Origin of the sequence: Zobellella iuensis (assembly GCF_016746085.1) — a bacterium.
Taxonomy (GTDB): Bacteria; Pseudomonadota; Gammaproteobacteria; order Enterobacterales; family Aeromonadaceae; genus Oceanimonas; species Oceanimonas iuensis.
On sequence record NZ_JAERTZ010000026.1, the window covers coordinates 341,921 to 397,185 of the forward strand.

57 protein-coding genes, 6 tRNA genes and 1 pseudogene (2 of these 64 running past the window's edge) are annotated in these 55,265 nt (G+C 62.4%); 43 read left to right on the forward strand and 21 right to left on the reverse strand.

What is annotated here, in order from left to right:
- Positions 1 to 195, reverse strand: partial view of a sulfite exporter TauE/SafE family protein gene (locus JKV55_RS15525; RefSeq protein ID WP_202087626.1) — the 5' end (the start) only. The gene continues 534 nt to the left of window position 1, outside the view; only the first 195 of its 729 coding nucleotides appear in the window; it begins with the start codon at positions 193 to 195; the stop codon falls past the left edge of the window.
- A gap of 192 nt (positions 196 to 387) precedes the next feature.
- Between JKV55_RS15525 and pth the strand changes: the two genes are divergently transcribed.
- The 8 genes from pth (at position 388) to JKV55_RS15565 (ending at position 3,036) form a co-directional block, all read left to right on the forward strand.
- On the forward strand, positions 388 to 984 hold the full coding sequence (gene pth / locus JKV55_RS15530; protein WP_202087627.1) for an aminoacyl-tRNA hydrolase: 597 nt from the start codon (positions 388 to 390) through the stop codon (positions 982 to 984).
- Between the two features lie 16 nt (positions 985 to 1,000).
- Positions 1,001 to 2,092, forward strand: a complete 1,092-nt coding sequence (ychF, locus tag JKV55_RS15535) for a redox-regulated ATPase YchF (protein ID WP_202087628.1) — start codon at positions 1,001 to 1,003, stop codon at positions 2,090 to 2,092.
- A 218-nt stretch (positions 2,093 to 2,310) separates the two neighbouring features.
- Positions 2,311 to 2,387: transfer RNA gene (locus tag JKV55_RS15540), tRNA-Met, on the forward strand.
- A gap of 6 nt (positions 2,388 to 2,393) precedes the next feature.
- Positions 2,394 to 2,468, forward strand: a tRNA-Gln gene (locus tag JKV55_RS15545).
- A gap of 124 nt (positions 2,469 to 2,592) precedes the next feature.
- A tRNA-Gln gene (locus tag JKV55_RS15550) sits at positions 2,593 to 2,667 on the forward strand.
- A gap of 117 nt (positions 2,668 to 2,784) precedes the next feature.
- A tRNA-Met gene (locus tag JKV55_RS15555) sits at positions 2,785 to 2,861 on the forward strand.
- Positions 2,862 to 2,868: 7 nt separating this feature from the next.
- Positions 2,869 to 2,953 (forward strand) — tRNA-Leu (locus JKV55_RS15560).
- An 8-nt stretch (positions 2,954 to 2,961) separates the two neighbouring features.
- Positions 2,962 to 3,036 (forward strand) — tRNA-Gln (locus JKV55_RS15565).
- A 379-nt stretch (positions 3,037 to 3,415) separates the two neighbouring features.
- Here the strand turns inward: JKV55_RS15565 and JKV55_RS15570 are convergent.
- Complete coding sequence (locus JKV55_RS15570) at positions 3,416 to 4,585, reverse strand: FAD-dependent monooxygenase (protein ID WP_202087629.1); 1,170 nt, start codon at positions 4,583 to 4,585, stop codon at positions 3,416 to 3,418.
- A 162-nt stretch (positions 4,586 to 4,747) separates the two neighbouring features.
- On the opposite strand from JKV55_RS15570, the gene miaB reads away from it, so the two are divergent.
- The 5 genes from miaB to lnt all read left to right on the forward strand — a co-directional run bounded on the left by miaB (position 4,748) and on the right by lnt (position 10,258).
- Positions 4,748 to 6,178, forward strand: a complete 1,431-nt coding sequence (miaB, locus tag JKV55_RS15575; protein ID WP_202087630.1) for a tRNA (N6-isopentenyl adenosine(37)-C2)-methylthiotransferase MiaB — start codon at positions 4,748 to 4,750, stop codon at positions 6,176 to 6,178.
- Positions 6,179 to 6,337: 159 nt separating this feature from the next.
- Positions 6,338 to 7,372, forward strand: a complete 1,035-nt coding sequence (locus JKV55_RS15580) for a PhoH family protein (protein ID WP_202087631.1) — start codon at positions 6,338 to 6,340, stop codon at positions 7,370 to 7,372.
- Positions 7,369 to 7,839 carry an rRNA maturation RNase YbeY gene (ybeY, locus tag JKV55_RS15585; protein WP_202087633.1) on the forward strand — a complete coding sequence of 157 codons (471 nt, stop codon included), beginning with the start codon at positions 7,369 to 7,371 and terminating at the stop codon, positions 7,837 to 7,839. The genes JKV55_RS15580 and ybeY overlap by 4 nt, the downstream gene beginning before the upstream one ends.
- A 5-nt stretch (positions 7,840 to 7,844) precedes the next feature.
- A complete protein-coding gene (corC, locus tag JKV55_RS15590) occupies positions 7,845 to 8,726 on the forward strand; it encodes a CNNM family magnesium/cobalt transport protein CorC (protein WP_202087634.1) in 882 nt (293 codons plus the stop codon).
- A 2-nt stretch (positions 8,727 to 8,728) separates the two neighbouring features.
- Positions 8,729 to 10,258 carry an apolipoprotein N-acyltransferase gene (gene lnt / locus JKV55_RS15595; RefSeq protein ID WP_202087635.1) on the forward strand — a complete coding sequence of 510 codons (1,530 nt, stop codon included), beginning with the start codon at positions 8,729 to 8,731 and terminating at the stop codon, positions 10,256 to 10,258.
- A gap of 24 nt (positions 10,259 to 10,282) precedes the next feature.
- Here lnt and JKV55_RS15600 read toward each other — a convergent pair whose 3' ends face one another.
- Positions 10,283 to 10,768 carry a zinc ribbon-containing protein gene (locus tag JKV55_RS15600; RefSeq protein ID WP_202087636.1) on the reverse strand — a complete coding sequence of 162 codons (486 nt, stop codon included), beginning with the start codon at positions 10,766 to 10,768 and terminating at the stop codon, positions 10,283 to 10,285.
- Between the two features lie 121 nt (positions 10,769 to 10,889).
- Here JKV55_RS15600 and leuS point away from each other — a divergent pair, with 121 nt between their 5' ends.
- The 14 genes from leuS to lipA all read left to right on the forward strand — a co-directional run bounded on the left by leuS (position 10,890) and on the right by lipA (position 24,718).
- Positions 10,890 to 13,469: a leucine--tRNA ligase gene (gene leuS / locus JKV55_RS15605; protein ID WP_202087641.1), complete on the forward strand. Its 2,580-nt coding sequence runs from the start codon at positions 10,890 to 10,892 to the stop codon at positions 13,467 to 13,469.
- Between the two features lie 185 nt (positions 13,470 to 13,654).
- A complete protein-coding gene (locus JKV55_RS15610) occupies positions 13,655 to 14,140 on the forward strand; it encodes an LPS-assembly lipoprotein LptE (RefSeq protein WP_202087643.1) in 486 nt (161 codons plus the stop codon).
- Entirely contained in the window at positions 14,140 to 15,162 is a 1,023-nt protein-coding gene (gene holA, locus JKV55_RS15615) for a DNA polymerase III subunit delta (protein WP_202087652.1), read from the forward strand. Before JKV55_RS15610 ends, holA begins: the two co-directional genes overlap by 1 nt.
- Positions 15,159 to 15,806: a nicotinate-nucleotide adenylyltransferase gene (gene nadD, locus JKV55_RS15620; protein ID WP_202087661.1), complete on the forward strand. Its 648-nt coding sequence runs from the start codon at positions 15,159 to 15,161 to the stop codon at positions 15,804 to 15,806. Before holA ends, nadD begins: the two co-directional genes overlap by 4 nt.
- A gap of 34 nt (positions 15,807 to 15,840) precedes the next feature.
- The gene (gene rsfS, locus JKV55_RS15625) at positions 15,841 to 16,185 is read left to right on the forward strand and encodes a ribosome silencing factor (protein WP_202087670.1); all 345 of its coding nucleotides are present in this window, start codon (positions 15,841 to 15,843) and stop codon (positions 16,183 to 16,185) included.
- The gene (gene rlmH, locus JKV55_RS15630) at positions 16,182 to 16,652 is read left to right on the forward strand and encodes a 23S rRNA (pseudouridine(1915)-N(3))-methyltransferase RlmH (protein ID WP_202087672.1); all 471 of its coding nucleotides are present in this window, start codon (positions 16,182 to 16,184) and stop codon (positions 16,650 to 16,652) included. Before rsfS ends, rlmH begins: the two co-directional genes overlap by 4 nt.
- A gap of 2 nt (positions 16,653 to 16,654) precedes the next feature.
- Positions 16,655 to 18,541 (forward strand): penicillin-binding protein 2, encoded by a 1,887-nt coding sequence (mrdA, locus tag JKV55_RS15635; RefSeq protein ID WP_202087674.1) that lies wholly within the window; start codon positions 16,655 to 16,657, stop codon positions 18,539 to 18,541.
- Positions 18,534 to 19,640 carry a rod shape-determining protein RodA gene (gene rodA / locus JKV55_RS15640; RefSeq protein WP_202087676.1) on the forward strand — a complete coding sequence of 369 codons (1,107 nt, stop codon included), beginning with the start codon at positions 18,534 to 18,536 and terminating at the stop codon, positions 19,638 to 19,640. Before mrdA ends, rodA begins: the two co-directional genes overlap by 8 nt.
- Positions 19,641 to 19,652: 12 nt before the next feature.
- Positions 19,653 to 20,624, forward strand: a complete 972-nt coding sequence (gene mltB / locus JKV55_RS15645; RefSeq protein ID WP_202087678.1) for a lytic murein transglycosylase B — start codon at positions 19,653 to 19,655, stop codon at positions 20,622 to 20,624.
- Positions 20,608 to 21,429, forward strand: coding sequence for a septal ring lytic transglycosylase RlpA family protein (locus tag JKV55_RS15650; RefSeq protein WP_202087679.1), 822 nt, complete (start codon positions 20,608 to 20,610; stop codon positions 21,427 to 21,429). Before mltB ends, JKV55_RS15650 begins: the two co-directional genes overlap by 17 nt.
- A gap of 64 nt (positions 21,430 to 21,493) precedes the next feature.
- Positions 21,494 to 22,666: a serine hydrolase gene (locus JKV55_RS15655; RefSeq protein ID WP_202087680.1), complete on the forward strand. Its 1,173-nt coding sequence runs from the start codon at positions 21,494 to 21,496 to the stop codon at positions 22,664 to 22,666.
- A 163-nt stretch (positions 22,667 to 22,829) separates the two neighbouring features.
- Positions 22,830 to 23,093, forward strand: a complete 264-nt coding sequence (gene ybeD / locus JKV55_RS15660; protein WP_202087681.1) for a DUF493 family protein YbeD — start codon at positions 22,830 to 22,832, stop codon at positions 23,091 to 23,093.
- 9 nt (positions 23,094 to 23,102) lie between these two features.
- The gene (lipB, locus tag JKV55_RS15665) at positions 23,103 to 23,756 is read left to right on the forward strand and encodes a lipoyl(octanoyl) transferase LipB (protein WP_202087682.1); all 654 of its coding nucleotides are present in this window, start codon (positions 23,103 to 23,105) and stop codon (positions 23,754 to 23,756) included.
- On the forward strand, positions 23,753 to 24,718 hold the full coding sequence (gene lipA, locus JKV55_RS15670) for a lipoyl synthase (RefSeq protein ID WP_202087683.1): 966 nt from the start codon (positions 23,753 to 23,755) through the stop codon (positions 24,716 to 24,718). The genes lipB and lipA overlap by 4 nt, the downstream gene beginning before the upstream one ends.
- 318 nt (positions 24,719 to 25,036) lie before the next feature.
- Here lipA and aroG read toward each other — a convergent pair whose 3' ends face one another.
- Positions 25,037 to 26,092, reverse strand: a complete 1,056-nt coding sequence (gene aroG, locus JKV55_RS15675; protein WP_202087684.1) for a 3-deoxy-7-phosphoheptulonate synthase AroG — start codon at positions 26,090 to 26,092, stop codon at positions 25,037 to 25,039.
- 217 nt (positions 26,093 to 26,309) lie between these two features.
- Here aroG and JKV55_RS15680 point away from each other — a divergent pair.
- The 7 genes and pseudogenes from JKV55_RS15680 to JKV55_RS15710 all read left to right on the forward strand — a co-directional run.
- Positions 26,310 to 26,471, forward strand: a pseudogene (locus tag JKV55_RS15680) (DUF2061 domain-containing protein); the annotation flags it as partial.
- Between the two features lie 82 nt (positions 26,472 to 26,553).
- A complete protein-coding gene (locus JKV55_RS15685) occupies positions 26,554 to 26,955 on the forward strand; it encodes a DUF2750 domain-containing protein (protein WP_202087688.1) in 402 nt (133 codons plus the stop codon).
- Positions 26,955 to 27,395 carry a YaiI/YqxD family protein gene (locus tag JKV55_RS15690; RefSeq protein ID WP_202087689.1) on the forward strand — a complete coding sequence of 147 codons (441 nt, stop codon included), beginning with the start codon at positions 26,955 to 26,957 and terminating at the stop codon, positions 27,393 to 27,395. Before JKV55_RS15685 ends, JKV55_RS15690 begins: the two co-directional genes overlap by 1 nt.
- 83 nt (positions 27,396 to 27,478) lie before the next feature.
- A complete protein-coding gene (locus tag JKV55_RS15695) occupies positions 27,479 to 28,021 on the forward strand; it encodes a YceB family lipoprotein (RefSeq protein WP_202087690.1) in 543 nt (180 codons plus the stop codon).
- Between the two features lie 222 nt (positions 28,022 to 28,243).
- Complete coding sequence (locus JKV55_RS15700) at positions 28,244 to 28,846, forward strand: LysE family translocator (protein ID WP_202087907.1); 603 nt, start codon at positions 28,244 to 28,246, stop codon at positions 28,844 to 28,846.
- A gap of 256 nt (positions 28,847 to 29,102) precedes the next feature.
- Complete coding sequence (locus tag JKV55_RS15705; RefSeq protein WP_202087691.1) at positions 29,103 to 31,151, forward strand: protein-disulfide reductase DsbD family protein; 2,049 nt, start codon at positions 29,103 to 29,105, stop codon at positions 31,149 to 31,151.
- A complete protein-coding gene (locus tag JKV55_RS15710; RefSeq protein ID WP_202087692.1) occupies positions 31,148 to 31,651 on the forward strand; it encodes a protein disulfide oxidoreductase in 504 nt (167 codons plus the stop codon). The genes JKV55_RS15705 and JKV55_RS15710 overlap by 4 nt, the downstream gene beginning before the upstream one ends.
- A 519-nt stretch (positions 31,652 to 32,170) precedes the next feature.
- On the opposite strand, the gene JKV55_RS15715 is transcribed toward JKV55_RS15710, so the two are convergent.
- The 6 genes from JKV55_RS15715 to gpt all read right to left on the reverse strand — a co-directional run bounded on the left by JKV55_RS15715 (position 32,171) and on the right by gpt (position 37,417).
- The gene (locus JKV55_RS15715) at positions 32,171 to 32,599 is read right to left on the reverse strand and encodes a hypothetical protein (RefSeq protein ID WP_202087693.1); all 429 of its coding nucleotides are present in this window, start codon (positions 32,597 to 32,599) and stop codon (positions 32,171 to 32,173) included.
- 44 nt (positions 32,600 to 32,643) lie between these two features.
- Positions 32,644 to 33,900 carry a glutamate-5-semialdehyde dehydrogenase gene (locus JKV55_RS15720; protein WP_202087695.1) on the reverse strand — a complete coding sequence of 419 codons (1,257 nt, stop codon included), beginning with the start codon at positions 33,898 to 33,900 and terminating at the stop codon, positions 32,644 to 32,646.
- Positions 33,901 to 33,908: 8 nt separating this feature from the next.
- On the reverse strand, positions 33,909 to 35,012 hold the full coding sequence (gene proB / locus JKV55_RS15725; protein ID WP_202087697.1) for a glutamate 5-kinase: 1,104 nt from the start codon (positions 35,010 to 35,012) through the stop codon (positions 33,909 to 33,911).
- A gap of 115 nt (positions 35,013 to 35,127) precedes the next feature.
- A complete protein-coding gene (gene crl, locus JKV55_RS15730) occupies positions 35,128 to 35,526 on the reverse strand; it encodes a sigma factor-binding protein Crl (RefSeq protein ID WP_202087699.1) in 399 nt (132 codons plus the stop codon).
- 104 nt (positions 35,527 to 35,630) lie between these two features.
- Positions 35,631 to 36,884: an esterase FrsA gene (frsA, locus tag JKV55_RS15735; protein WP_237332904.1), complete on the reverse strand. Its 1,254-nt coding sequence runs from the start codon at positions 36,882 to 36,884 to the stop codon at positions 35,631 to 35,633.
- Positions 36,885 to 36,946: 62 nt separating this feature from the next.
- Positions 36,947 to 37,417: a xanthine phosphoribosyltransferase gene (gpt, locus tag JKV55_RS15740; protein ID WP_202087701.1), complete on the reverse strand. Its 471-nt coding sequence runs from the start codon at positions 37,415 to 37,417 to the stop codon at positions 36,947 to 36,949.
- Positions 37,418 to 37,751: 334 nt separating this feature from the next.
- Between gpt and JKV55_RS15745 the strand changes: the two genes are divergently transcribed.
- The 3 genes from JKV55_RS15745 to JKV55_RS15755 all read left to right on the forward strand — a co-directional run bounded on the left by JKV55_RS15745 (position 37,752) and on the right by JKV55_RS15755 (position 41,442).
- The gene (locus JKV55_RS15745; protein WP_202087703.1) at positions 37,752 to 39,386 is read left to right on the forward strand and encodes a methyl-accepting chemotaxis protein; all 1,635 of its coding nucleotides are present in this window, start codon (positions 37,752 to 37,754) and stop codon (positions 39,384 to 39,386) included.
- A gap of 155 nt (positions 39,387 to 39,541) precedes the next feature.
- On the forward strand, positions 39,542 to 41,008 hold the full coding sequence (locus JKV55_RS15750; protein WP_202087704.1) for an aminoacyl-histidine dipeptidase: 1,467 nt from the start codon (positions 39,542 to 39,544) through the stop codon (positions 41,006 to 41,008).
- A gap of 95 nt (positions 41,009 to 41,103) precedes the next feature.
- On the forward strand, positions 41,104 to 41,442 hold the full coding sequence (locus JKV55_RS15755; RefSeq protein ID WP_202087706.1) for a hypothetical protein: 339 nt from the start codon (positions 41,104 to 41,106) through the stop codon (positions 41,440 to 41,442).
- Between the two features lie 38 nt (positions 41,443 to 41,480).
- Here JKV55_RS15755 and dinB read toward each other — a convergent pair whose 3' ends face one another.
- Entirely contained in the window at positions 41,481 to 42,524 is a 1,044-nt protein-coding gene (gene dinB / locus JKV55_RS15760; RefSeq protein ID WP_202087714.1) for a DNA polymerase IV, read from the reverse strand.
- Between dinB and JKV55_RS15765 the strand changes: the two genes are divergently transcribed.
- Complete coding sequence (locus JKV55_RS15765) at positions 42,523 to 42,672, forward strand: hypothetical protein (RefSeq protein WP_202087716.1); 150 nt, start codon at positions 42,523 to 42,525, stop codon at positions 42,670 to 42,672. The genes dinB and JKV55_RS15765 overlap by 2 nt on opposite strands.
- Here the strand turns inward: JKV55_RS15765 and nqrM are convergent.
- From nqrM to JKV55_RS15815, 10 genes are all read right to left on the reverse strand, one after another.
- Positions 42,665 to 42,889: a (Na+)-NQR maturation NqrM gene (gene nqrM, locus JKV55_RS15770; protein WP_202087724.1), complete on the reverse strand. Its 225-nt coding sequence runs from the start codon at positions 42,887 to 42,889 to the stop codon at positions 42,665 to 42,667. The genes JKV55_RS15765 and nqrM overlap by 8 nt on opposite strands.
- A gap of 1 nt (position 42,890) precedes the next feature.
- Complete coding sequence (locus tag JKV55_RS15775) at positions 42,891 to 43,925, reverse strand: FAD:protein FMN transferase (RefSeq protein ID WP_202087733.1); 1,035 nt, start codon at positions 43,923 to 43,925, stop codon at positions 42,891 to 42,893.
- Positions 43,926 to 43,945: 20 nt separating this feature from the next.
- Complete coding sequence (gene nqrF / locus JKV55_RS15780) at positions 43,946 to 45,169, reverse strand: NADH:ubiquinone reductase (Na(+)-transporting) subunit F (RefSeq protein WP_202087734.1); 1,224 nt, start codon at positions 45,167 to 45,169, stop codon at positions 43,946 to 43,948.
- 26 nt (positions 45,170 to 45,195) lie between these two features.
- Positions 45,196 to 45,792, reverse strand: coding sequence for an NADH:ubiquinone reductase (Na(+)-transporting) subunit E (nqrE, locus tag JKV55_RS15785; RefSeq protein ID WP_202087735.1), 597 nt, complete (start codon positions 45,790 to 45,792; stop codon positions 45,196 to 45,198).
- Between the two features lies 1 nt (position 45,793).
- A complete protein-coding gene (locus JKV55_RS15790) occupies positions 45,794 to 46,426 on the reverse strand; it encodes an NADH:ubiquinone reductase (Na(+)-transporting) subunit D (protein WP_202087736.1) in 633 nt (210 codons plus the stop codon).
- Complete coding sequence (locus JKV55_RS15795; protein WP_202087737.1) at positions 46,419 to 47,189, reverse strand: Na(+)-translocating NADH-quinone reductase subunit C; 771 nt, start codon at positions 47,187 to 47,189, stop codon at positions 46,419 to 46,421. The genes JKV55_RS15790 and JKV55_RS15795 overlap by 8 nt, the downstream gene beginning before the upstream one ends.
- Complete coding sequence (locus JKV55_RS15800) at positions 47,182 to 48,420, reverse strand: NADH:ubiquinone reductase (Na(+)-transporting) subunit B (RefSeq protein WP_202087738.1); 1,239 nt, start codon at positions 48,418 to 48,420, stop codon at positions 47,182 to 47,184. The genes JKV55_RS15795 and JKV55_RS15800 overlap by 8 nt, the downstream gene beginning before the upstream one ends.
- Before the next feature lie 3 nt (positions 48,421 to 48,423).
- Complete coding sequence (locus tag JKV55_RS15805; RefSeq protein WP_202087909.1) at positions 48,424 to 49,767, reverse strand: Na(+)-translocating NADH-quinone reductase subunit A; 1,344 nt, start codon at positions 49,765 to 49,767, stop codon at positions 48,424 to 48,426.
- Positions 49,768 to 50,143: 376 nt separating this feature from the next.
- Positions 50,144 to 50,461, reverse strand: a complete 318-nt coding sequence (locus JKV55_RS15810) for a BolA family protein (protein ID WP_202087739.1) — start codon at positions 50,459 to 50,461, stop codon at positions 50,144 to 50,146.
- Between the two features lie 60 nt (positions 50,462 to 50,521).
- Positions 50,522 to 51,124, reverse strand: coding sequence for an alpha-ketoglutarate-dependent dioxygenase AlkB family protein (locus tag JKV55_RS15815; protein ID WP_202087740.1), 603 nt, complete (start codon positions 51,122 to 51,124; stop codon positions 50,522 to 50,524).
- A gap of 62 nt (positions 51,125 to 51,186) precedes the next feature.
- On the opposite strand from JKV55_RS15815, the gene JKV55_RS15820 reads away from it, so the two are divergent.
- The 5 genes from JKV55_RS15820 to JKV55_RS15840 all read left to right on the forward strand — a co-directional run.
- Entirely contained in the window at positions 51,187 to 52,323 is a 1,137-nt protein-coding gene (locus JKV55_RS15820; protein WP_202087742.1) for a methyltransferase, read from the forward strand.
- A gap of 12 nt (positions 52,324 to 52,335) precedes the next feature.
- The gene (locus JKV55_RS15825; protein WP_202087744.1) at positions 52,336 to 52,914 is read left to right on the forward strand and encodes a YajG family lipoprotein; all 579 of its coding nucleotides are present in this window, start codon (positions 52,336 to 52,338) and stop codon (positions 52,912 to 52,914) included.
- Between the two features lie 83 nt (positions 52,915 to 52,997).
- Entirely contained in the window at positions 52,998 to 53,573 is a 576-nt protein-coding gene (locus tag JKV55_RS15830) for a peptidylprolyl isomerase (RefSeq protein WP_202087746.1), read from the forward strand.
- Positions 53,561 to 54,925 carry an AmpG family muropeptide MFS transporter gene (locus tag JKV55_RS15835; RefSeq protein ID WP_439654915.1) on the forward strand — a complete coding sequence of 455 codons (1,365 nt, stop codon included), beginning with the start codon at positions 53,561 to 53,563 and terminating at the stop codon, positions 54,923 to 54,925. Before JKV55_RS15830 ends, JKV55_RS15835 begins: the two co-directional genes overlap by 13 nt.
- A gap of 156 nt (positions 54,926 to 55,081) precedes the next feature.
- Positions 55,082 to 55,265, forward strand: partial view of a nucleoside-specific channel-forming Tsx family protein gene (locus JKV55_RS15840; RefSeq protein ID WP_202087750.1) — the beginning only. It continues 665 nt past the right edge of the window; only the first 184 of its 849 coding nucleotides appear in the window; the start codon lies at positions 55,082 to 55,084; its stop codon lies off the right edge, out of view.

Genomic DNA, 55,265 nt, shown 5'->3' on the forward strand with positions numbered 1-55,265 from the left:
GCCGCTGCCGAGCTGGCGACGCATGCCCCAGAAGGCGCTGGCGTAGCCGGGCCAGGACGCCACGCTGGCGGTGGCCACGGCGCCGGTGCTGGGTACGCCCGTAGCCAGCAGCGCCGGCAGGGTCAGGAACAGGCCGCCACCGGCCAGGGCATTGAGCACCCCGGCGAGCAGGGCCCAGCCGAGCAGTTCGTACATAAGAAGCATCCTGTGACAGGCATCCGTGCGGCTATGGAAAGGGCGATGACGCCCCGAAGAGTGCAAACGATCTTAAGCGTAATCGTACACAATGTTGATATATTACCGATTCCGGCGGATCAAGTCACCGAGGTGGCCATTATTGCCGCTCTTCATTAGAATATGGCGTCATTTTAACGGCCGACTCAGCATATGCACCCTATCGAACTGATCGTCGGGCTTGGTAATCCGGGCCCGGAATACGCCCACACCCGCCACAACGCCGGCGCCTGGTATGTGGCCGAGCTGGCCCGGCTGCACGGCGGCCAGCTCAGGGAAGAAGGCAAGTTTTTCGGCTGGACCGGCCGGATACGCATCGGGGGCCATGATGTACGGCTGCTGATCCCGGCCACCTTCATGAACCGCTCGGGCAAGTCGGTAGCGGCCATGGCCAACTTCTACCAGATCCCACCCGAGGCGATACTGGTGGCCCACGACGAGCTGGATCTGCCCCCGGGCAGCGCCCGTTTCAAGCAGGGCGGCGGCCACGGCGGCCATAACGGCCTGAAGGACATCATCAGCAGCCTCGGCAACAGCAAGGACTTTTACCGGCTGCGGCTCGGCATCGGCCATCCGGGGCACAAGTCCCAGGTAGCCGGCTTCGTGCTCACCAAGGCACCGGCTCCCGAGCAGAGCCTGTTGGAGGCCACGGTAGACGAGGCCGCCCGCGCCACCGATATTTTATTCAACGACGGCATGACCAGGGCGATGAATCGCCTGCATGCCTTCAATGCCGATTCCACCAAGTAAATTTCAGGACACAGCTATGGGTTTTAAATGCGGTATCGTGGGCCTGCCCAATGTGGGCAAGTCCACCCTGTTCAACGCGCTGACCAAGGCGGGCATCGAAGCCGCCAACTTCCCCTTCTGCACCATAGAGCCGAACACCGGGGTGGTGCCGGTGCCGGACCCACGTCTCGACGCCCTGGCCGAAATCGTCAAGCCTCAGCGCATCCTGCCCACCACCATGGAATTCGTGGACATCGCCGGCCTGGTGGCGGGTGCCTCCAAGGGCGAAGGCCTGGGCAACAAGTTCCTGGCCAACATCCGCGAAACCGACGCCATCGGCCATGTGGTGCGCTGCTTCGACAACGACAACATAGTGCACGTGGCCGGCCAGGTATCGCCCAAGGACGATATCGAAATCATCAATACCGAGCTGGCGCTGGCGGATCTGGACACCTGTGAGCGGGCCATGCAGCGCAACGCCAAGAAGGCCAAGGGGGGCGACAAGGACGCCAAGTTCGAGATGACGGTGCTGGAAAAGCTGCTGCCCGCCCTGGAGCAGGCCCGGGTACTGCGCAGCGTAGAGCTCACCAAGGAAGAGAGGGCGGCCATCGACTACCTGAACTTCCTCACCATCAAGCCGACCATGTATATCGCCAACGTCAATGACGACGGCTTCGAGAACAACCCCTACCTGGCCCAGGTGGAGGAAATCGCCGCCGCCGAAAACGCCATAGTGGTGCCGGTGTGTGCCGCCATGGAATCGGAAATCGCCGAGCTGGACGCGGAAGAAGCCGCCGAGTTCATGGCCGACATGGGCCTGGAAGAGCCGGGCCTGAACCGGGTGATCCGCGCAGGCTACCAGTTGCTCAACCTGCAGACCTACTTCACCGCCGGGGTGAAGGAAGTCCGCGCCTGGACCATCCCCGTGGGCGCCACCGCGCCCCAGGCCGCGGGCAAGATCCACACCGACTTCGAAAAGGGCTTTATCCGCGCCCAGACCATCGCCTTCGACGACTACATCGCCTACAAGGGCGAGCAGGGCGCCAAGGAAGCGGGCAAGATGCGCTCCGAGGGCAAGGACTATATCGTCAAGGACGGCGACGTAATGAACTTCCTGTTCAACGTCTGAGCCGGTAACCGCCGTTGCAAAAGGCCGGGTCTGACCCGGCCTTTTCTTTTTTATTCGAGTAAAAAACCGGCCGCCCTGGCTACCCTGCCGCCACCGTGCCTAGTTTCTGGCCAAACGGTTGAGCCCGACCCGTTTTTCGGGAAAAAACGGTTGACGCTCCCGAGCCGGATACGCATAATGCGCCCCGTCCGGTGACGAGCAGTCATCGACGGCAAAGTGGCTATGTAGCTCAGTTGGTTAGAGCACATCACTCATAATGATGGGGTCGCAGGTTCGAATCCCGCCATAGCCACCACTCTGCTGGGGTATCGCCAAGCGGTAAGGCAGCGGGTTTTGATCCCGCCATTCCCAGGTTCGAATCCTGGTACCCCAGCCATTTTTAAGAAGTGGTTGAAGAAAAGCGGGTTTTGCTACCGGCCTCAGTGCCAGGGTTCAAGGCCAACACCTTCAGCTATTTTCAAGATGGCTGATTCTGTGTTATCACTGTCAACCATCATCGTTGGGGTATCGCCAAGCGGTAAGGCAGCGGGTTTTGATCCCGCCATTCCCAGGTTCGAATCCTGGTACCCCAGCCATATTTCTGCAAAGCTGGTTAAGCAGCGGGTTTTGCTCCCGGCCTCAGTGCAAGGGTTCACAACTCGGTACCCCCAGCCATTTTTAAGAAAACCATTGAGGCGACTCAATGCTTATGTGGCTATGTAGCTCAGTTGGTTAGAGCACATCACTCATAATGATGGGGTCGCAGGTTCGAATCCCGCCATAGCCACCACTCTTTTGCGGGAGTGGCGAAATTGGTAGACGCACCAGATTTAGGTTCTGGCGCCGCAAGGTGTGCGAGTTCAAGTCTCGCCTCCCGCACCATTAAAAATTGGGGTATCGCCAAGCGGTAAGGCAGCGGGTTTTGATCCCGCCATTCCCAGGTTCGAATCCTGGTACCCCAGCCATATCAAAATCAAAAAGCCGGCCTCTGTGCCGGTTTTTTGTTTATCGGATCAGTATCAACGGGCCTTGACCCCGGCACCGCCCCCAGGTTCGAATCCTGGTACCCCAGCCATATTTCTGTAAAGCTGGTCAAACAGCGGGTTTTGCTCCCGGCCTCAGTGCCCAGGTCCATAACCCGGGACCCCAGCCATATCAAAATCAAAAAGCCGGCCTATGTGCCGGTTTTTTGCTTTCTGGGACTTGGGATTATGGACTGGAAAAGATCGACTAAAGCCGACCCTACCAAAAAGCCACACCTCCTGCTTTTACAAGAATGGCGCAGCCTTCAGCAGCACCGCTGGCGTGTCTTCCAGCGTCCAGCCTACGGCTTAAAGCTACCCTTCAAAGCCCCATGGCGTATTTCATTACCTGGTTTTTCAGCGGGCCGCTGTGCTGGGCGGCTTTCAATCCCAGGTTGCGCAGCAGCTTGAACGGCAGCAGATCGTTGCTGAACGTCTGATAAAAGAGATCCATGGCCCCCTGCATCAGCAGGTTGTCGGGCCGGCGCCGGCACTGGTAGCGTTCCAGCAACTCGGCCGAGGCAACATCCCGGCCGCCTTCCACCGCCCGGTGCATCAGTTCGCTCAGGCAGGCCACGTCCTTGAACCCCAGGTTGACCCCCTGCCCCGCCAGTGGATTGATGGTATGGGCGGCGTCCCCCAGCAGCACCACGGCGCCTTTCACATACTGGTTGGCGTGCCGCCGACGCAGCGGAAAATGGCCCTTGTCCAGTACCTGGAAGGCACCCAGCCGGGGCGGGAAATGCGCGGCGACCTGTTGTGCCAGTGCCCCATGGTCCAGCGCGGCCAACTCCCGGATTCGCGCCTTCTGGTCGTACCACACCAGGGAGCCGTGGCGCTGGCCCAGGGGCAGAAAGGCACGGGGACCACTGGGGCAGAATTGCTGCCAGGTCGTCTCGGCTTCCAGGGCGTCGCCCTCTATGCTGAGCAGCATGCAATGCTGGGCATAGTCCCAGGCGGTAACGCCGATGCCCGCAAACTGGCGGGTGCGCGACTCGGCCCCGTCGCAGGCCAGCACCAGCCGGGCCTGCAGCCGCCGGCCGTCCTCCAGCGCCAGCTCGGCGCCCTTTTCATTCCGGCTGAGCCCGGCCAGGCCGTTGGGACAGTCCAGCACCACATTGTGCCACTGGGCCAGGGCCTGCCAAAGCCCGAGCTGGATCACCCGGTTTTCCACCATAAAACCCAGGTGGTCGCAATCCAGCTCCCGGGCCTCGAAGCGGGTGCCGAACCCCTGCCACTCGCGCGCTTCCAGGGCGCGGTAGGGCCAGGCCCGCATGGCGACAATGGCATCCCAGGCCCCGGCCTGCTGCAGCAAGCGCACCGAAGCGGCGCTGATGGCGGACACGCGCAGGTCAAACGCCTGCCCGGGTTCGAAGGCGGCGGGCGCCCTGGCTTCGATAACCCGGATACTCAGCCCGCTAGGCGCCAGCAGCGCCGCCGCCAGGGCACCGACCATACCGCCGCCGATGATGGCGACATCACAGTGTTCCATTGTCCAACCTCCGGATTTTTCGGCCATTCTACCCCATTTAACCGGCGATTTCGGCGAGAATCTGGCCCCGTGCATGCTGGATATTATCTGGTCACTGCCGGGAGAAAAGAGTAGAATGCCCGGTCCTGAACGCATGTCCCTTGCCGTAATTCAAAGAGTGCCATGAGCAAAAAACTTCATATCAAAACCTGGGGCTGTCAGATGAACGAATACGATTCATCCAAGATGGCCGATCTGCTGGACGCCACCCACGGCTACCAGCTCACCGAAGAAGCGGAGCACGCCGACGTGCTGCTGCTCAACACCTGCTCCATCCGCGAAAAGGCGCAGGAGAAGGTGTTCCATCAGTTGGGCCGCTGGCGTCCGTTGAAGGAAGCCAACCCCAGGCTGGTGATCGGTGTCGGCGGCTGTGTCGCCTCCCAGGAAGGTGATGCCATTCGCGCCCGCGCGCCCTTTGTGGACATAGTGTTCGGTCCCCAGACCCTGCACCGGCTGCCGGCGATGATCAAATCCGTGCTCGAAGGCAAGGGCGCCCAGGTGGACGTGGCCTTTCCGGAAATCGAGAAATTCGACAACCTGCCCGAGCCCAGGGCCGAAGGCGCCACCGCCTTCGTGTCCATCATGGAAGGCTGTTCCAAGTACTGCTCCTTCTGCGTGGTGCCCTACACCCGCGGCGAGGAAGTGAGCCGCCCACTGGACGATGTGCTCTATGAAATCGCCCAGCTCGCCGAGCAGGGCGTGCGCGAAGTCAACCTGCTGGGCCAGAACGTCAACGCCTACCGGGGCGAGACCCATGACGGCGACATCTGCAGCTTCGCCGAGCTGCTGCGACTGGTGGCGGCCATCGACGGCATCGACCGCATCCGCTACACCACCAGCCACCCCATCGAGTTTACCGACGACATCATCGAGGTGTACAAGGACACTCCCGAGGTGGTCAGCTTCCTGCACCTGCCGGTACAGAGCGGCTCGGATCGCATCCTCACCCTGATGAAGCGGCCGCACACCGCGCTGGAATACAAGTCCAAGATCCGCCGGCTGCGCGCGGCCCGGCCCGATATCACCATCAGCTCCGACTTTATCGTGGGCTTCCCCGGTGAAGACGCCGACGACTTCGAAAAGACCATGAAACTCATCGAGGACCTGGGCTTCGACATGAGCTTCAGCTTTATCTTCAGCCCCCGCCCCGGCACCCCGGCCGCCGACCTGCCCGACGATGTGCCGATGGACGAGAAAAAGGAGCGGCTGTACCGGTTGCAGAATGTGATCAACAACCAGGCCCAGCAGATCAGCCGGCAGATGCTGGGCTCCACCCAGCGCATCCTGGTGGAAGGTCCCTCCAAGCTCAACCCCATGGAGCTGCGCGGCCGCACCGAGAACAACCGGGTGGTCAACTTCGAAGGGCCGCACCACCTTATCGGCGGCTTCGCCGATGTGGAAATTACCGAAGTGATGCCCCACAGCCTGCGCGGCACCTTCCTGCGCGGCGAGGCCGAAATGGACCTGCGGGTACAGGTTTCTCCCCGGAGCATCCTCGCTCGTCGCCCCGACGGCGTGGCCGACGAAGTGGGCGTGGCGACCTTTACCCCTTAAACAGCAGCCTTAAGCCAGAAGCTGGAAGCCGTTGGTGCTGGAATAGTGATTGACAACGGCTTCCTGACATCAAAATCTATTCTAGCTTCTAGCTTCTAGCTTCTAGCTTCTAGCTTCTAGCTTCAGGCTTATCGCTTCCGGCTTTTGAAAGGAGTTACCTTGACCCCCAACGTCACCCATCTGGAACTCGAACTGCAGCCCGCCGACGGCCAACGCCTGGCCAGCCTGTGTGGCCCCTTCGACGACAACCTCAAGCAACTGGAGCGCCGCCTGGGCGTGGAGATCAACTACCACAACCAGCACTTCCAGATCCTGGGACCGGCCCACCTGGCCCAGGTCACCGGCGAGCTGCTCAAGCGGCTCTATGTGGAGACCCAACCGGTCAAGGGCCAGGCCGTGCCCGACATCACTCCCGAGCAGGTCCATCTCGCCATCAAGGAAAGCCGGGTACTGGAGCAGGGCCCGGAGCCCGACACCGGCTACCAGTACGGCAAGGAAGTGACCATCAAGACCAAGCGCGGCATGATCAAGCCGCGCACCCCCAACCAGGCCCAGTACGTGGCCCATATCCTGACCCACGACATCACCTTCGGCATAGGCCCAGCCGGCACCGGCAAGACCTACCTGGCGGTGGCCGCCGCGGTGGATGCGCTGGAACGCCAGGAAATCCGCCGCATCCTGCTGACCCGGCCTGCGGTGGAAGCGGGCGAGAAGCTCGGCTTCCTGCCCGGGGATCTGAGCCAGAAGGTCGACCCCTACCTGCGCCCCCTGTACGACGCCCTGTTCGAAATGCTGGGCTTCGAGCGGGTGGAAAAACTTATCGAGCGCAATGTCATCGAAGTGGCGCCGCTCGCCTACATGCGCGGCCGCACCCTGAACGACGCCTTTATCATCCTGGATGAGAGCCAGAACACCACGGTGGAACAGATGAAGATGTTCCTGACCCGCATCGGCTTCAACTCCAAGGCGGTGATCACCGGCGACATCACCCAGATAGACCTGCCGCGCAATGCCAAGTCCGGCCTGCGCCACGCCATCGAGGTGCTGAGCGAGGTCGAGGGGCTGTCGTTCAACTTCTTCCGCGCCGAAGACGTGGTGCGCCACCCGGTGGTGGCCCGCATCGTGCGCGCCTACGAGGCTTTCGAGTCCCAGCAGAAGCGCGCCGCCCATCCCGATGAGGACAAAAAAGCATGACCCTGTGGCTGGATTTGCAAGTCGCCTGCGATGAAACGCCCGGCCTGCCGGACGAGCGGGAGTTCGAAACCTGGCTGGCTGCCGCGCTCGCCGGTGAGCGCATGGATGCCGAAGTCACGGTGCGGCTGGTGGACGAAGCGGAAAGCCGTGAGCTCAATCGGGACTACAGGGGCAAGGATTATGCCACCAATGTACTGTCCTTCCCCTTCGAAGCCCCCCCCGGCATCGAACTGCCCCTGCTGGGTGATCTGGTGATCTGCCGCCAGGTGGTGGAGCGTGAAGCGGCGGAGCAGAACAAGCCCTTGAAGTCCCACTGGGCGCACATGGTGATACATGGCTGCTTGCATTTACTCGGTTTTGACCATATTAAGGATGACGAAGCCGAGATAATGGAATCCAAAGAGATAGCGATCCTGGCCGGTTTAGGTATCGACAATCCCTATCAAGACGATGATGAAGGTGAATGAGGTCCATGAGCGACGATAATTCGAACTCAGAAAACGGTTCGTCCAGCAAGAAAAACTGGCTTGAGCGACTCGGCCAGCTTTTTCAGGGCGAACCGAAGAGCCGTGAAGAACTGGTAGAAGTGATTATGGATGCGGGTGAGCGCGAGCTTATCGATCAGGACACCCAGGACATGATCGAAGGGGTGCTGGAGGTGAGCGAGCTCAGGGTACGGGACATCATGATCCCCCGCTCCCAGATGGTGACGGTGGAAAAATCCCAGCCGGTGTCCAGCTTCCTGCCCATGATCATCGAGTCCACCCACTCCCGTTTCCCCGTGGTCAACGAAGACAAGGACCACATCGAGGGCATACTGTTGGCCAAGGACTTGCTGCAGTACGGCTTTAACCTGACCGACGCGCCCTTTTCCATCGAGAAGGTACTGCGCCCGGCGGTGGTGGTGCCCGAGAGCAAGCGACTCGACAAGCTGCTCAAGGAATTCCGGGAAGAACGCTACCACATGGCCATAGTGGTCGACGAGTTCGGCGGCGTCTCCGGACTGGTCACCATCGAAGACATCCTCGAGCTTATCGTCGGCGACATCGAAGACGAGTACGACGCCGAAGAAAGCGCCGAAATCCGCCAGATCAGCAAGCGGGTCTATGCGGTGGCGGCGCTCACCGACATCGAGGATTTCAACGAATTCTTCCATACCCACTTCAGCGATGAAGAAGCCGATACCGTCGGCGGCATGGTGATGCATGCCTTCGGCCACCTGCCCGCCAAGGGCGAACAGCTCGAGATCGACGGCTTCGTGTTCAAGGTCGCCCACGCCGACCGTCGACGCCTGCTGCAGTTACAGGTTAAGATACCCGACACTCAGGAAACCTCCTCCTCGGAGCCAGTATAAAAGTGCGCAATTACCTGCCATATCTCGGGGCCCTGCTTAGCGGGGCCCTCGGCGTTTTAGCCTTCAGTCCTTTCGACCTCTGGCCGCTGGCGTTGGTGTCCTTGCTCGGGCTCTGCCTGTTGACCCAGCACGCCTCCCCGGGCATCGCCGCCAAACGGGGCTTCGCCTGGGCCTTAGGCCTGTTCCTGCCCGGGCTGTGGTGGATCCACGTCAGCATGACCCTGTTTGGCGGCCTGCCGCTGCCGGCCGCCTTTTTTCTGGTGGCATTGCTGGCCGCCTACCTCGGTCTCTATACCGCCGCCGCGCTCTGGTTGGGCCAACGGCTGATGCCCTCGCCGGTGTTGCGCGTCCTGCTGGTGCTGCCGACCCTGCTGGTGGTGGCCGACTGGCTGCGCGGCTGGGTGCTGACCGGTTTTCCCTGGCTGTGGTTCGGCTACAGCCAGCTGGAAGGCCCCCTGGCCGGCCTCGCCCCCATCTTGGGCGTGCAGGGCATCAGCTGGCTGCTGAGCTTCTCTGCCGGGGCCCTCTGGCTGCTGTTGCGGCGCAACAGGGCCTGGTGGCCGGGCCTGGTCGCCCTGGCGCTGTGGGCCGCCGCCTTCGGCACCGGCTTTATCCAGTGGGTCAGCCCCACCCAGAGCAGCCGCTTCGCCCTGGTGCAGGGCAATATCGAGCAGTCCCTCAAGTGGATTCCCGGCCAGCTGGAACTCAGCCTGGAGCGTTATCTGGGGCTGACGCTGCCGGAGCGGAGCGCCGAGGTGGTGATCTGGCCCGAGTCCGCCCTGCCGGCTTCCGAACAGCACCTGGCCCCCTGGTTGCAGCAGGTGGACGCCCTGATGCAGGAGCGCGGCCAGAGCCTGCTTACCGGCATCGTCTCCCGGCCCAGCGAGGAAGACGTCTACAATGCGGTCATTACCCTGGGCCAGAGCCCGGATCCCTACGGGCCCGGCCACGGCAATCGCTATTACAAGCAGCAGCTGGTGCCGGTCGGCGAGTTCGTGCCCTTCGGCAGCCTGCTGCGACCGCTGGCGCCCTTCTTCGATCTGCCGATGTCGTCCTTTTCCCGGGGCGGAGTGGAGCAACCGGATCTGGACGCCGCCGGCCGCCACTTCAGCGTGGCCATCTGCTACGAAGTGGCCTTCCCGGGGCTGGTGCGGGCCAATATGAAGCCAGATACCGACTACCTGCTGACGGTGTCCAACGACACCTGGTTCGGCCAGTCCATCGGTCCCTGGCAACACCAGCAGATCGCCCGCATGCGCGCCCTGGAGCTGGGCCGGCCGCTGATCCGCGCCACCAACAACGGCGTGACCCTGGTCACCGACGAGAAAGGCCGCATCACCGCCAGCCTTCCCCAATTCGAGGAAGGGGTGCTGCGCGCCGAAGTCACCGGCATGAGCGGGCTCACGCCCTATGCCCGTTTCGGCAGCGGGCCGCTGCTGGCCTGGCTGGGTCTTAGCCTGGTGATTGCCGGTGTCGGTTGCCGGCAACGGGACAGGGCCTGGAGCCTGGAGAAGAAAAGCCTGTTTAAATAAGCGCGCCGCGTCACGCTTATCCGCTCAGGGCATCAGCGGCCGGCGGATAAAGCTGTCGTGGCCGCATTCCAGGCAGGTGGTCAACACCTCCGGGTGGGTGATTTCATGGACGTGGGCGCACAGGGTACAGTCGTACTGGCCCGGTCCGACCACTTCTCCGGCCCGGTACTCGCCGTTGTGCTCCAGATCCTGCACGAACTCCCGCCATTCCAGCTGGCTCTTGTCGGTGGCACCGGCCAGCCAGCCCCAGACGGTCTCGCTGATGCGCCGGTAAAATACGCTGTCCCTGAACTCGTCCCCGCTGTGGCCGACTTCGGCCAGATCCCGCTTCACGTATTCGGCTATCAAGGCCAGTTCGTCCTTGGTCAGATCGCCGGCCGCCTCCATGTAGGCCTGGGTTTTCTCCACCAGTTCCTTGATGGTGGTATTCTCGGCAGCCTGCCACTGCCGATGCAGCTCCTCCACAAAGGCTTCGTAGCCTTTTTTGTGCTGATCGTCTTTCTCGCTCATGGCGCTTTCCTCTGTTGAACCGGGAAGGTGCGGCTATTGTTGCTTGCTACCCCCTGGGGTATTCTATGCCGATTTATCGCGTGTATTACCACCCATTTCTTCACGGAACCGGACGTCACTGATGCAAGAGCAATACAATCCCCAGAATATTGAGCCTGAAGTGCAACGCTTTTGGGCCGAGCAGCAGACCTTCAAGGCTACCGAACAACCGGGCAAAGACAAATTCTACTGTCTGTCCATGTTCCCCTACCCGTCAGGTCGGCTACATATGGGGCATGTCCGTAACTACACCATAGGTGACGTTATCTCTCGTTATCAACGGCTGCAGGGCAAAAATGTGCTGCAGCCCATCGGCTGGGACGCCTTCGGCCTGCCCGCCGAAAACGCCGCCATCAACAACAAGACGGCCCCGGCGCCCTGGACCTACGAAAACATCGATTACATGAAGAACCAGCTCAAGCGCCTGGGCTTCGGTTACGACTGGGATCGGGAACTGGCCACCTGTACCCCCGAGTATTACCGTTGGGAACAGTGGTTCTTCACCAAACTCTATGAACAAGGGCTGGTCTACAAGAAAACCTCTTCCGTCAACTGGTGCCCCAACGATGAAACCGTGCTCGCCAACGAGCAGGTCAACGACGGCTGCTGCTGGCGCTGCGACACCCCGGTGGAGCAGAAGGAAATTCCCCAGTGGTTCATCAAGATCACCGACTACGCCGAAGAGCTGCTCAACGACATCGAGGCGCTGGAAGGCTGGCCCGAGCAGGTCAAGACCATGCAGCGCAACTGGATAGGCCGCAGCGAGGGGCTGACCCTGAGCTTTGCGGTGGACGGCCAGGATAACGGTTTCGAGGTCTACACCACCCGCCCCGACACCCTGTTCGGCGTCACCTATGTCGGCGTGGCCGCCGCCCACCCGCTGGCCGCCAAGGCGGCCGAGGGCAACCCCGAACTCGCCGCCTTTATCGAGGAGTGCAAGCACCACAAGGTGGCGGAGGCCGAAATGGCCACCATGGAGAAAAAGGGCATGGCCACCGGCTTTTATGCGGTGCATCCGCTCACCGGCAAGCAGGTGCCCATCTGGGTCGCCAACTTCGTGCTGATGGACTATGGCTCCGGCGCCGTCATGGCGGTGCCCGCCCATGACCAGCGCGACTACGAGTTCGCCACCAAATACGGCCTGAACATAGTGCCCGTGATCAAGCCCGCCGACGGCAGCGAGCTCGACATTTCGGAGCTCGCCTACACCGAAAAAGGCGTGCTGTTCGACTCGGGCGAGTTCAGCGGCCTGAACTTCGAGCAGGCCTTCGATGCCATCGCCGAAGCATTGGCCGCCAGGGGCCTCGGCCGCAAGACGGTCAACTACCGCCTGCGCGACTGGGGCGTCAGCCGCCAGCGCTATTGGGGCGCGCCCATCCCCATGCTCAATCTGGAAGACGGCAGCGTGGTCGGCGCCCCGGAAGACAGCCTGCCGGTGGTGCTGCCGGAAGACGTGGTGATGAACGGCATCCAGAGCCCGATCAAGGCTGATCCCGAGTGGGCCAAGACCAGTTACCAGGGCCGGCCGGCCCTGCGCGAGACCGATACCTTCGACACCTTTATGGAGTCCTCCTGGTACTACGCCCGCTACTGCAGCCCCGACTACGACCAGGGCATGCTGGACGTGGACAAGGCCAACTACTGGCTGCCGGTAGATCAGTACATCGGCGGCATCGAACACGCCTGCATGCACCTGCTGTACGCCCGCTTCTTCCACAAGCTGCTGCGCGACACCGGCCTGGTCGAATCCGACGAGCCGTTCAAGCGCCTGCTGTGCCAGGGCATGGTGCTGGCCGACGCCTTCTACTACACCGACGACAAGGGCGGCCGGGTCTGGGTCAGCCCGCTCGAGGTCAGCGTGGAGCGGGACGAGAAAGGCCGGGTCAAGCGTGCCCTCGACCAGGCCGGTCGCGAGCTGGTACACACCGGCATGACCAAGATGTCCAAGTCCAAGAACAACGGCATCGATCCCCAAGTGATGGTGGACCGCTATGGTGCCGACACCGTGCGCCTGTTCATGATGTTCGCCTCCCCCGCCGATCTCACCCTGGAATGGTCTGACTCCGGCGTCGAAGGGGCCCAGCGTTTCCTCAAGCGGCTGTGGAAACTGGTGTACGAACACCAGGCCCGCGGCCCGGTGGCGGCGCTGGATCTGGCCGGCCTCGACAACGGCCAGAAGGCACTGCGCCGCGAGCTGCACAAGACCATCGCCAAGGTGAGTGACGATGTGGGCCGCCGCCAGACCTTCAACACCGCCATCGCCGCCATCATGGAGCTGATGAACCGGCTGGCCCGGGTCGACATGGACCAGCCCCAGGAACGCGCCCTGCTGCAGGAAGCGCTGGAAGCCGTGGTGGTGATGCTGCATCCCATAGTGCCGCACACCTGCCTCAGGCTGTGGCAGGCCCTGGGCCACGACGACATCGACCATGCGGTATGGCCCCAGGCCGACGCCGACGCCCTGGTGGAGGACGAGAAGCTGGTGGTGGTGCAGGTCAACGGCAAGGTGCGCGGCAAGGTGACGGTCGCCGCCGACGCCGACCAGGCCGAGGTGGAAGCCGCCGGCAAGGCCGACGACAACGTGGCCCGCCACCTGGACGGCAAGACCATCCGCAAGGTTGTCTACGTGCCCGGCAAGCTGCTGAATATCGTAGCGAACTAAAAGCTGGAAGCTGGAAGCTGGAAGCTGGAAGCTGGAAGCTGGAAGCTGGAAGCTGGAAGCTGGAAGCTGGAAGCTGGAAGCTGGAAGCTGGAAGCTGGAAAAGGATTTCATAAAGGCTTGATTACTCAAGCCTTTATCTTCAAGCTTCCGGCTTCAAGCTTATCGCTGTTTTTAAAGGAGTTGTTATGCTCACTCGAATCAAGGCCGGGACGCTAATCGTCCTGACCCTGCTGCTGGCCGGTTGCGGCTTCCAGCTCAGGGGCGGTGACAACCTGCCTCCCGAGCTGCAACGGCTGGCCCTGGCCGGGGATGACAAGACCCAGTTTTACCGCCTGGTTTCGGCCCGGCTGCAACGGGCCGGGGTACAGCTGGTCGCGCCGGATGGCGCCACCCCGGTGCTGACCATAGCCCCCCTGGGGCAGGGCAATACCGTCGCCTCGGTCAATGCCAGGGCCGATACCCTGGAATACGCCATGCGCTTCGGGACCCGCTTCACCCTGGACATGCCGGGCGAACCGCGCCAGGTGTTCAACGTCGCCTTCAACCGCAGCTTCCTGGACAAATCCGATCAGGCGCTGGCCTCCAGCCGTGAACAGCAGCAGCTGCATGAACAGATGGAACACGAGGCCGCCGAACAAATCCTGCGTCAGCTGAACCGCCTGTCGTTCTGATGCGTCTCTACCCCGAGCAACTGCCGGCGCATCTGCAGGCAGGGCTGTCGCCCTGCTATTTTATTTACGGCGACGAGCCGCTGCTGAAACTGGAAGCCCTGGACGAACTGCGCCGGGCGGCCCGCGCCCGGGGCTTTGACGAACGCCACCGCTTCGATGCCGACGAAGGCCTGGACTGGGACGCCATCTTCGATGCCAGCCAGAGCCTCAGCCTGTTCAGCGCCCGCCAGATCATCGAGCTGCACCTGCCGGAAAAGCTCGACAAGACCGGCTCCGATCGATTGCGGGAACTGCTGCGCCAGTGCCATCCGGATCTGCTGCTGCTGCTGGCCGGCCCCCGCTTGAACCAGCAGCAGCAGAAAACCGCCTGGTTCAAGGCCCTGGCCGACGCCGGCCCGCTGGTGCCGGTGTCGGCACCGGATGCCCGTCATTTTCCCCGCTGGCTGGAGCAGCGGCTGCATCGCCATGGCCTCAAGGCCGAGCCCGATGCCCTGCACTGGCTGGCCTATGCCTTCGAGGGCAACCTGCTGGCGGTGGCCGGCGAGATCGAAAAGCTGAGCCTGCTCGACCTTGCCCAGCCGCTGACCCTGGCCACCCTGCAGCAGAATGTGCAGCCTCATCATCATTTCAACCCCTTCCAGCTGTTCGATCCGCTGTTGCAGGGCAAGGTCAAACGAGCCTGCCGCATCCTGTTGCAGCTGCGCCAGGAGGGGGTGGAGGCCGGCATGCTGTGCCACCTGCTGGCCCGGGAGCTGAACAACCTGCAGCAGTTGCAACTGGGGCTGCAGCATGGCCAGCCGTTCCATCAGGCCGCCGCCGCCCTGCATATCTGGTCCAGCCGCCAGCCGCTGATGCAGGCGGTGCTGGGGCGCCTGTCGGCCGCCAAGTTAAGTAGCCTGCTGGCCATGCTGGCGGCCGCCGACCGGGCCCTGGCCGCCTTCGATGACGACGAGGCCTGGCGCTGGCTGTACAGTCTCTGTGTCGGCTTTCTCGACGATCAACCGCTGGCCATTTCACCATGAGCAAACCCATAGGGCTACTGGGGGGCACCTTCGACCCCATCCATATCGGTCACCTTCGGCCTGCCATCAGCACCCTGGAGCGACTGGGCCTGCATGAAGTACGGCTGCTGCCCAACTATATTCCGCCGCACCGGGCCCCCCCCGACAGTGCCCCCGAGCATCGCCTGGCCATGGCCCGGCTGGCGGCGGCGCACACGCCGGGGCTGACCGTGGACGATCGCGAGCTAAGACGTAACCGCCCTTCCTATACCATAGAGACGCTGACAGAGCTGCGCCGGGAGTTGCCGCGAACCCCCCTGTGCTTCCTGATGGGGATGGACTCGCTCTGCTCGCTCAACCGCTGGCACCGCTGGCGGGAGCTGCTCAGTCAGGCCCACCTGGTGGTCAGCCACAGGCCAGGCTGGGAGCCCGATTTCAACGATGAGGTCGCCGAGCTCTACCGGACCCATGGCACCCGGGACGCCGAACAGCTGCACCGGGCCCTGGCGGGCTCCATCTATCTGCTGGATAACCCCCGGCTCGAGATCTCCTCCACCCAGATCCGTGACTGCATCCGGACCGGGAACAATCCACAATATTTGTTGCCAGATCCAGTAGCGGTCTATATTCGTGATAAGGGACTCTATTCAGGGCCCGTGCTATAATCCGCCGCCACTTAGAACCGAGGAGAAAAACCCCTTGCAAGGTAATGAATTACACACCTTCGTCGTCGATAAACTGGACGATCTCAAAGCCCGGGACATTCAGATCCTCGATGTCCGCGGCAAATCCACCATCACCGATTGCATGATAGTCTGTTCCGGCAACTCCAGCCGCCACGTCAACGCCATCGCCGAGCACCTGGCCACCGAAGCCAAGCATGCCGGCCTCAATACCCTGGGTGTCGAAGGCAAGGGCGCCGGCGAGTGGGTACTGGTCGACCTGGGCGAAGTCATAGTGCACGTGATGCAGGAAGAAACCCGCGATTTTTACCAGCTCGAAAAACTCTGGGGTGGCAGCACCGTCGGGGCCCTGGCCGGATGAAATTGCAGCTGGTGGCGGTCGGCACCAGGATGCCGGCCTGGGTATCCGCCGGTTTTCAGGAATACCAACGGCGCTTTCCCCGGGATCTGCCGCTGGAGCTGACGGAAGTGGCGGCCGGCAAGCGGGGCAAGAATGCCGATATCGATCGCATCCTGCACAAGGAAGGCGAGCAGATGCTGGCCGCCGTCGCTAAATCGGCACGTATCGTCACCCTCGATATCCCCGGCAGACCCTGGACCACGGAGCAACTGGCGGAACAACTGACCCGCTGGCAACTCGACGGCCGGGATACCGCCATCCTGATCGGTGGCCCCGAGGGGCTGGCACCGGCGTGCAAGGCCGCCGCCGAGCAGTCCTGGTCGCTGTCGCCACTGACCCTGCCCCATCCCCTGGTGCGGGTGGTGGCGGCGGAAAGCCTGTACCGGGCCTGGAGTATCAATAACAACCATCCTTATCACCGAGAGTAACGATGGCAAAAGGCCGGGTTAAGATGCGTGATCATGGCGCCGAGTCGTCCCTTTATTGGCGCCGGGCCCTGACGTCCTTTGTGGGTATACTGCTGCTGATGGGCGTGCTGCTCGCCAATCTTTACCATCTGCAGGTCAACCAGCACCAGACCTATCAAACCCGCTCCAACGACAACCGTATCAAGGTAGTGCCGATAGCGCCTACCCGCGGCCTGATCTACGACCGTAGCGGCACCTTGCTGGCGGAGAACCGCCCCATCTACAGCCTGGAGATCACCCCCGAACAAGCCCGGGATCTCGAGGCCACCGTCGACGGCCTGATCGCCCTGCTCGAGCTGGATCCGGCGCTCAAAGAACGTTTCCTGGCCGACGTGCGTCGCCAGCGCCGTTTCAACCCCATAGTGCTGGTCAGCCGCCTGACCGAAGCGCAGGTAGCCCTGTTCAGCATCAACCAGCACAAGTTCCCGGGCGCCTCGATAGAAGCCTACCTGAAACGCTTCTATCCCTACGGTGCCACCTTCACTCATGTGATCGGCTATATGGCCCGCATCAACGACAGGGACGTAGAGCGGTTGCGGGAAGAAAACAAGCTGGCCAACTATGCCGCCACCCACGACATCGGCAAACTAGGCGTCGAGCGCTACTACGAAGACCTGTTGCACGGCCAGGCCGGCTACCAGGAGGTGGAGGTCAACAACCGGGGCCGGGTGATCCGCACCCTCAAGTACAAGCCGCCCATCCCCGGCAGCGACATCTACCTGAACATCGACATCGGCCTGCAGCAAAAGGCCCAGAAGCTGATGGCCGACCGGCGCGGCGCGGCGGTGATCATGACCCCCCAGGACGGCAAGGTGCTGGCCCTGGTGTCCAGCCCCAGCTACGATCCCAATCCTTTCGTGCACGGCATCAGCGGGCCCGAGTACCGGGCCCTGCTCAACGATCCCAATCGTCCCCTGATCAACAGGGCCAGTCAGGGTATCTATGCCCCCGCCTCCACCGTCAAGCCCATGCTGTCGGTGATGGGCCTGAACGAAGGCGCCTTTACCGCCGGTACCCGCTTCTTCGGCGGGCCTCACTTCCAGATCCCCAACACCAGCCGCAAATTCCGCGACTGGCGGCGCTGGGGCCACGGCTGGATGGACGTGTACCGGGCCATCGAAATCTCGGCCGACACCTTCTACTACGACCTGGCCTACCGGCTGGGGATAGACACCCTGCACGACTACATGAGCCGTTTCGGTTTCGGCCAGTTTTCAGGCATCGATCTGCATGAAGAGGCCAGCGGCATCATGCCGTCCCGGGGCTGGAAGCAGGCCCGCCACAAGCAACCCTGGTACCAGGGCGACACCATTTCGGTGGGCATCGGCCAGGGCTACTGGACCGCCACCCCGCTGCAGCTGGCCCGGGCCACCGCCATCATGGTCGACCGGGGCGAGACCGTGCATCCCCGCCTGCTGCACGGCATCAAGGGACCGGACGGCATGATCCCCATGCCGATCAGCAAGGGCGAGCCGATCGCACTCAAGCAGGACAGTTTCTGGGATGTGGGCCTGGCCGGCATGTACCGGGTCGTGCACGGCAGCGAAGGGACCGCCCGTCGCGCCTTTGCCGACACCCCCTACAAGGCCGGCGGCAAGTCCGGTACCGCCCAGGTGTTCAGCCTGGCGGAAAACCAGCAATACGATCACGACAACACCAAGGAACACCTGCGCGACAACGCCCTGTTCGTGGCCTTCGCCCCTTACCAAAACCCGGAAGTGGTGGTGTCGGTGGTGCTGGAAAACGCCGGCGGCGGCAGCTCCAACGCCGCGCCTGTGGCCCGGGCCCTGCTCGATCTCTATATGCTGCCCGCCCTGGGACAAGACGAGGAACCCAGCGAAGATGAATAAACATCGCCGTCAACGCCCGCTGTGGGAGCTGTTGCATCTGGACTGGCCGCTGCTGCTGGCGCTGCTGGCCCTGCTGGCCGCCAGCATGGCCATTCTCTACTCCGCCACCGGCGAAGACCTCGACTCCGTGACCCGCCAGGGCGTGCGCATCGGCCTGTCCCTGGTGGTGATGCTGGTGCTGGCCCAGTTGCCCCCCAGTTTCTATGCCCGCTGGGCGCCGCCGGTGTTCGCCCTGGGAGTGGTGCTGCTGGTGCTGGTGCTGTTGATCGGCGACATCGGCAAGGGCGCCCAGCGCTGGCTGGAGGTGGGCTCCTTCCGTTTCCAGCCGTCGGAGATCATGAAGCTGGTGATGCCGATGATGATAGCCGCCTACATCAGCCGCTACCCGCTGCCCCCCAACCTGCTGCACGTGGCCCTGGCCCTGGGACTGGTGATTTTCCCCACCCTGCTGATCGCCAAACAGCCGGATCTGGGCACTTCCCTGCTGGTGGCCGCTTCCGGCTTTTTCATCATCTTCCTGGCGGGCATGTCCTGGCGACTGATCCTGGCGGCGGCGGCGATGATGGCCGCCTTTCTGCCGGCGCTCTGGTTCTTCCTGATGCACGATTACCAGAAGCGACGGGTTCTGACTCTGCTCAACCCCGAGAGCGATCCCCTGGGCGCCGGTTATCATATTATCCAGTCCAAGATAGCCATCGGCTCCGGCGGCCTCTGGGGCAAGGGCTGGCTGCAGGGCACCCAGTCCCAGCTGGAGTTTCTGCCCGAACGGCACACCGACTTTATTTTCGCGGTGCTGAGCGAGGAATTCGGCCTGGTCGGGGTCAGCCTGCTGATGCTGCTGTACCTCTTTATCATCGGCCGCGGCCTTTATATCTCGGTCCAGGCCCAGGGTGCCTTTGCCCGCCTGCTGGGCGGCGCCCTGACCCTGACGTTTTTTGTCTATGTATTTGTCAATATCGGCATGGTCAGTGGTCTGCTGCCGGTGGTGGGGGTACCCCTGCCGTTAATCAGTTACGGCGGTACCTCCATGGTGACACTGATGGCCGGATTTGGCATCCTCATGTCTGTTCATACTCATAAGCGCCTGTTGGCGAAATAAAAGGATTACCGAATGCGCCTTGCCCTTTTTTCTGCGGCCGTCCTCCTGACATCTTCCATCCAGGCCAGCGAGCCCAACGGTGAGCAACAGCAATGGCTGGACGAGCTGGCCGGCAAGTTCGAGCTGCCCGTGGCCGAGCTGAGCCAGGCCATGGCCCAGGCCAATTATCAGCAGGGTATCATCGATGCCATGACCCGGCCGGCCGAAGCCAAGCCCTGGCACCAGTACAGACCCATCTTCCTGACGGAAAAACGGCTGCAACAGGGCGTGGAATTCTGGCAACAGCACCGGGAACTGCTGGAGCGGGCCGAGCAGGAGCTGCAGGTGCCGGCCCAGATCATCGCCGCCATCATCGGGGTGGAAACCTTTTACGGCGCCCACATGGGCAGCCACAAGGTGCTGGACGCCCTCTATACCCTGGGGTTCCATTACCCGCCCCGGGGCCCCTTCTTCCGCTCCGAATTCGGTCACTACCTGCAACTGGCCAAGGAGCAGGGCTGGACGCTGGATGAACCCAAGGGCTCCTATGCCGGCGCCATGGGCATGGGCCAGTTCATCTCCTCCAGCTATCGCCATTACGCCGTCGACTTCAACGGCGACGGTCACATCAACCTGTTCGAAGCCACCGATGCCATCGGCAGCGTGGCCAATTATTTCCACGAGCACCGCTGGCAATGGGGCGAGGACGTCGCCTACCCCGCCATGGTCACCCACCCCGAGGCCGCCGAGGCGCTGCTGAGCCCGGCCCTGGACATCGACAAGACCTGGGCCGAGCTGGCGGCCGCCGGCGTCCTGGTGGAGCCGGAGCTGGATGCGGGCACCCCGGTGAAGCTTATCAAGCTGGATGGCCTCGAAGGCCCCGAATATTGGGTGGTAAGACATAACTTTTACGTGATTACCCGCTATAATCGCAGCCCATTGTATGCCATGGCCGTTTATCAACTCAGTGAGCAAATCAAGCAGGCTTATGAACACTCTCACTAAACGTGTATTGCCCCTGGCGGCCCTTTGGCTGGCGGCTTGCAGCAGCCAGCCGGAGCGCCAGGCCGGCAAGGATGCCGCCTGGGACAAGGAAACCGCCGGCGGCCGTTACGCCATGCGCCAGGACAAGGCGCCCACGGCGCCGCCCAACCTGGACCACGTCAAGGATGCGGTGCCCCGCTACGAGCCCTACAGCCGCCAGGGCAACAAGGACTACAACGTCTGGGGCCAGGATTATGTGGTATGGCGGGATGTGGAAAACTACAAGGACGAAGGCATGGCGTCCTGGTACGGCTCCAAGTTCCACGGCTACCATACCTCCAATGGCGAGGTGTACGATATGTACACCATGACCGCCGCCCACAAGCACCTGCCGCTGCCCTCCTTCGTGCGGGTGACCAACACCAGCAACGGCAAGCAGGTGGTGGTCCGGGTCAACGACCGGGGGCCTTTTCACGGCGGCCGGGTGATCGACCTGTCCTATGCCGCCGCCTACAAGCTCGGCATGCTGGAAACCGGCACGGCGCCGGTGAAGGTGGAGCTGATCAGGGTGGCTCCCAGCGGCAAGGAAACCCGGCTGGCAGAATCCCAGGGGGGCAAGCATATCCAGTTGCTGGCCACCCGCTCCGCCGATACGGCCAAGGAACTTGCCGCCCGCCTGAGCAAGGAGTATGGTTTTCCCGCCCGGGTCGAACGCCAGTCGGAATGGTATCGGCTGCAGATGGGGCCTATCCCGGCCAGCAGGACCGAAGCGACCCTGGCCCGCCTGATCGCCGAAGGCTATTCCCAGGCTTATTTTTTGAACTGAACCGCCTTATTTTCACCTTAAACCGGCAGTTACTGCCCATTTGAACAGGGACCAGACAGACGTTATGCGCATGGTTAATACTCTCCCCTCCTTATTGCTCGCCGCCTTGGTGTCCTTTTCCACCCAGGCACAGACCACAGCGCCGATGATCCCGGAGCCGCCGGCCATCGCCGCCAAGTCCTATGTACTGATGGATTACGCCAGTGGCCAGGTTCTGGTTTCCCAGCAGGCCCATGAGCAACTGCCGCCGGCCAGCCTGACCAAGATGATGACCTCCTATATCCTGGGCCAGGCGCTGCAGGAAGGTAAGGTCAAGCGGGAAGACATGGTGACCGTGAGCGAAGCCGCCTGGGCCCAGAATTTTCCCGGCTCCTCGGTGATGTTTCTGGAAGTGGGCCGGCAGGTCAGCATCGATGACCTGAACCGGGGCATCATCATCCAGTCCGGCAACGACGCCACCATCGCCGTGGCCGAGCACCTGGCCGGCAGCGTCAACTCCTTTGCCGATCTGATGAACTCCTGGGCCGCCCGCTTAGGCATGAAGGACAGCTACTTCGTCACCCCCCATGGCCTGCACAGCGATGAGATGGTCACCACCGCCTACGACATGGCGCTGCTGGCCCAGGCCCTGATCCGCGACGTGCCGGAGGAATACGCCATCCATGCCGAAAAATCCTTTACCTTCAACGGCATCACCCAGCACAACCGCAACTCCCTGCTGTGGGATCAGTCGCTGAATGTGGACGGCGTCAAGACCGGCCACGTCAACCAGGTCGGCTACAACCTGGTGTCCTCCGCCACCAAGGACGACATGCGCCTGATCGCCGTGGTGATGGGCGCCGCCAACGAGCGGGTACGGGCCGCCGAAAGCAAGAAACTGCTGACCTACGGCTTCCGTTTCTATCAGACCCTGACCCCTTACCAGGCCGGTACCAAGCTTATCGATCAACGTATCTGGATGGGTGACAAGGACAGCGTCGCCCTGGGGGTAGACCAGGCCGTGTCGGTGACCATTCCCCGCGGTCAGGCCCAGAACCTGCAGGCCGATTTCACCCTCGACAAGGCGCTGAAGGCACCGCTGGTCAAGGGGGAGCCGGTGGGTACCCTGCATCTGAAGCTGGCCGGTGAAGACGTCATCACCCTGCCGCTGGTGGCGCTGGAAGACATCGAACAGGGCGGACTGTTCAGCCGCCTGATCGACTATATCAAGCTGTTGGTCCAGGGACTGTTCAGCTAATCCGACAACGGGGGCCCTGGCCCCCGTTGTCCGTTTTGAGTCCGCCATTAATACCCCTGCAACTTGTCGGTTTCAGATTAGCCGGTTTTATGATAAAAATGCGACACAGGTTATGGAAGAAACGTCCATCTGCCACCGAATACCGCACGTTGCAAAGGTTGCCATGAACACCAAATTTGATGAGTTACTCGAATTTCCCTGCCGTTTCCCGTTCAAGGTGCTGGGCCTGGCCGACAGCCGCCTGCCGGATATGATCGTCGAAGTACTGCAACAGCACGCCCCGGGCGATTACAGCCCCCAGGTCCGCCCCAGCAGCAAGGGCAACTACCATGCGGTGACCGTGCAGGTCACGGTGCACAGCAAGGAGCAGGTAGAGCGGCTGTATCAGGAGCTGGGCAAGCTGGACTTGGTCAAGTACGTACTCTAGGGCACCGCCATGCAGCAGGATCATCTCACCGTCAGATATTGGGGACAGGCCTCCTACGAGCATGTCTGGCATACCATGCAGCTGTTCACCGATCGACGGGATGAACACACCGAAGATGAATTCTGGTTGGTGGAACACCTGCCGGTCTTTACCCAGGGGCAGGCCGGCAAGCCGGAGCATATCCTGGACTCGGGCGAGATCCCCCTGGTGCAGACCGATCGGGGCGGCCAGGTCACCTATCATGGTCCGGGCCAGCTGGTACTCTATCTGCTGCTGGACGTGCGCCGCAAAAAACTGGGGGTGCGTCATCTGGTCACCTCGATGGAGTCGGCCATCATCAGTCTGCTGGCGCTCTACCAGATTGAAGCCTATGCCAAGCCCGATGCCCCCGGCGTTTACGTCGGCGAGAGCAAAATCGCCTCCCTCGGCCTGCGCGTACGCCGCGGCTGCTCTTTCCATGGCCTGGCGCTGAACGTCAATATGGACCTCAACCCCTTCCTGCGCATCAACCCCTGCGGCTATGCGGGCATGGCCATGACCCAGTGCTGCGCCCTCGGCGGCCCACAAAGCCTTGAAGAAGCCCAATCCCGGCTGGTACCCTTGCTGGCGGAACAGCTTGGCTATCAACATCTCTACTACACCACAGAGAAAATGAAATTATGAGCAAACCTGTACGCGTCGAGCCTGGCGTAAAATTGCGTGACGCCGACAAGATGGCCCTGATCCCGGTCAAGTACATGCCAGAGGCGGAAGAGGAAGTGCTGCGCAAGCCGGAGTGGATGAAGATCAAGCTTCCTCCCAGCAACCAGCGCATACAGGGGCTCAAGAACATCATGCGCGAGAACAAGCTGCATTCGGTATGCGAGGAGGCTTCCTGCCCCAACCTGCCCGAGTGCTTCAACCACGGCACCGCCACCTTTATGATCCTCGGCGCCATCTGTACCCGCCGCTGCCCCTTCTGCGACGTAGCCCACGGCCGTCCGCTGGCGCCGGATCCGGAAGAGCCGGCCAAGCTGGCCAAGACCATCAAGGAGCTGGGCCTGAAATACGTGGTGATCACCTCGGTGGATCGGGACGACCTGCGCGACGGCGGGGCCCAGCACTTCGCCGACTGCATCCGCGCCATCCGCGAGCAGAGCCCCAACACCAAGATCGAGATCCTGACCCCGGACTTCCGCGGCCGCATGGACACCGCCCTCGAGCTCCTGAAGGACACCCCGCCGGACGTGTTCAACCACAACCTGGAAACCGCCCCGCGCCTGTACCGGGTGGCCCGTCCCGGCGCCGACTACAAGTGGTCGCTGGAGCTGCTGCGCCGGTTTAAGGACATGCACCCCCAGGTGGCCACCAAGTCCGGCCTGATGATGGGCCTGGGCGAGACCAACGAGGAAATCGTGGAAGTGCTCAAGGATCTGCGCGAGCACAACGTCACCATGCTGACCCTGGGCCAGTACCTGCAGCCCAGCCGCCACCACCTGCCGGTGAAACGCTATGTGCCGCCCGCCGAGTTCGACGAACTGAAAGCCGTGGCCGACAGCATCGGCTTCAGCCACGCCGCCTGCGGCCCCTTCGTCCGCTCTTCCTACCACGCGGACCTGCAAGCCCAGGGCGTGGAAGTCAAATAACAAAAAGGAGCCGAAAGGCTCCTTTTTGCTGACGCTCCTGATTACCGTCGGAAGCAATAAAATCGGCCCAAGGACGGACTCCACCGACACGCTGTAAAATCAGACATAAAAAGCAAGCGACTCCCATGCCAAAACAGGCGGACTGAGGAAACGGCTCCGCCGGCCCTCCGCGCCAGGGAAGGCGCGGCGGAGCCCCCATGGATGGGTCCACGGCGTGCCGGAGGAGTAGTGCCCTTTGGCCGCCTCTCCGGGGAGAATCAGACCGCATCGACACTAAAAAGGAGCCCTTCGGCTCCTTTTTAGTGTGCAACTATCGGCTCAGGCCTGGCGGCGGGCGGTGACCGCATCGGCCAGTTGGACCAGCAGGGCCTCGGTGTCTGCCCAGCCGATGCAGGCGTCGGTGATGCTCTGGCCGAAGGTCAACGGCTTGCCTTCCTCCAGATCCTGGCGTCCGGCCACCAGGTGGCTTTCCACCATCACCCCCATGATGGCCTGCTGGCCGGCGGCCAGCTGCGCGCACACGTCCTCGCACACCACCATCTGGCGCTGGTACTGCTTGCTGCTGTTGGCGTGGCTGAAATCGATCATCAGCTTCTGCGGCAGGCCGGCCTTGGCCAGCCCGTCGCACACCGCCGCCACATGCTCGGCGCCGTAGTTCGGCTCCTTGCCGCCCCGCAGTATGATGTGGCAGTCCGGGTTGCCGGCGGTGGCAACGATGGCGGAGTGGCCGAACTTGGTCACCGACAGGAAATGATGCGAGGCGCTGGCGGCGCCGATGGCGTCCACCGCCACCTTGATGGTGCCGTCGGTGCCGTTCTTGAAGCCCACCGGACAGGACAGGCCGGAGGCCAGCTCCCGGTGCACCTGGGATTCGGTGGTGCGCGCACCTATGGCGCCCCAACTCATCAGATCGGCCACATACTGGGGGGTGATCATGTCGAGGAATTCGCTGGCGGTGGGCAGGCCCAGATCGTTGAGATCCAGCAGCAGCTTGCGGCCGATGCGCAGGCCGTCGTTGATCTGGAAGCTGTTGTCCAGGTAAGGGTCGTTGATCAGCCCCTTCCAGCCGACGGTGGTGCGCGGCTTCTCGAAATAGACCCGCATCACGATTTCGAGCCGGTCGCCATACTGGTCACGCAGCGGCTTGAGCCGCTTGCCGTATTCCACCGCCGCCGCCGGATCGTGAATGGAGCAGGGCCCAATCACCACCAGCAGCCGATCGTCCTCGCCGGTGAGAATACGGTGGATGGCCTGGCGGGATTCGAACACCGTGGTCGAGGCGGTATCGGTAGCCGGGTACTTCTCCAGCACCGCTATCGGCGGCAACAGTTCTTTGATTTCATTGATGCGGATATCGTCGGTTTGAAAATGCATGGGTAACCCTGATTGCTGTGCTGAGCCGGAGGCTCGTTTTTATCGAAAAAGACTGAATTCAATCTATCCCGAGCAAGGGCCGGCTGTAAACGTCCGATTGGCCTGCGGGGCCAATTGTTTGATAGGAATTGCCGATGAGTCTGATAATAAAGAACCGCTGGATAATAAAGTGATAACCATTATCATTTAATTTATATCCCAGCCGGAGAACGACATCATGTACAAGACCATCACCTTTGCCATTGTGCACTTTACCGTCGCCTTTACCGTGGCCTGGCTGCTGTCCGGCGACCTGCTGGTCGGCGGACTTATCGCCCTGGTCGAGCCCATGGTCAACACCGTCGCCTACTTCTTTCATGAGAAGGCCTGGAGCAAATTCGGCCAACGCCGCCGCTTTAAGCTGGACAACATGGGCCTCGGGGTGTGAACATGCGAGAAAAGTTCCATCACGAGACAGCACCATGAGCTATACCCTTACCGCCGCCGACAAGGCCGCCGCCCAGACCATGCGGGATGATGAACGTTTCAACCATTTCGTGGCCCGGGTGTGCGAACACGAAGAAATCTGGATTCTTACCGACGAACACGGCTGCATGATGCTGACCTCGGACGACGATGAAGACTGTATCCCGGTCTGGCCCCATGCGGATTATGCCAAGGAGTGGGCGGTGGACGACTGGAGCCAGTGCAAGCCCGAAGCGGTCAGCCTCAAGGTCTGGCTGGCACGCTGGGTGCCCGGCATGGAAGAAGACGAGCTGATGGTGGCGGTGTTCCCCACTCCCGATGCCACCGGCGTGGTGGTCGACCCCTATGAGCTGAAAGACGCCATCGACCGCAAGCAGGCACTGGGGCGGCGTAACTGATGCAAATCTGGGTCGATGCGGATGCCTGCCCCAAGGTGATTCGCGATATTCTGTTTCGCGCCGCCGAGCGCACGCAAACCCCGCTGACCATGGTCGCCAATCATCCCCTGCCCCTGCCCGGCTCGACGCTGATAAAACAGCTGCAGGTGCCCAAGGGATTCGATGTGGCCGACAACGAAATCGTGGCCCGGCTCGCCGCCGGGGATATTCTGATCACCGCCGACATCCCGCTGGCCGCCGAAGCGCTGGAGAAAGACGCCCGGGTGCTGAGTCCGCGCGGTGAGCGGTTCGAGCAGGACACCATCCGGGCCAAACTCACCATGCGCGATTTTATGGATACGATGCGCGCCAGCGGAGTCCAGACCGGCGGCCCGCCGAGCCTGAGCCCCGCCGACCGCCAGGCCTTCGCCAATCAGCTGGATCGGCTGCTGCGCCAGTAATTGCCTGACAGACACCGCCCGCCGGCTGATTTAACGGCCGGCCGGGCTTACACTGCCGGCCCTGTGCTTCCAGGAGATGTACCATGTTCAAGCCCGTTATTGTTCTCTTTTCCCTGCTGCTGACCGCCTGTGCCGGCGTCAGCCAGTACAGCGTGGCGGAAAGCGAAATAGAAAGATCCCTCTATACCCTGCTGGAAGAGCAGGCGCCGCGCTTCACCCAGGGCCTGGTGCAGACCCGGGTCGACCACCTGAACCTGCAGATAGGTCCCGACAACCGCCAGGTGGTGCGCCTGAACCTTAAGGGCGAAACCGCCATCAACGCCCTGGTGGCCCGCATCCCCGCCCAGCTCGACCTGGCGATAGAAGGCCGGCCGGTGTACGACCGCCAGCAGAACGCCATCTTTATCCGCGATCTCAACCTGCTGCAGAGCAAGGTGGACGCCTTCGGCTACCAGGGCGACATGGCCGCCGCCTCCGCCGGCATGATGCAGCTGGTGCGCGCCGTGCTGGAAAACCAGCCGGTCTACCGGCTCGACGACAGCCGCTACGGCTGGCTGAAGACGGTGCCGGTGGCCATGGATATCGCCCCGGGCCGGCTGGTGTTCAGTCCCCGTTTCAGCGACTAGGTGGTTGCAGGACTGGGGACTGGGGACTGGGGACTGGGGACTGGCAGGATTTTTTTCGGTCGGCAGTTTCGGGTAAAATCCCTAATCCCTAATCCCTAATCCCTAATCCCTAATCCCGGACTTTTCACCGCCCGATCTCTGGCCTTTATCCCAAAATGGCGTACATTATGTGCAACCAAGCCCGGATAAACAGACAGGTGTCCTATTAACGCTCCAATCTTGATGGTGTTTGTTCCCACCTTTTTCTTCGTGTCGGTCACCCCCGGCATGTGCATGACCCTGGCCCTGTCGCTCGGCATGACGGTGGGGGTACGGCGGGCGCTGTGGATGATGCTGGGCGAACTGGTCGGCGTGGGCCTGGTGGCCTGCCTGGCGGTGGTCGGGGTCGCGGCCCTGATGCTGCAATATCCCGAGCTGTTCCTGCTGCTCAAATACGGTGGCGGCCTCTACCTGGCCTGGCTCGGCATCCAGCTGTGGCGCTCCAAGGGCAAGCTGGCCCTGAGCCCGGTGGATGTGGGCCCCCGTCATATCCCGATCCCCACCCTGGTAAGCCAGGGTTTTATCACCGCCATCGCCAACCCCAAGGGCTGGGCCTTCTTCATCGCCCTGCTGCCGCCTTTTATCAACAACCAGGCGCCCCTGGTCGGCCAACTGGTCACCCTGGTGTCCATCATCCTGGTGCTGGAGTTCCTGTGCCTGCTGCTTTACGCCAGCGGCGGCCGCACCCTGAGCCGGGTGCTGCTGCAAAAAGGCAAGGTGCAATTGATGAACCGTATCGCCGGCTCCCTGATGCTGGGCGTGGCCCTGTGGCTGGCGGCCGGTTGACACGGAAATATGCCGCTGGCCCTGTTGTAATTAACGGTTCCGAACAGTAAATCACTGCCGGCAGCGGCCGGGTGCTGCTAAGCAGACCCTCCGCGCCAGGGATGGCGCGGCGGAGCCCCCATGGATGGGTTCACGGCGTGTCTGCGTGCGGGACCCGGTCGATGTAGCACTATTAGGATCAGTTATTTACCTGTGTCGGGAATAGCGATTGACGCCGCTCTTTTGTAAGCTTGCGTTAACCGACCGGAGACTTTTAGTGACCAGAATTATTGCCTTGTTGCTGCTGCTCTTGCCGCAGTCCTTGCCGCTCGCCGCCGATACCGGCTGGCTGCAGGCCCCCGAACACCCGCCGGTGCAGGTACGGCTGGTACAAACCGGCCCCTTCGATGCCGCCAGCAATTATTATCCGGCCCTGCTGCAGGTGCGCCTGGCCGACGACTGGAAAACCTACTGGCGTTCCCCCGGTGAAGGTGGCATCGCCCCCCGGCTGGACTGGCTGGCGTCCGACAACCTGCTCGACATCAACTGGCAGTGGCCCCAGCCCAGCCGCTTCACCCTGCTCGGGGTCGAGACCCAGGGCTACCAACAGGACGTGGATTTTCCCCTGCAACTGACCCCGGCCGATGGCTCCCTGCCGGCGCGACTCGACGCCACCCTGACCCTGCCGAGCTGCACCACCATCTGCGTGCTCACCGACTACCGGCTGCAACTGCCTTTGGAGCCTGACGCCCTCATCAGCGACGAGCCCCTCTACCACCGCTATCAACAGGCGGTATCCCGGGTGCCCAGACCCGCCAGCCTGGTGCAGGCGGAACAACTGGTATGGGACAAGGCACAACGGCAGTTGGCGGTCAGCCTGCACAACCCCCGCGGCTGGCAACGACCGGCGGTGTTCGTGGACGAGCTGGACAACGGCATTTTCAGCCAGCCCAGGCTTAAAATCGAAGGCGAACGGCTGGAAGCCCGCTTCAAGGTCGGCAGTTGGGATCCCGGGCTGGATCTGACCCAGCAGGTGGTGGTGATCACCGCCACCGACGAGGGCCTGGCGGAAGAGCTGGCCGGGCAGATCGAAACCGGTGTGCTGCCGCCCGCCACCGCCCAGCTTCCCCTGCCCCTGGTATTGCTCTACGCCCTGCTCGGCGGCCTGGTGCTCAATATCATGCCCTGCGTGCTGCCGGTGCTGGGGCTCAAACTCAACGGCCTGCTGCTGGGCCACCGCTCCCGGGCCGACGTGCGCCGTCCGCTGCTGCTGTCCGCCGCCGGCATACTGCTGTCGTTCTGGCTGCTGGCCGCCTTTATGCTGGCCCTGACCTGGTCCGGCGCCCAGCTCGGCTGGGGCATCCAGTTCCAGCAGCCCGCGTTTATCGGCTTTATGCTGCTGATCACCGCCCTCTTCTCCCTCAACCTGTTCGGCCTGTTCGAGCTGCGCCTGCCCGCCACCATGAGCACCTGGCTGGCGACCCGCCCCGGCCATGGCCACGGCGGCCACCTGCTGCAGGGCATGTTCGCCACCCTGCTCGCCACCCCCTGCAGCGCCCCCTTCCTGGGCACCGCGGTGGCGGTGGCCCTGGCCTCGTCGCCCCTGGTGCTGATCGCCATCTTCACCGGCCTGGGGCTGGGCATGGCCCTGCCCTGGCTGCTGCTGGCCCTGTTCCCCGGCTTTATCCGGCTGCTGCCCCGGCCCGGCCCCTGGATGCTCAGGGTGAAGTGGCTGTTCGGGCTGATGCTGCTGGCCACCAGCCTGTGGCTGCTGTCGCTGCTGGCCCCTGCCATCGGTACCCCCGCCAGCCTGGTCCTGGTGCTGCTGCTGGCACTGCTGGCGCTGGGGTCCCTGCTGCGCCGCCACGGCACCCGGGGGCTGCTGTTCGGCCTGGCCGGCCTGCTGCTGCTCGGCGCCCTGGGGGGCGGCCTGGCCCTGCTCACCCAGTCCCGCTGGGTCAGTCCGGTCAAGGATGAGCTGGTCTGGCAGCCGCTGGATCCCGCCCGCATCGCGCAGGAGGTGGCGGCGGGCAAACGGGTGTTCGTGGATATCACCGCCGACTGGTGCATCACCTGCCAGGCCAACAAGATAGGGGTACTGTTGCGGGAGCCGGTCTACGGCACCCTGCAGCAGGAAGATATGGTGCTGATGCGCGGCGACTGGACCCGCCCCAACCCGATGATTACCGACTACCTGCGCCAGCACGACCGGGCCGGCATCCCCTTCAACCAGGTGTTCGGCCCCGGCCTGCCCCGGGGACGCGAGCTGGAGGTGCTGCTGAGCACCAACCAGGTGATGGACACGCTTGAGGAAGCCCGCCCATGAGCCGTCCCTGGCGCAAGCGACTGCGCTCGGCCTTCGGCTATCTGCTGTTGCTGATAGTGGTGGTCTCGGCGGTGGACCTGTGGCGCAGCCGCGATATGCCGACGACGCTGGCGGTGCTCGGCCCCCTGACTACCCTGGAGGGAAAAGAACTGGACCTGGCCGCCCTGAGCCGGGAAGAACCGGTGTTGATCTATGTGTGGGCCAGTTGGTGCGGGATCTGCCGTTTCGTCTCCCCCATGGTCAACCTGGTGGGCGAGCCCCTGGTCAGCATCGCCATCGCCTCGGGGCCGGATGCCCGGGTGACGGGCTACCTGGCCCAGCACGGCTACGATTTTGCGGTGGTCAACGACGAGCACCACGTCCTGGCCCGCCGGCTCGGCATTCAGGCCACTCCCACCCTGATGGTGGCAAGCAAGGGCGAACTCAAATACGCCACCACCGGCTTCACCACCCTGCCGGGTATCTACCTGCGGTTGTGGCTGGCTAAAATCAGGGATTAAGGACTGGGGACTGGAAGGGATAAAACTCCTAGAGCACCGATCAGTTTAAAAATAGACCAATCAGCTATTTGTTGTCTGTTGCAACGTAGAGAAGAGTCAACAGGGCCACCTCCGCCGACACGCCGCAAGTACGTCCCTGTAGGCTCGCGCCTGCCGGATGTCGCGGAAACCGCCGTATCATCGCTTCGCGATGCTGGCGGCGGTGCAAGGCGCTTCGCGCCCCCTGGCAGGTGACGGTCGGCGGAGGCTATCCCTGTTACCTCTTTCAAGCTCTGACGCTGTCTGAAGGTGGTGCCGGCAGGCAGCGCCGGAGCACCAGGAAAGACAAAGGGCGCTCCTCCGCCGGCCCTCCACGCCAGGGAGGGCGTGGCGGAGCCCCCATGGACGGGTTTACGGCGTGCCGGAGGAGGAGTGCCCTTTGGCCGACAGACTACACCTCGTCAGAAGCCATCGAAGCCTCCGCTCAAGAGGGGAAGGACTGCCTAAGTTTTAAACTATATGGTGCTCTAGTCCCCGCTTTCAAAACAATACCCGCCGGCCTTGGATACAGTCCCGGCATACCGGCTCGCCCTGCAGGGAGCCGAGCATTTCGGGCGCACAATGCTTGCCGCAGCTGCTGCACTCCCGAAACGATTTGAGCCGGATCGCTATGGTGTCCTCCACCAGCGCCAGCAGCTGTTCCAGGCTGCCGCTATGCGCCTCCACCACGCCCTGGGAACGGGGCTTGGCGGTGTGGATATCGTGGTGACGCCACTCCATGGCCGGCAGCAGCACTTCCGCCCGGTCGTGCTGAAACGCCACTATCGCCAGGGGCGGTTCACCGATAAACAACGTCTGCGCCCCCTGTACCGGGTAAGGCAGTTGGCACTTAAGGTGCTGTCGCCACGACTCCAGGGTCGGCGACAGCGGCATCGCCAGCAGCAGGGCATCCAGCAGCTTGGATGGCATAACATCCCCCTCTCAGTATCGCCCCGGCCCGGCCGGGGCAGCCGTTACTGGCGGATCAGGTAATCCGCCTGGCCGATCCACTTGTAGCTGGTCAGTTCTTCCAGCCCCATGGGGCCGCGCGCATGCAGCTTCTGGGTGGACACCGCCACCTCCGCCCCCAGGCCGAACTGGGCACCGTCGGTAAAGCGGGTCGAGGCGTTCACGTACACCGCAGCCGAGGGCGCGCCGTTGATAAAGCGTTCGGCACTGGCCAGGCGGTTGGTGAGGATGGCGTCGGAATGGCTGGCGTTATAGTCGCGCAGGTGCGCCAGCGCCTCGTCCACGTCGGCCACCAGCTTCACCCCCAGGGTCAGGCTCAGCCACTCGGTGTCGAAGTCCCCCTCGGCGGCAGGCCGCACCTTGGCGGCGCCGGACTGCAACAGGGCCAGGGCTTCCTCATCGGCCACCAGCTCGACTCCTTTCGCCGCCATACGCTCGCTCAAGCGCGGCAGCAGCTCGGCCGCCACCGCCCTGTGTACCAGTAGGGTATCCAGGGCGTTGCAGGCGCTCGGCCTGTGGGTCTTGGCGTTGTCGATCACCTCGATGGCGCGCACCAGGTCGGCACTGTCATCGACGAAAGTGTGGCTGATGCCGAAGCCGCCGATGATCACCGGTATGGTGGACTGCTCCTTGCACAGCTGGTGCAGGCCGGGGCCGCCGCGGGGGATGATCATGTCCACGTACTTGTCGAGCCGGAGCAGGCCGCTGACCCACTCCCGCCCCGGCTCGCCGATGTACTGTACGCAGCCGGCGGGCAGCCGGCTCACCGCCAGCGCCTGCTGGATCACCTTCACCAGTTCCTGGTTGGTGTGGAAGGTTTCCCGGCCGCCGCGCAGAATACTGGCATTGCCGGTTTTCAGGCACAGGGCGGCGATGTCGATGGTCACGTTGGGGCGGGCTTCGTAAATCACCCCCACCACCCCGAGCGGTACCCGCCGGCGCGACAGCCGCATGCCGTTTTCCAGCACCCGCGAATCCAGCTCGGCGCCCACCGGATCCGGCAGCCGCACCACGCTGCGCACGTCGTCGGCAATGGCCTTGAGCCGGGCCGGGTTCAGCATCAGCCGATCCAGCATGGCCTCATTGATGCCGGCGGCGCGGGCGGCGTCCAGATCCCTGGCGTTGGCCGCCAGTATGGCGGCGGTGCTGGCTTCCAGGGCTTCGGCCATCGCCAGCAGGGCATCGTTCTTGGCCCGGGTGGGGGTGTCGGCAAGGGTGTAGGCGGCGGCACGCGCGGCCTGCCCCATCTGTTCCAGGTTCATATGTTCTCCTACAAGAGCACCAGATCGTCCCGGTGGATGGCCACGCTGCCGTAGCCATAACCCAATAGGGATTCAATCTGCTCTGAGTGTTGTCCTTTGATTCGGTTCAGGTCGAGGGCGTCGTAGCGGCAGATGCCCCGGGCCAGCTCCCGTCCTTCGGGATTGACGATACGCACGGCTTCGCCCCGGCGAAAGCGCCCTTCAATACGCACTATCCCCTTGGGCAGCAGGCTGGAGCCTTTTTCTTTGACCGCCTTGACCGCACCCGCATCGATATGAATTTCGCCGTGGGGCGGGGGTCCGGCCAGGATCCAGCGTTTGCGACTTTCGAGCGGGGTGGCCAGAGCCGGGAAACGGGTGCCGATGCGATCGCCTTCGGCCAGCCGGCCGATCACCTCCGGCACCTGGCCGGTGGCGATCACCACGTCGATGCCGGCCCGACGGGCTACGTCCGCCGCCTGCAGCTTGGTGGCCATGCCGCCGGTACCCAGGCCGCTGATGCTGCCGCCGGCGAGCTTGCGCAGGGTATCATCTATGGTCTGCACTTCTTCGATCAGCTGCGCCTTGGGATCATGGCGCGGATCGGCGGTGAACAATCCTTTCTGGTCGGTCAGCAGGATCAGAAGATCCGCCTCGGCCAGGATGGCGGCCCGCGCCGACAGGTTGTCGTTGTCGCCGACCTTGATCTCGTTGGTGGCCACGGCGTCGTTTTCATTGATCACCGGGATGATTCGGTTATCCAGCAGGGCGCGCAGGGTATCGCGGGCATTGAGGTAGCGCTCCCTGTCTTCCAGATCGGCCCGGGTCAGCAGTATCTGCCCCACATGCAGACCGTAGATATTGAACAGCGATTGCCAGCTCTGGATCAGCTGGGTCTGGCCCACCGCCGCCAGCATCTGCTTGTTGGCCATGGTGCCGGCCAGCGTGGGGAAGCCCAGATGCTCACGACCGGCGGCAATGGCCGCCGAAGTCACCACTATGATTTGGTGGCCGGCCCGCTGCAGGCTGGCGCACTGGCGCACCAGTTCCACCATGTGCGCCTTATCCAGGTGGCGGGTACCGCCGGTCAGCACACTGGTGCCCAGTTTTACGACTATGGTTTTGCCTTTCATGGAACGCCCTGCGGCTCCTTAGTAACAGCAATGCCGGCATTGCCGGCAGATAATAAAACGAGGTGGAAATCCGGGCCATGCATCATCATGGCCACAGCAGTAGCCGGAGCCGGCCTCAGGCCGTGCTCAGCAGATGCTTTTCTCCCAGGGCGGGGGAAGGTCGAATACCGAGTGACAGACTTTCCAGGCACACCCCCAGCTTGTCGTAAAAATCCCGCAGGGTACGCACCACTTCCTCTTCGTGCTTCTTCGGCAAGGCCTGGGGCTGCCACTGCCCGGTCGCGTTATAAAAACCGAGCTGGTAATGAAACTCGAAATTCTCATTATCCTGGGTGCTGAGGGTCAACCACCAGCCCCAGAACTCGCGCTTTTCAGGCGCCGCCTTGGCGCTGGCACAGACGGCCAGGCAGTCAAAAAAATAGTGGGATTCATTCGACATATGCTCCCGCAGATAGGGGCCTATGGCGGCAAACTTTCGCACTAACTTATGATGAGTAACCTTGTCTGTGGTCATGCAGCCTCCCTGTTAACTTGCCTATATGTAACGTTTTTTCGCCCCAGCGTAAAGGCCGGCCGCGACCCTGTTCACAAAAAACGGCGCCCCGGCCCTGCCGGGGACTATAAATGGGTCAGCAACCAGTCCCGCGCCTTCGCCAGGGCCTGGCCGTAGACTTCGAACAGGGGCAGCTTGTCCAGCACCAGCGCCTGCCCCCCCCGGCTGGAAGCCGCCAGGGCCTGGATGTCCCGCTCCGGGCAGATAAAGTCACGTTTGTGACCGAGACTGAGCAGGGGCACCGTGGTCTTGTGTCCCATCAGGCCCTGGGTTTTCAGGGAAAAACCCTGGCAATGATAATAAACCTGCTCCCAGTCGTTGCTGCGCAGCCCCATCCGGTTGGCGATGGTATCCCTGAGCATGGCCGGGGTCTGCATAAAGCGATCACGGTCGGTAAAGAACAGGTTGGTGGCACCGGCGATGCTGACCACGGTGCGCAGCTTGAAGGGCTCGAGGAAGGCCAGCCGCGCCGCCACATTCCCCCCCATGCGCACTCCCAGCACGCCGACCCGCCGTTCGTCCACCCAGGGGATCTGCGGTACATAGTCCAGCACCGCCTGATGCAGCCGGCTGCTGTCCTGCACCAGCGACCAGTGGGACGAATATCCGACACCCGGCATGTCCACCGTCAGCATGGCAATGCCCGAGGGTGCCAGGTACTCCTCATAAAAGCGCCAGAAATCGAGCTGCAGGCTGTCTAGGCTGCCGCTGACGATCACCAGGGGCAACGGCTTGTCTTGGGCGGGCAGGTGCAGGTAACCCTGCACCTCTTTGCCATTATAGGGAATGCGCAGCTCCTTGAGCGGCACCGGCAACAGTTGCCCGGCCTGGCGGTAGGCCTTGTTGGCGAGCAGCTGCGCCTGCAGGCTGAGCACATCACCCTTGAGGTGGGGGTAGCTCGCCAGGGAAAAATAACGGGCCGCCGCCAGCAACTGCCGGCGGGCCAGCTCCGGATCGGCGGCCATCATCGCCATGCCCGCCCGATGGGCATCGGCCCCCAACTGGCTCCACTCGAACACCCAGTTCCCACTCTTGTATTCCGACACCGTATCCAGCCAGTGATCCACGGAACGGGGGCCGGCGGCCATGGCAATCCGGGCCAGGGTCGATTCTATTTCAATGCTGTCGGTGCCCTGCCAACGCCAGAAGGCGCGTTTTTGCAGCCGGTAGAAGCCGGGCAGATGGGCACCGTCCACATAAGGGGCAATCTGCTCCGGTTGTTTATCCCGTCGCCCGGTAAATGAAATGGTGGACGTTTCCTGCACCTGCTCCACCTGTGAGAACAGCCGCTCGCTCAGAGTGTGATTTTGCTCCGGCATGATTGCACCCTCATGTACTGATAAGAAACGAAAAGGCTCCAGAGGAGCCTTTTCGTTTCTTATCATGCGTTGTCTTGTTCACACAGCGGCGGCACAAAGGTTACGCTCATGTCCCAGGGCTGTTCTATCCAGGTATCCTGGCCGACCCGGACCTCGAAATCATCGACCAGCGGCTCGCCCTTCGGCTTGGCAAACACGGTGATGAACTTGGCCTTGGGGTAGAGTTCGCGGATCACCCGGGCGGTATTGCCGGTATCCACCAGGTCATCGACGATCAAAAAGCCTTCACCGTCCCCGGATACCTGCTTGAGCACCTGCAGCTCGGCACGCTGGTGATCGTGCTCGTAGCTGGAGATACAGAGGGTATCGACATGACGGATGCCCAGCTCCCGGGCCATGATGGCCGCCGGTACCAGGCCACCGCGGCTAACCGCAATAATGCCTTTCCACTGACTGGCGGGAAGCTGGCGCTGGGCCAACTTGCGCGCTTCGCGCTGAAATGAATCCCAGGTGACGACGAATTTGTTGGACATAAACAGAACCTTTGGATGTTGGCTTTCGAGACAAGTTGGCCACCGTCGTCCGCCGTGGTACCCGGCAGGCGGCGGCCCCTAGACGCGCCCCAGCCCTGGTGCCGGCCTTGACCGGATGACGAGCAAACAATGGTCGCATTATAGAGATAGCGCCCATTCTTGACCAGCGTTACAGCTTTTTATTGCCACCGGTGCCACATCGATCATCATTAGACTAAAGGGGTAGCCGGGCAGATCCCACTTTTGCAGTCAGCCGGCCGTAAAGTCTTTTCCATTGATTTAGTATGGGAAATTATCTGCCCGGTGCAGAAGCTATCGACAGAGGAACAAGGACGTGAAACTACTGCGCTCGCTTTCCATCGCCAAACGGCTTTATCTTAATCTGCTGCTGCTTTCCATCGGCATCCTGGGCGTCACCCTGCTGATGCTGTGGTTGTTCTATCAGGGCCTGGTCGACGAAAAACGCACCCAGGCCATGCGCCAGGTACAGTCAGTGATCAGCCTGACCGGTTTTTATCACCAGCAACAACAACAGGGACTGCTACCGGAAGCCGAAGCCCGGCAACAGGCCTTGGCCGCCATCGCCGAGCTGCGCTACGGCAACAACGACTATTTCTGGATCAACGACAGCCAGCCGCGCATGATCCTGCATCCGATGCAGCCCAGGCTCAACGGCGAAGATCTCAGCGGCTTCAAGGATCCCAACGGCAAGGCGCTGTTCCTCGAGATGGTAGAGCAGGTACGCCAGGCCGGCGGCGGCTTCGTGCACTACCTCTGGCCCAAGCCGGGCCTGAGCGAGCCGGTGGAAAAGGTGTCCTATGTGGAGCTGTTCACCCCCTGGGGCTGGATCATCGGCACCGGCATCTATATCGACGACGTGCACGAGCAACTGGCGGCCACCGCCACCAAGGTGCTGCTGGTGGTGCTGGGACTCGGCACCGTCGCCGTGCTGGTGGCGGTGGCACTGATCCGCAGCATACTGCACCCGATGGGTGACACGGTGCGGGCCCTGCGCGACATCTCTCACGGCGAAGCAGACCTGCGCCGGCGGCTGGACGAACACGGCCGGGACGAGGTGGCCCAGCTCAGCCGAAGCTTCAACCAGTTCTGCTCACGGCTGGCCGTCACCATCCGCCAGCTCTCTCCCATCAGCCAGGAGGTGAACGCCGCCGCCGGTCGCCTGTCCGACATAGTGCGCCATAACCGCGGCCTTTCCGAGCAGCAGTCGGCCGAAACCGAGAAGGTCGCCGCCGCCATGCAGCAAATGCTGGCCACCAGCCAGGAAGTGGCCAGGTCGGCAGAGCAAGCGGCTTCGGCCAGCCATGCCTCGGCCGAGGCCGCCCGGGACGGCAGCGGCAAGGTGGCCCAGACCCGCCAGGTGGCGGCCGGCCTGGTGGCCGAACTCACCTCGGCCCAGCATCGCCTGGCCACCCTGGCCGAACGGGCCCAGGACATCGGCAAGGTGCTGGAGGTGATCAGCGCCATCGCCGAGCAGACCAACCTGCTGGCGCTGAATGCCGCCATAGAGGCGGCCCGGGCCGGGGAGCAGGGCCGCGGCTTCGCGGTGGTGGCCGACGAGGTACGCAGCCTCGCCACCCGCACCCAGCGCTCGACCGACGAAATTCAGGACATCATCCAGCGGCTGCAGTCCGAAGCCAGTGACACCGTGGCCCATATGAACGGTCTGATGCAGCAGGCGAAGGACACCCAGGGCACCGCCGATCAGGCCGGCGACGCCCTGGCCGCCATCAGCGAACGCATGCAGCTTATCAACGACATGAACAGCCATATCGCCACCGCCGCCGAACAGCAGCGGCAAACCACCGAAGAGATGAGCCGCAACCTGAGCCGGCTGAGCGAACTGGCGGAGGAGGCCCGCCTGAAGACCCAGGAGACCGACAGTGCCGGTGAGGCCCTGTCCGGCCTGGGGCGCAAGCTGTCGGACGAAGTCAATATGTTCAAGGCATAGATGAGCACGAACGCAGTTCATAAAACCAATAGAATTTAATTTCTTGGATTAAAAAATCGAAATAATCACAATATACAGTTAAATGATGGAAAAGGACGGCGACGGAGGGGTAAGCTATCGGCTTTCCCCTACCGGCGTCAGAAGCAAGGTACCCCATGAGCGAAATCCGTAGCCTTTCCCCTGCCCTGCTGTGGCAGTTTTTCGACACCCTCTGCAGTATTCCCCATCCTTCCGGCCATGAGGCGGCCTTGCGCCAGTGGATCGGCGACTGGGCGCGGGAGCAGGGGCTGGCGGTGCAGCAGGACAAGGTAGGCAATCTGATCATCCGCAAAGTCGCCACGGCGGGAATGGAACAACGCCAGGGGGTGATATTGCAAGCCCATATGGATATGGTTCCCCAGGCCAACGCCGACAGCCCCCATGATTTTACCCGGGATCCGATCCAGCCCTGGATCGACGGCGACTGGGTCCGCGCCCGCGGCACCACCCTGGGCGCCGACAACGGCATCGGCCTGGCCGCCTGCCTGGCGGTGCTGGCCGACGACAAGGTGCAGCATGGCCCGCTGGAAGTGCTGCTGACCGTGGACGAGGAAAGCGGCATGACCGGCGCCTTCGGCCTGGAGCCCGGTCTGTTGCGCGGCGAGATCCTGCTCAACACCGACTCGGAGCAGGACGGCGACGTCTACATGGGCTGCGCCGGCGGGGTGGATGCCAACATCACCCTGCCCTACGAGGCAGAGCCCGTCCCCGCCGGGCACCAGGCGGTGCGCCTGGCCATCACCGGCCTGCGCGGCGGCCACTCCGGCATCAATATCCACCAGGGCCGGGCCAGCGCCAACAAGCTGTTGGCGGAGCTGCTGCACGATATCGGCCAGCATATCCCGGCTCGGCTGGCCGAGCTTCACGGGGGCACCCTGCGTAACGCCATCGCCCGGGAAGCCTGGGCCCTGCTGACCCTGCCCGCCGCCGAGCTGGAGCGGGCACAAGATCTGGTTGAGTTATATCGCCGCCAGTACGCCGCCGAGTTCGCCGGCGTGGACGACTTTATCCGCCTGGAACTCGAGCCCGCCGGGCTGCCGCCGCGGGTGATGAGCGCGGCTCTGCAACACCGGCTGGTGGCCGCCCTGCTCGCCTGCCCCCACGGGGTGATGGAAATGAGCCGGGCCCTGGCCGGGGTGGTGCAGAGTTCCACCAACCTGGGGGTGATCAAGACAGAAGCGGAGCAGGTCTACGTGCAATGCCTGATCCGTTCCCTGAGCGATGCGGGCCGGGACCGGGTGGCGGAGATGACGGCGGCGGTGTTCCGCCTGGCCGGCGCCGACTGCCGCTTCGACGGCGCCTACCCGGGCTGGCAACCCAACCCCGACTCCGCCATCATGAGGCTGCTGCTCGACACCCATGAGACCCTGTTCGGGGTCCAGCCGGCGGTCAAGGTGATCCACGCCGGCCTCGAATGCGGCCTGTTCAAGGCGGTCTATCCGGAGTGGGATATGGTGTCTTTCGGACCCACCATTCAGGGCGCCCATTCCCCGGACGAGCGGGTGCATATCGAAGCGGTGTCCCGCTTCTGGCAACTGCTGGTGCGGGTGCTCGGGCAGATACCCGAGAGCGACGACCGCTGAGCGTCAGCATCGGACCCAGCCATGTCGTCCCCGGTAGGCAAGGAGAGCAAATTGGCTTATGCTCTTGGCCAATAGCCCGAATGGAGGAAGACGCCATGAAATACGCCCCCCTGTGTGTGTTGCTGTCCCTGCTGGCGGCGCCGGCCATGGCCGACAACCTGCTGAACCGGATGGTGAACTTCGGTCGGGAAGTGTTGGATGAAACCCGCAAGCTGGCCCCCGGAATACAGCATGATCGCCGGCATGAACAACCGGCCCAGGTCAGCCAGGCCGCCCCGGACGACGGCCGGCACAGCCCGGCTGTCGAGCTGGGGCAGGCGGCCCCCTCGGCTATAGCCCCGTCAGCCCCATCGAGCCTCCCGCCGGCGGCCTCCCCCTCGGCCAATCACGGCTGGCAGTTTGCGGAAGAAGACCACCTCAATTCCGCAAAATAAGGGGGCGCCGGCACAGAGCGAAGCAAACAAGAAAACCCTTACCACTCGAAACTGAGCTGCCGCTCGTCGGCCCGCGGACCCGCCAGCTCGACACTCACCCCCACCAGCCGTATCCCCCGCCCCCGGGCCCGCGCCCAAGCCTGTTCGCACAGCCGCAACGCCAGCGGCAGCTCCGCCCTCGGGCAGCGTCGGGACAGGGTGGTTTGCTCGAAATCGCTGAACTTCAGCTTGATACAGAGGCCGCACACCGGCCTGTCGCCAAGCCGTCGCACCAGCTCGGGCCAGAGTTTGGTCAGCACCAGCAACCCCTGCTCGGCCCGGTGAAGATCCTCGGCCAGGGTGGTCTCCACCCCCACCGATTTGCGCACCCATTCCGTCTGCACGGCCCGTTCGTCTATACCCCGGGCCCGCAGCCACAATAGCTGGCCGAATTTGCCGAAACGGCGCATCAGCTCGGCCTCTCCCACCGCCGCCAGCTGGCTGCAATATTCAAGCCCCAGTGCCGCCAGCTTCTCCGCCGTCTTGCGCCCGACCCCGGGGATCCTGGCCAGGGGCAAATGGTGGATGAATGCCTCGACCCGCTCCGGCGGCAGCACGAAGAGGCCGTCCGGCTTGTTTTCTTCCGAGGCGATCTTGGCCAGGAACTTGTTGGGGGCCACCCCGGCGGAGGCGGTCAGCTGCAGCTCGTCCCGAATGGCCCGGCGGATATCCCGGGCGATCAGGGTAGCGCTGCCGCCGAACCAGGGGCTGTCGCTCACATCCAGGTAGGCCTCGTCCAGTGACAGCGGCTCGACCAGATCGGTATAGCGACCGAATATCTCACGGATTTGGCGCGACACCGCCTTGTACTCGGCCATATTACCGGGGATCAGCAAGAGCCCGGGACAGCGCTTCAACGCCTGGTGGCTGGCCATGGCCGAACGCACCCCGAAGGCCCGGGCCGGGTAGTTGCAGGTGGCGATAACCCCCCGCCGGCTGGCACTGCCGCCGATGGCCAGGGGAATATCCCGCCACTCGGGATGGGCGCGCATCTCCACCGCGGCGAAAAAGCAGTCCATATCGACGTGGATGATCTTGCGCATGACAATCAAAGCCGGAAGCTGGAAGCTGGAAGCTGGAAGCTGGAAGCTGGAAGCTGGAAGCTGGAAGCTGGACAAGAATGCTCGCCTGTCTCGTTCAAGGCAAACCGGATTGCTTCAGGCTTCCAGCTTCGGGCTTAAAGCTAAATGATGCGGTTTTCTTCCAGCATCTTGCGGCGGGCTTCTTCCTTGGCCATCTTCTTCTTGCGGTTATCGCAAGGGTCGGGGCAGTCGCAGGCTTTCTCCACCCCGACCGAGCCCAGGCCGCCACAGGAGCCGGAGATGGTTTTACGCTGAACGATGTAGCCGATGGCCATGGCGGCCATCACCAGGGCAAACACCACTAACGTAACAAAGAAATACAGCATATCAACCTCTTAAATACTTTTTGAAGGCGCTGGACATATCCACCCGGAAGCCTTCGTCGGTCTTGGTCAGCAGGTAGATGGCCAGGCGGTGTTCTTCGGCAAAGGCCAGTGCCCGCTCGGTGCCCATCACCGTCAGGGCGGTGGCCAGCCCATCGGCGATCATACAGGAGGGATGCACCACTGTCACCGACGCCAGTTGATGGCTGATGGGCTTACCGGTCACCGGATCCATGGTGTGCGACAGCCGCTTGCCGTCCAGCTCGTAATAGTTACGGTAGTCGCCGGAGGTGGCCACGGCATTGTTGTCCACCGCTATCACCTGCTGCACCGCCCCCATTCCCGGCCCCGGTTTTTCCACCGCAATACGCCAGGGCTGCCCTTGGGCATTGGTGCCGCTGACCCGCAGATCCCCGCCGATTTCCACCAGATAATTGGCAAAGCCTTCCTCCGCCAGGTACTCGGACAGCACATCGGTGCCGAAGCCCTTGGCGATGGCGGACAGGTCCACATAGAGTTCGGGAATGGTCTTGCTCAGGTATTCCCCCTCTGCATCCACCTTCACCGCCAGGTGCTGCAGGCCGGTCCGCGCCCGGACCTCGGCCAGCTGCTGCTCGCTCGGGATCCGGCTAGGCCGGGCATCGGGACCGAAGCCCCACAGGTTGACCAGGGGCCCCACCGTCACATCCAGCGCCTTCCCGGTCTGCCGCCCCAGTTGCAGCGAGGCGGTCACCACCTTGGCAAAATCGGCAGAGACCGGGAAGGGACTGTCGTCACCATGGCGGTTGAAGCGGCTCAGTTCGGAGTCTTCCCGGTAGGTGGACATCTGATCATTAACCCGCTCCAGCCGCCGATCGATCTCGTCCTGCAGCTCGCGTGCCCGACTCTCGTCGGCTCCCACCACCTTCACCGAATAGTAGGTGCCCATGGTATTGCCGGTCAGGTGCAACTGCGCTTGTTCGGGGCCGGACGGCTTACAGGCCGCCAATAAAAAGGCCAGCCCCAGGGGGGCCAGCCAGTTGCTTACATAAGATTTCATCAGTGTTTAACCACTATTGTTTAACCACCAAAGTCATCCAGCAGGATGTTGTCATCTTCCACGCCCAGGTTCTTGAGCATGTTGATCACGGCGGCGTTCATCACGGGCGGACCACACATGTAGTACTCGCAATCCTCGGGCGCATCGTGATCCCGCAGGTAGTTCTCGTACAGCACGTTATGGATGAAACCGGTGTAGCCGGTCCAATCGTCGCCGGGCTGGGGATCGGAGAGCGCCACATGCCACTTGAAGTTGTCGAACTGCTCCTGCAGGCCGTCGAAGTCTTCCACGTAGAACATCTCGCGCTTGGAACGGGCACCGTACCAGAAGCTGATCTTGCGCTTGGAGTTCAGGCGCTTGAGCTGATCGAAGATGTGCGAGCGCATCGGGGCCATACCGGCGCCACCGCCGATAAACACCATCTCGGCATCGGTATCCTTGGCGAAGAACTCACCGAAGGGACCGGAAATGGTGGCCTTGTCACCGGCCTTCAGCGACCAGATGTAGGAGGACATCTTGCCGGGAGGGGCGGTCCAGTTGCTGGGCGGCGGAGTGGCGATCCGCACGTTCAGCATGATGATGCCTTCTTCTTCCGGATAGTTGGCCATGGAGTAGGCGCGGATGGTTTCCTCGTCTACCTTGGACTCCAGATCGAAGATCTTGAACTTGTCCCAGTCTTCCCGGTATTCCTCGGGCACGTCGAAGTCCTTGTACTTGACGTGGTGGGGCGGCGCCTCGATCTGAATGTAACCGCCGGCACGGAAAGGTACGCTTTCGCCGTTGGGGATCTTCAGCTTGAGTTCCTTGATGAAGGTGGCCTTGTTATCGTTGGAGATAACATCGCAGTCCCACTTCTTGATACCGAACACTTCTTCCGGCAGCTCGATCTTCATGTCGCCCTTGACGTTCACCTGACAGGACAGGCGCTCGCCGTGACGCGCTTCGCGCTTGGAGATGTGATCCAGCTCGGTGGGCAGGATTTCACCGCCCCCGTCCAGCACACGTACCCGGCACTGGCCGCAGGAGCCACCGCCACCACAGGCAGAAGAGACGAAGATACCGTTGGCGGCCAGGGCGCCCAGCAGCTTGACGCCGGCGCCGGAGGTGATCGCCTTTTCGGGATCGTCGTTGATGCTGATAGTCACATCCCCTTCCGCGACCAGCTTGGACTTGGCAAACAGGATAATGCTTACCAGGACCAGCACGATCACGGTGAACATGACCACGCCTAGAATGATTTCCATCGATTATTCCTTTTCCGTCACTGGGTTTACAGAGAAATGCCAGAGAAAGACATGAAGCCGAGGGCCATCAGGCCGGCGGAAATAAAGGTGATCCCCAGGCCACGCAGGCCGTCGGGCACATCCGCATACTTCATCTTCTCACGCAAACCGGCCAGGGCCACAATCGCCAGCATCCAGCCCACACCTGAGCCAAAACCGTAGACGATGGACTCGGCGAAGTTGTAGTCCCGCTGCACCATGAAAGATACGCCACCGAAGATGGCACAGTTCACGGTGATCAGTGGCAGGAAGATCCCGAGCGCGTTGTAAAGCGCGGGGAAAAACTTGTCCAGGGTCATCTCCAGGATCTGCACCAGCGCCGCGATTACCCCGATAAAGGTAATGAAGTTCAGGAAGCTCAGATCCACCCCGGGCGCCAGGGCGCCATCCTTGAGGATGAAGTTGTAGATGAGGTTATTCACCGGCACCGCTATGGTCAGCACCACGATAACCGCCACCCCCAGGCCGAAGGAGGTTTTCACCTTCTTGGACACCGCCAGGAAGGTACACATCCCCAGGAAGAAGGCCAACGCCAGGTTCTCGATAAAGACGGCGCGGACAAACAGACTCAGAAAATGTTCCATGTTACTCCTTCGCCTCCACCTGCTCCGGACGGAAAGTACGCAGTATCCAGATAAAACCACCGATGATGAAGAAGGCGCTCGGCGGCAACAGCAGCATGCCGTTGGCCTGATACCAGCCACCGTTCTTGATCAGCGGCAGTATCTCGATACCGAACCAGGTGCCGGCACCGAACAGCTCACGCACCGTGGCCACCACCAGCAGGATCAGACCGTAACCCAGGCCGTTGCCGATGCCGTCCAGGAAGGACATCATGGGCGGGCTCTTCATGGCGTAGGCTTCGGCGCGACCCATGACGATACAGTTGGTGATGATCAGACCCACAAACACCGACAGCTGCTTGGAGATGTCGTAGGCGTAAGCCTTGAGGATCTGGTCCACCACGATAACCAGGGAGGCGATGATCGCCATCTGGGCGATAATCCGTACCGAGTTCGGGATCTGGTTGCGGATCAGCGAGATAAACAGGTTCGAAAACGCCGTTACCGCGACAACCGCCAGCGACATCACGAATGCCGTCTGCATCTGGGTGGTTACCGCCAGTGCCGAGCAAACCCCCAGTACCTGCAGGGCGATGGGGTTGTTGCCGAACACGGGTCCGAACAACACCTTTTTCATTTCAGCTTTATCAGCCATTGTTCAGCTCTCCTTCACGAATCTTGGCAAGGAAAGGACCGAAGCCTTTGGGACCCATCCAGAATTCAAAGGTATATTGAACGCCGTTGGAGGTCAGGGTGGCACCGGACAGGCCGTCCACACCGTGTTCCGAACCTTCGGGCGCGCCGCCCTTGACTACCCGCAGCGCCGGCCGGCCTTGCTCATCGAACAACTGCTTGCCGACGAACTGGGCACGCCAGTTGGGGTTTTCAATCTCACCGCCGAGTCCGGGAGTTTCCCCCTGCTCGTAGTAGGTGATGCCCTTGATGGTGTTGCCGTCCGGGGCGACCGCGACGAAGGCGTACATGGTGGACCACAGGCCCTGGCCGTGTACCGGCAGTATGATGCTGTCCAGCTCGCCGTTTTCGTCCTTGGCCAGGTACACCGGCGCCAGGTTGGCGCGGCGGCGGATGCCGGCCGGATCTTCACCGCTGCTCAGCGCTATGCTGGCGGAAGTGTCCTTGGCGGCATTACGCTGGTTATAGCCTTCCGCCGGCAGGTCGGAGAACTCGCCGGTATCCAGATCCACCAGGCGAGCCTCGATGTAGCGGGCATAGTTTTCCGCCACATTGGCCCGGCCCAGGCCGGCCACGTCGACGATATTGGTCTGCACATCCAGAACCTGGTTGCGCTGCTGAATCGGCTTCAGGCCCACGGCGGCAACGGACACCACTATGGAGCACACCAGACACAAGCCACCGATCACGGCAAAGGTTCTGCCGATTGTTTCTTTCTTAGCCACGAGCCAGCCTCCGTTTGATATTGGCCTGCACCACGAAGTGGTCGAACAGGGGCGCGAACAGGTTGGCGAACAGGATGGCCAGCATCATGCCTTCGGGGAAGGCGGGGTTGGCCACGCGGATCAGCACCACCATGACCCCGATCAGGGCGCCGTACCACCATTTACCCTTGTTGGTAAAGGAAGCGGACACCGGGTCGGTCGCCATGAACATCATACCGAAGGCAAAGCCGCCCAATACCAGGTGCCAGTGCCAGGGCATGGAGAACATGGCATTGGTGTCGGAGCCGATGACGTTGAACAGGGTCGCGGTCAGCACCATGCCGATCATCACGCCGGCGACGATACGCCAGGAGGCGATGCCCAGGTAGATGATGAACAGACCACCGATCAGGATGGCCAGGGTGGACACTTCACCGATGGAACCCTGCATGTTGCCGATAAAGGCATCCATCCAGCTGATCACGGCACCGGTATTCACGTCCATCAGCGCGGCCTGACCACCCGCAGCCCACTGGCCCAGGGCGGTGGCGCCGGAAAAACCGTCGACCGCGGTCCAGACCGCATCACCGGAAATTTCAGCCGGGTAGGCGAAGAACAGGAAGGCACGACCGGCCAGGGCCGGGTTGAGGAAGTTCTTGCCGGTACCGCCGAAGATCTCCTTGGCCATGACCACACCGAAGGTGATACCCAGGGCGGCCTGCCACAGGGGCAGGGTGGCGGGCACGATCAGGGCGAACAGCACGGAGGTCACGAAGAAGCCTTCGTTCACTTCATGCTTGCGCACGGACGCGAACAGCACTTCCCAGAAGCCACCGACCACGAACACGGTCAGGTAGATGGGCAGGAAGTACATGGCACCCAGCAGCAGGTTACTGCCCCAGCCGGCGCCTTCTCCCAGGGTTGCCCCCAGGCTCTGGGCCAGGCCGTAACGCCAGTTGCCATCGATGACCGCGGCCAGTTCGGCCGGGCTGTACATGCTGGTGAGGGCCGCAATGGCCTGGCCGCCGGCGTTGTACATACCGAAGAACATGGCCGGGAAGGTCGCCAGCCACACCATGATCATGATGCGCTTCAAATCGATGCTGTCGCGCACATGGGAGGCGTTGCGGGTTACCATGCCCGGGGTATAGAGTACGGTCGCTACCGCTTCATACAGGGCGTAAAACTTTTCGTATTTACCACCCGGCTCGAAATGGTGTTCGAGCTTTTCAAGAGTGTGTTTCAAGCTCATTACTTAGCCCTCTAGATCAATCTTGGTCAGACACTGACGCAGGACCTGGCCGTAATCGTATTTGCCCGGGCACACGTAGGTACAGAGCGCCAGATCTTCTTCATCCAGTTCCAGGCAGCCCATGGTCTGGGCGCTGTCGCTATCACCGGACAGCAGATCACGCAGCAACAGAGTCGGCAGAATATCCAGAGGCATGATGCGCTCGTAGTTGCCGATGGGAACCATCGCCCGAGCAGAGCCGTTGGTGGTGGTGGTCAGGTCGAACAGCTTACCCTTGGCCAGGTGGCTCAGGTAGGCGCGGGTCACGGAGAACTTGTTGGCGCCCGGCGCCAGCCAGCCCATGAACTCTTTTTCGCGACCTTCGGCCAGTACCGACACCTGCAGATGGTAACGACCCAGATAGGCGTAGGGACCATTGGCATTGGTACCGGACAGCACCGAGCCCGAAATAATGCGGTTTTCACCATCCTGCAGCTCGCCGGCGGTCAGCGCTTCCAGGGAGGCGCCGATGCGGGTACGCAGCAGACGGGGCTTCTGTACCACGGGGCCCCCCAGGGCGACCACCCGATCGGTGAACAGTTCACCTGTGGTGAACAGCTTGCCGAAGGCGATGACGTCCTGGTAGTTGATATACCAGACCACCTTGCCGGGGACGATGGGATCGATAAAGTGGATGTGGGTGCCCGGAAGACCGGCGGGATGCACACCAACGAACACATGTTCCTTGATGTTGTCAGCCTGGGCCTGAGGCAAGCTGCCCTCGCCCTTGCACACATGCACCTGACCATCGGTCAGGCGGCTCAGCACCTGCAGACCATCGGTAAACGCCTGGGCATTTTCCTTGATGATCAGTTCGGCGTTGGCGCACAGGGGGTTGGAGTCCATGGCCGTAACAAAGATAGAGCGCGGGGTAGAACCTACGGCCGGCACCTTGCTGAAAGGGCGGGTACGCAGGGCGGTCCACATGCCGGATTCAACCAGCTGCTCTCTGACGGTGTCACGTTCAAGTTTGGACAGTTCGGTGGAAGCGTATTTTGAAAAAGTAATCTGCTCTTCGCTGTCATCGACGGCAATCACCACGGATTGCAGTACACGCTTGGCGCCGCGATTTATTTCAACCACTGTACCGGCGGCGGGAGCTGTGAATTTAACGCCAGGATTCTTCTTGTCTTCGAAGATCACCTGACCTTTCTTAACGCGGTCCTCTACCTTGATATACATGGTAGGGCGCATTCCCACAAACTCCTCGCCCAGCGTAGCAACACGTTGGATGGCAGGACCATCGTAGATTACTTGCTCTGGGGCCCCGGAGATAGGGAGGTCCAGTCCTTTTTTAATTGTAATCATACTCACTTGCACTACTTGTTAGGGGAAGACAGGTACTTGCCATGTCAGACATGACAACATGCTGATGAGTCGCTACCGGTCTGCCTCTATCGTCTTGGCAACAGCATGACTACAGTCCGGTAACATCCAGCCCGATATAAAAGGCGCATAATTCTAGCACTTTTCACGCGGCGGCTGCCATGGCAATTACCAAAAATTACCGCTTCTTTCAGCAAAAACGGATGACCTCAGCTCGCGGCTAGCAAAAATAAGGCCATGATATTTGGCTGTTTATTAGCCCTTGGTCGCATATTGCTTGCGCAAACGCAAACACCGGGCCACCGCCCGGCGGGGCCGGAGCGGTAACAAAAAAACCAAGGCCGGGTAACATGGACGGTCAGGCCGACACACCGCCCTGGCCACGGCAGGCCGGGCTGTCGGGCACGCCGCCGCGGGCCTGCCATTCGGACGGGGTCAGGGTGTGCAACGCCAGGGCATGGACGCCGCCCGCCAGTTCATCGGCCAGCAGGGCGTTCAGCGCCCGGTGCCTTGCCAGCAGGCGCTGGCCTTCGAAGCGTGCACTCACCACCACCAGCTTGAAGTGGGTTTCGGAACCGGGCGCCACCCGGTGCATATAGCTTTCATTAATGACTTCCAGGTGCTCGGGCACGAAGGCCTCTTGCACCTTGCGTTCGATGGTGGCTTGTATGGACATAGTCGACTCCTGGTATTGTGAGGGGTGAGGAGGTGAGGCGTAAGGGACAAACAACACCCCTCACGCCGCACGGCCCCGGGGCGGCAGATAACGAAAGGTCAGATTAATGCGGGCCTCCGTTACACCGGCCGCCTTGGGCAAGGCATGCTGCCAATGATGCTGCATTTCACCGGCCATCACCAGCAGGCTGCCGTGATTCAGCAGCAGCTGCCGGCGTTCCCCCTGCCGATGGCGCAAGGTAAAACGGCGCGTCGCCCCCAGGCTGAGCGAGGCGATGACCGGGTCGGCCCCCAGCTCGGGTTCGTCATCCGCATGCCAGCCCATGCTGTCCTGACCGTCGCGATAGAGATTCAGCAGCACCCCGTTGAACGGCCGCTCGCACAGGGCTTCCAGCCGCCGGCGGATATCCGCCACCAGCGGATGCCAGGGCAAGGGCTGGCGAGTTTGCCCGGAGTAACGGTAGGCCGCCTCGCCCATCCAGCAGGACAGGCGGGGCTCGTCGAGCTCACGCCCGAACAGCCTGAGCCGATGTTGCTGCCAGGGGATCTCTCGCTGCAATTGCAGCAACCAGGCGTCGGCCTCGGCGGCAAAAGCATCCGGCCACCACAACAGCCGCCCCTGGATCAGCTCAATCCACTCGGGCTGCTCGCCCCATAAGCCCATGCTGCTTTTCCCCCGTGAACTGTTAAAATGTCCCTTTTTCGCTATTCGGGCCATCTATCGTTATGAATCATCACTTTCCCCTGCCCCAGGGCGGCGAGCTGATACTGCACCGTTACCCCCGCTCCGCCCAACACGGCCTGCAAGCCTGGGACGCGGCCGATGAATATATCATGAACGAAGTGGCCGCACAGACACAGGACCGGGCAACCCCGCCGGTGATCGTCAACGACGGCTTCGGCGCCCTCACCCTGGGGCTGCACCACCTCAGACCCTATACCGTCACCGACTCCCGGGTAGCGGAGCTGGCACTGGCGGCCAACGCCCGCGACAACGGCCTGGAGCCCGACTGGCAGCCGCTGGACAGCCTCTCCGCCTGGCCCGACAACCCCGGGCTGGTGCTGTTCAAGCTGCCCAAAACCAACGCCATGCTGGAATACCAGCTGGCTGCGCTGAGCCAGGTGATGGGGCCCGATACCCTGGTGATCGCCGGTGCCAAGGCCAGGGACGTGCACGGCTCCACCCTGCAACTGTTCGAACGGTACATAGGCCCCACCCACACCAGCCTGGCCTGGAAAAAAGCCCGGCTGGTCTTCTGTACCCCGGATCCGGCCAAGACCCCTTCGCCCCTGCCGCCGCCGCTGGCCTGGCCATTGGAAGGCACCGATTTTACCATTTATAACCATGCCAATGTGTTCTCCCGCGCCAGCCTGGATATCGGCGCCCGCTTTATGCTGGAACAACTGCCCGCCAACCGTCCGGGGCGCATGGTCGATCTGGGCTGCGGCAACGGCGTACTGGGGCTGGTGGCCCTGGCGCGCAACCCGCAAGCCCAGGTCACCTTCGTGGACGAGTCCCACATGGCCATCGCCAGTTGCCGGCTCAATGTGCAGCACAACCTGCCCGACGCCGAGGCCCGCGCCCACTTTATGGTCAATAACTGTCTCGACGGCATGGCGCCGGACAGTGTCGATCTGGTGCTGTGCAACCCGCCCTTCCATCAGCAGCAGGCCATTACCGATCATATCGCCTGGCAGATGTTCGTGGATGCCAAGCGGGTGCTGCGCCGGAGCGGCGAACTGTTGCTGGTGGCCAATCGCCACCTCGATTACCATCAAAAACTGAAACGGCTTTTCGGTAATCTGCGAGTAGTGGCATCCAATCGCAAATTCGTTATCCTGAGAGCCATTAAAAACCCTTGAGGAAACCGCTAGATGAAATCCATGAAATGGTTAACCGCCATCATTCTGACCCTGGGTCTGAGCGCCTGCGCCAGCTATTACCCCATCGCCGTCGACGTCAGCCCCTCCGCCCAGGTCGGCGGCGGCGTCTATCGCGGCCAGTCGGTCTCCCTGAGCAGCAAGGATGGCCGCGCCAACGACTTTATCATCCAGATTGAACAGCTGAACAAATCCCCGGTGGTGGTGGGCGCCAGCAATAACCTGCGCGTCCAGCTGGAACAGGCGCTGGCCCAGGGCCTGAGCACCCAGGGCGCCTTTATCGAGAACGGCGCCAATGTGCGCATGGAGCTGGAGCTGCAGGAAGTGCTGGCCCGGGTGATCCGCGGCCATATCAGTTACGATGTGGTACAGCAACTGCGTATGCAACTGACCCTGGAACGCAACGGCCGCACCATCACCAAGCAGTATCGCCGCAGCGCCCAGGAAGAATTCCCCGGCCGTCTGCACCCGGAACTGGACAAGGTCAAAGAGGCCCTGAACAAACAGCTGTCGCTGCTGCTGCAGGACATGCTGGCCGACCGCGACGTACAGAATTTTATCAACGGCAACTGAGCGACAGCGGCTCCGTCCCTGGCGGTGGAACCAGCCCTGTCCTCATCGCCCTGGCCGGGCCAACAAACAGTCATGGAGAATATATGAAAGCTATCCTGTGGTTACTGACCGGCCTGCTGGCCCTGCCGGCACTGGCCGGCCCCCGGGTCGAACTGGTCACCAACATGGGCCGGCTGGAAGTGGAACTGAACGAGGAGGCGGCACCGCTGACCGTCGCCAACTTCCTGCGTTATGTGGATGACGGCAGTTACAACAACAGCCTGTTCCACCGCCTGATCCCCGGCTTCGTGGTGCAGGGTGGCGGCTTTAAGACCGACTTCAGCCCGCTGCCCAGCTATGATCCCGTGGCCAACGAATCGGCCAACGGCCTGTCCAACCTGACCGGCACCATCGCCATGGCCCGCACCCAGGATCCCGACAGCGCCACCCGCCAGTTCTACATCAACCTGAACGACAACCGCTCCCTGGATGCGGGTCGCCAGGCCGGCTACACGGTGTTCGGCAAGGTCATCGACGGCGAACAGATACTGCAACGGATGGCGGCGGTTCCCACCGGCATGAACCTGCAGCTGCGTGCCCGTGATGTGCCGCAACAGCCCATTATCCTGCTAGAAGCACGTCGGCTCGCCGACCAGGGAGAGCCCCCATCAGAACCCTGACCATGACCCAGTTGCAGCAAAACCTGTCCATCTATCTGGAGCGGCGGGTCCTTACCCTGTTCGCCCTCGGCTTTTCCTCCGGGTTGCCCTTGCTGCTGGTGTTCGGCACCCTGTCGTTCTGGCTGCGGGAAGCCGGGGTCAGCCGCACCAGCATCGGCTTTTTCAGCTGGGTGGCGCTGGCCTACGGGGTGAAATGGCTGTGGTCGCCGCTGGTGGACCGGCTGCCGCTGCCCTGGCTGTCGCGCAAAATGGGCCGGCGGCGCAGCTGGATGCTGTTTTCCCAGCTCACCATCATGGCGGCCTTGGCCGGCATGGCGTTTTCCGATCCCACCACCCAGCTGGTCAGCCTGGCGCTGTTCGCCCTGGCGGTGGCCTTCGCCTCCGCCACCCAGGACATCGTCATCGACGCCTACCGTATCGAGGCCGCCCCGGAACGCTTGCAGGGCGCCCTGGCCGCCGCCTACATGACCGGCTACCGGCTGGCGATGATCATGGCGGGGGCCGGTGCCCTGGCCATCGCCGCCTGGGCCGGCTCGGATCTGGGTTACGATCCCGTCGGCTGGAAGGTGGCCTACCTGTGCATGATGGGCTTTATGCTGGTGGGGGTGATTACCTGCCTGCTGCTGCATGAGCCCGAGGTGGATCTGGCCGCCCAGCAGCAGGCCCAGGCCGAGCACAAGCAGGCGCTGATGGAACGGGGCTGGCCCCGCCCTGCGGCCGCCCTGCTGGCCTTCCTGAAAAGCGCCGTGGTGGCGCCTTTCGCCGAGTTCTTCCAGCGCTTCGGCTGGCAGGCGCTGCTGATCCTGGCGCTGATCGCCTGCTACCGCATCTCGGACGTGGTGATGGGGGTCATGGCCAATCCCTTCTACGTGGACATGGGCTTCAGCAAGTCGGAAATCGCCACCGTCACCAAGGTCTACGGTGTGATCATGACCCTGGTGGGGGCGGCCGTGGGCGGCCTGCTGGTGATGCGCTTCGGTACCCTGCGCATCCTGATGCTGGGTGCCGTGCTCGCCGCCAGCACCAACCTGCTGTTCGCCCTGATGAGCCAGCTGGGGGCCGACCTGCTGCTGCTGACGCTGATCATCTCCCTCGACAACCTGAGCGCCGGCATCGCCACCGCCGCCTTTATCACCTACCTGTCCAGCCTGACCAACGTGGCCTTCTCCGCCACCCAGTATGCGCTGTTCAGCTCAGTGATGATGCTGCTGCCCAAGTTCATCGCCGGCTTCTCCGGCATAATGGTGGACTCTTATGGATATGCCACTTTCTTTATCGGCACCGCCGCCATCGGCATGCCGGTACTGCTGCTGATCCACCTGGTCACCCGGCTGCATCCCCCCGCCAAATAGGCGAATGCAACCGCGGTCACAAAACTGAAAGGGCGCAATCGTTTGCGGTCTTGCGCCCTTTTTTCACCCGCCTAGACTCCCCCCACCCCCGGGAATTCCTGCCTCGACGGTTAAGGAAAACCTTGTCGTTTCATAATGAAAAGAAGAGACAGACAGATGGCTAAAATGCTTAAAAACCTGGTCGCCGCCGGCGTACTGACCGCCCTCGCCGCCCCCGTGGCCCAGGCCGCCGACTACAGCGACGACATCCACAAGAACGACTACAAGTGGCTGCAGTTCAACCTGATGCGCAGCGAAGGCAACAAGATCCCCTTCGGCGCCCAGGACACCACCTACCTGG

Excerpts from the sequence above, each read along its gene's own strand:
- pth (WP_202087627.1), top strand. The coding sequence starts at position 388 with ATGCACCCTATCGAACTGATCGTCGGGCTTGGTAATCCGGGCCCGGAA.
- ychF (WP_202087628.1), top strand. The coding sequence starts at position 1,001 with ATGGGTTTTAAATGCGGTATCGTGGGCCTGCCCAATGTGGGCAAGTCC.
- JKV55_RS15570 (WP_202087629.1), bottom strand. The coding sequence starts at position 4,585 with ATGGAACACTGTGATGTCGCCATCATCGGCGGCGGTATGGTCGGTGCC.
- miaB (WP_202087630.1), top strand. The coding sequence starts at position 4,748 with ATGAGCAAAAAACTTCATATCAAAACCTGGGGCTGTCAGATGAACGAA.
- ybeY (WP_202087633.1), top strand. The coding sequence starts at position 7,369 with ATGACCCTGTGGCTGGATTTGCAAGTCGCCTGCGATGAAACGCCCGGC.
- corC (WP_202087634.1), top strand. The coding sequence starts at position 7,845 with ATGAGCGACGATAATTCGAACTCAGAAAACGGTTCGTCCAGCAAGAAA.
- JKV55_RS15600 (WP_202087636.1), bottom strand. The coding sequence starts at position 10,768 with ATGAGCGAGAAAGACGATCAGCACAAAAAAGGCTACGAAGCCTTTGTG.
- leuS (WP_202087641.1), top strand. The coding sequence starts at position 10,890 with ATGCAAGAGCAATACAATCCCCAGAATATTGAGCCTGAAGTGCAACGC.
- JKV55_RS15610 (WP_202087643.1), top strand. The coding sequence starts at position 13,655 with ATGCTCACTCGAATCAAGGCCGGGACGCTAATCGTCCTGACCCTGCTG.
- holA (WP_202087652.1), top strand. The coding sequence starts at position 14,140 with ATGCGTCTCTACCCCGAGCAACTGCCGGCGCATCTGCAGGCAGGGCTG.
- nadD (WP_202087661.1), top strand. The coding sequence starts at position 15,159 with ATGAGCAAACCCATAGGGCTACTGGGGGGCACCTTCGACCCCATCCAT.
- rlmH (WP_202087672.1), top strand. The coding sequence starts at position 16,182 with ATGAAATTGCAGCTGGTGGCGGTCGGCACCAGGATGCCGGCCTGGGTA.
- mrdA (WP_202087674.1), top strand. The coding sequence starts at position 16,655 with ATGGCAAAAGGCCGGGTTAAGATGCGTGATCATGGCGCCGAGTCGTCC.
- rodA (WP_202087676.1), top strand. The coding sequence starts at position 18,534 with ATGAATAAACATCGCCGTCAACGCCCGCTGTGGGAGCTGTTGCATCTG.
- mltB (WP_202087678.1), top strand. The coding sequence starts at position 19,653 with ATGCGCCTTGCCCTTTTTTCTGCGGCCGTCCTCCTGACATCTTCCATC.
- JKV55_RS15650 (WP_202087679.1), top strand. The coding sequence starts at position 20,608 with ATGAACACTCTCACTAAACGTGTATTGCCCCTGGCGGCCCTTTGGCTG.
- JKV55_RS15655 (WP_202087680.1), top strand. The coding sequence starts at position 21,494 with ATGCGCATGGTTAATACTCTCCCCTCCTTATTGCTCGCCGCCTTGGTG.
- ybeD (WP_202087681.1), top strand. The coding sequence starts at position 22,830 with ATGAACACCAAATTTGATGAGTTACTCGAATTTCCCTGCCGTTTCCCG.
- lipB (WP_202087682.1), top strand. The coding sequence starts at position 23,103 with ATGCAGCAGGATCATCTCACCGTCAGATATTGGGGACAGGCCTCCTAC.
- lipA (WP_202087683.1), top strand. The coding sequence starts at position 23,753 with ATGAGCAAACCTGTACGCGTCGAGCCTGGCGTAAAATTGCGTGACGCC.
- aroG (WP_202087684.1), bottom strand. The coding sequence starts at position 26,092 with ATGCATTTTCAAACCGACGATATCCGCATCAATGAAATCAAAGAACTG.
- JKV55_RS15685 (WP_202087688.1), top strand. The coding sequence starts at position 26,554 with ATGAGCTATACCCTTACCGCCGCCGACAAGGCCGCCGCCCAGACCATG.
- JKV55_RS15690 (WP_202087689.1), top strand. The coding sequence starts at position 26,955 with ATGCAAATCTGGGTCGATGCGGATGCCTGCCCCAAGGTGATTCGCGAT.
- JKV55_RS15695 (WP_202087690.1), top strand. The coding sequence starts at position 27,479 with ATGTTCAAGCCCGTTATTGTTCTCTTTTCCCTGCTGCTGACCGCCTGT.
- JKV55_RS15700 (WP_202087907.1), top strand. The coding sequence starts at position 28,244 with ATGGTGTTTGTTCCCACCTTTTTCTTCGTGTCGGTCACCCCCGGCATG.
- JKV55_RS15710 (WP_202087692.1), top strand. The coding sequence starts at position 31,148 with ATGAGCCGTCCCTGGCGCAAGCGACTGCGCTCGGCCTTCGGCTATCTG.
- JKV55_RS15715 (WP_202087693.1), bottom strand. The coding sequence starts at position 32,599 with ATGCCATCCAAGCTGCTGGATGCCCTGCTGCTGGCGATGCCGCTGTCG.
- JKV55_RS15720 (WP_202087695.1), bottom strand. The coding sequence starts at position 33,900 with ATGAACCTGGAACAGATGGGGCAGGCCGCGCGTGCCGCCGCCTACACC.
- proB (WP_202087697.1), bottom strand. The coding sequence starts at position 35,012 with ATGAAAGGCAAAACCATAGTCGTAAAACTGGGCACCAGTGTGCTGACC.
- crl (WP_202087699.1), bottom strand. The coding sequence starts at position 35,526 with ATGACCACAGACAAGGTTACTCATCATAAGTTAGTGCGAAAGTTTGCC.
- frsA (WP_237332904.1), bottom strand. The coding sequence starts at position 36,884 with ATGCCGGAGCAAAATCACACTCTGAGCGAGCGGCTGTTCTCACAGGTG.
- gpt (WP_202087701.1), bottom strand. The coding sequence starts at position 37,417 with ATGTCCAACAAATTCGTCGTCACCTGGGATTCATTTCAGCGCGAAGCG.
- JKV55_RS15750 (WP_202087704.1), top strand. The coding sequence starts at position 39,542 with ATGAGCGAAATCCGTAGCCTTTCCCCTGCCCTGCTGTGGCAGTTTTTC.
- JKV55_RS15755 (WP_202087706.1), top strand. The coding sequence starts at position 41,104 with ATGAAATACGCCCCCCTGTGTGTGTTGCTGTCCCTGCTGGCGGCGCCG.
- JKV55_RS15765 (WP_202087716.1), top strand. The coding sequence starts at position 42,523 with ATGACAATCAAAGCCGGAAGCTGGAAGCTGGAAGCTGGAAGCTGGAAG.
- dinB (WP_202087714.1), bottom strand. The coding sequence starts at position 42,524 with ATGCGCAAGATCATCCACGTCGATATGGACTGCTTTTTCGCCGCGGTG.
- nqrM (WP_202087724.1), bottom strand. The coding sequence starts at position 42,889 with ATGCTGTATTTCTTTGTTACGTTAGTGGTGTTTGCCCTGGTGATGGCC.
- JKV55_RS15775 (WP_202087733.1), bottom strand. The coding sequence starts at position 43,925 with ATGAAATCTTATGTAAGCAACTGGCTGGCCCCCCTGGGGCTGGCCTTT.
- nqrF (WP_202087734.1), bottom strand. The coding sequence starts at position 45,169 with ATGGAAATCATTCTAGGCGTGGTCATGTTCACCGTGATCGTGCTGGTC.
- nqrE (WP_202087735.1), bottom strand. The coding sequence starts at position 45,792 with ATGGAACATTTTCTGAGTCTGTTTGTCCGCGCCGTCTTTATCGAGAAC.
- JKV55_RS15790 (WP_202087736.1), bottom strand. The coding sequence starts at position 46,426 with ATGGCTGATAAAGCTGAAATGAAAAAGGTGTTGTTCGGACCCGTGTTC.
- JKV55_RS15800 (WP_202087738.1), bottom strand. The coding sequence starts at position 48,420 with ATGAGCTTGAAACACACTCTTGAAAAGCTCGAACACCATTTCGAGCCG.
- JKV55_RS15805 (WP_202087909.1), bottom strand. The coding sequence starts at position 49,767 with ATGATTACAATTAAAAAAGGACTGGACCTCCCTATCTCCGGGGCCCCA.
- JKV55_RS15810 (WP_202087739.1), bottom strand. The coding sequence starts at position 50,461 with ATGTCCATACAAGCCACCATCGAACGCAAGGTGCAAGAGGCCTTCGTG.
- JKV55_RS15815 (WP_202087740.1), bottom strand. The coding sequence starts at position 51,124 with ATGGGCTTATGGGGCGAGCAGCCCGAGTGGATTGAGCTGATCCAGGGG.
- JKV55_RS15820 (WP_202087742.1), top strand. The coding sequence starts at position 51,187 with ATGAATCATCACTTTCCCCTGCCCCAGGGCGGCGAGCTGATACTGCAC.
- JKV55_RS15825 (WP_202087744.1), top strand. The coding sequence starts at position 52,336 with ATGAAATCCATGAAATGGTTAACCGCCATCATTCTGACCCTGGGTCTG.
- JKV55_RS15830 (WP_202087746.1), top strand. The coding sequence starts at position 52,998 with ATGAAAGCTATCCTGTGGTTACTGACCGGCCTGCTGGCCCTGCCGGCA.